35 protein-coding genes and 1 rRNA gene are annotated in these 46,066 nt (G+C 74.1%); 14 read left to right on the top strand and 22 right to left on the bottom strand.

Features of this window, described 5'->3' with window-relative positions; all coding sequences use genetic code 11:
- The first annotated feature begins 174 nt into the window (after positions 1-174).
- The 4 genes from rrf (at position 175) to ACIP82_RS03190 (ending at position 4,003) form a co-directional block, all read left to right on the top strand.
- Positions 175-291 (top strand): 5S ribosomal RNA (rrf, locus tag ACIP82_RS03205).
- 119 nt (positions 292-410) lie between these two features.
- Positions 411-830: a helix-turn-helix transcriptional regulator gene (locus ACIP82_RS03200; protein ID WP_363604207.1), complete on the top strand. Its 420-nt coding sequence runs from the start codon at positions 411-413 to the stop codon at positions 828-830.
- Positions 831-840: 10 nt separating this feature from the next.
- Positions 841-1,257, top strand: coding sequence for a VOC family protein (locus tag ACIP82_RS03195; RefSeq protein ID WP_363604209.1), 417 nt, complete (start codon positions 841-843; stop codon positions 1,255-1,257).
- A 325-nt stretch (positions 1,258-1,582) separates the two neighbouring features.
- On the top strand, positions 1,583-4,003 hold the full coding sequence (locus ACIP82_RS03190; protein ID WP_400650266.1) for an ATP-binding cassette domain-containing protein: 2,421 nt from the start codon (positions 1,583-1,585) through the stop codon (positions 4,001-4,003).
- A 328-nt stretch (positions 4,004-4,331) separates the two neighbouring features.
- Here ACIP82_RS03190 and ACIP82_RS03185 read toward each other — a convergent pair whose 3' ends face one another.
- Genes ACIP82_RS03185 through ACIP82_RS03175 form a run of 3 tightly spaced genes read right to left on the bottom strand, consistent with a single transcriptional unit; the run spans position 4,332 to position 7,302 of the window.
- Complete coding sequence (locus tag ACIP82_RS03185; RefSeq protein ID WP_400650264.1) at positions 4,332-5,222, bottom strand: ABC transporter ATP-binding protein; 891 nt, start codon at positions 5,220-5,222, stop codon at positions 4,332-4,334.
- Positions 5,219-6,307 (bottom strand): iron ABC transporter permease, encoded by a 1,089-nt coding sequence (locus tag ACIP82_RS03180; RefSeq protein WP_363604214.1) that lies wholly within the window; start codon positions 6,305-6,307, stop codon positions 5,219-5,221. Before ACIP82_RS03180 ends, ACIP82_RS03185 begins: the two co-directional genes overlap by 4 nt.
- Positions 6,304-7,302: an iron ABC transporter permease gene (locus tag ACIP82_RS03175; protein WP_363604216.1), complete on the bottom strand. Its 999-nt coding sequence runs from the start codon at positions 7,300-7,302 to the stop codon at positions 6,304-6,306. Before ACIP82_RS03175 ends, ACIP82_RS03180 begins: the two co-directional genes overlap by 4 nt.
- Positions 7,303-7,390: 88 nt before the next feature.
- Here ACIP82_RS03175 and ACIP82_RS03170 point away from each other — a divergent pair, with 88 nt between their 5' ends.
- The 3 genes from ACIP82_RS03170 to ACIP82_RS03160 all read left to right on the top strand — a co-directional run bounded on the left by ACIP82_RS03170 (position 7,391) and on the right by ACIP82_RS03160 (position 13,817).
- Complete coding sequence (locus ACIP82_RS03170; RefSeq protein ID WP_363604217.1) at positions 7,391-8,341, top strand: ABC transporter substrate-binding protein; 951 nt, start codon at positions 7,391-7,393, stop codon at positions 8,339-8,341.
- Positions 8,342-9,074: 733 nt separating this feature from the next.
- Positions 9,075-10,763 (top strand): glycosyltransferase family 2 protein, encoded by a 1,689-nt coding sequence (locus tag ACIP82_RS03165; protein WP_400650259.1) that lies wholly within the window; start codon positions 9,075-9,077, stop codon positions 10,761-10,763.
- A gap of 15 nt (positions 10,764-10,778) precedes the next feature.
- Positions 10,779-13,817, top strand: a complete 3,039-nt coding sequence (locus ACIP82_RS03160; protein WP_400650257.1) for an acyltransferase family protein — start codon at positions 10,779-10,781, stop codon at positions 13,815-13,817.
- Between the two features lie 94 nt (positions 13,818-13,911).
- Here ACIP82_RS03160 and ACIP82_RS03155 read toward each other — a convergent pair whose 3' ends face one another.
- Positions 13,912-14,139 carry a hypothetical protein gene (locus tag ACIP82_RS03155; protein WP_363604221.1) on the bottom strand — a complete coding sequence of 76 codons (228 nt, stop codon included), beginning with the start codon at positions 14,137-14,139 and terminating at the stop codon, positions 13,912-13,914.
- Positions 14,140-14,554: 415 nt separating this feature from the next.
- Here ACIP82_RS03155 and ACIP82_RS03150 point away from each other — a divergent pair, with 415 nt between their 5' ends.
- Positions 14,555-14,758 (top strand): cold-shock protein, encoded by a 204-nt coding sequence (locus ACIP82_RS03150; RefSeq protein ID WP_363604223.1) that lies wholly within the window; start codon positions 14,555-14,557, stop codon positions 14,756-14,758.
- A 62-nt stretch (positions 14,759-14,820) separates the two neighbouring features.
- Here ACIP82_RS03150 and ACIP82_RS03145 read toward each other — a convergent pair whose 3' ends face one another.
- The 13 genes from ACIP82_RS03145 to ACIP82_RS03085 form a co-directional block, all read right to left on the bottom strand.
- Positions 14,821-16,740, bottom strand: coding sequence for an APC family permease (locus ACIP82_RS03145; RefSeq protein WP_400650345.1), 1,920 nt, complete (start codon positions 16,738-16,740; stop codon positions 14,821-14,823).
- Between the two features lie 1,014 nt (positions 16,741-17,754).
- Positions 17,755-19,323, bottom strand: coding sequence for a S8 family peptidase (locus tag ACIP82_RS03140; RefSeq protein ID WP_400650252.1), 1,569 nt, complete (start codon positions 19,321-19,323; stop codon positions 17,755-17,757).
- Positions 19,324-19,487: 164 nt separating this feature from the next.
- On the bottom strand, positions 19,488-20,147 hold the full coding sequence (locus ACIP82_RS03135) for a DUF5825 family protein (protein WP_400650249.1): 660 nt from the start codon (positions 20,145-20,147) through the stop codon (positions 19,488-19,490).
- On the bottom strand, positions 20,128-22,098 hold the full coding sequence (locus ACIP82_RS03130) for a RiPP maturation radical SAM C-methyltransferase (RefSeq protein ID WP_400650247.1): 1,971 nt from the start codon (positions 22,096-22,098) through the stop codon (positions 20,128-20,130). Before ACIP82_RS03130 ends, ACIP82_RS03135 begins: the two co-directional genes overlap by 20 nt.
- Before the next feature lie 500 nt (positions 22,099-22,598).
- Positions 22,599-23,990, bottom strand: coding sequence for a DHA2 family efflux MFS transporter permease subunit (locus ACIP82_RS03125; protein ID WP_363604228.1), 1,392 nt, complete (start codon positions 23,988-23,990; stop codon positions 22,599-22,601).
- Positions 23,987-25,144 carry an AMP-binding protein gene (locus ACIP82_RS03120; RefSeq protein WP_400650243.1) on the bottom strand — a complete coding sequence of 386 codons (1,158 nt, stop codon included), beginning with the start codon at positions 25,142-25,144 and terminating at the stop codon, positions 23,987-23,989. The genes ACIP82_RS03125 and ACIP82_RS03120 overlap by 4 nt, the downstream gene beginning before the upstream one ends.
- Entirely contained in the window at positions 25,141-26,127 is a 987-nt protein-coding gene (locus ACIP82_RS03115) for a RimK family alpha-L-glutamate ligase (protein WP_400650240.1), read from the bottom strand. Before ACIP82_RS03115 ends, ACIP82_RS03120 begins: the two co-directional genes overlap by 4 nt.
- Entirely contained in the window at positions 26,120-26,899 is a 780-nt protein-coding gene (locus ACIP82_RS03110) for an alpha/beta hydrolase (protein ID WP_363604231.1), read from the bottom strand. The genes ACIP82_RS03115 and ACIP82_RS03110 overlap by 8 nt, the downstream gene beginning before the upstream one ends.
- Positions 26,896-28,377 (bottom strand): class I adenylate-forming enzyme family protein, encoded by a 1,482-nt coding sequence (locus ACIP82_RS03105; protein ID WP_400650238.1) that lies wholly within the window; start codon positions 28,375-28,377, stop codon positions 26,896-26,898. The genes ACIP82_RS03110 and ACIP82_RS03105 overlap by 4 nt, the downstream gene beginning before the upstream one ends.
- The gene (locus ACIP82_RS03100) at positions 28,374-29,054 is read right to left on the bottom strand and encodes a class I SAM-dependent methyltransferase (RefSeq protein WP_400650236.1); all 681 of its coding nucleotides are present in this window, start codon (positions 29,052-29,054) and stop codon (positions 28,374-28,376) included. Before ACIP82_RS03100 ends, ACIP82_RS03105 begins: the two co-directional genes overlap by 4 nt.
- A gap of 270 nt (positions 29,055-29,324) precedes the next feature.
- Positions 29,325-30,182 carry a dimethylargininase gene (gene ddaH, locus ACIP82_RS03095; protein ID WP_400650234.1) on the bottom strand — a complete coding sequence of 286 codons (858 nt, stop codon included), beginning with the start codon at positions 30,180-30,182 and terminating at the stop codon, positions 29,325-29,327.
- A gap of 40 nt (positions 30,183-30,222) precedes the next feature.
- Positions 30,223-30,846 (bottom strand): response regulator transcription factor, encoded by a 624-nt coding sequence (locus tag ACIP82_RS03090; protein WP_400650231.1) that lies wholly within the window; start codon positions 30,844-30,846, stop codon positions 30,223-30,225.
- Positions 30,843-31,481, bottom strand: coding sequence for a LuxR C-terminal-related transcriptional regulator (locus ACIP82_RS03085; protein WP_400650229.1), 639 nt, complete (start codon positions 31,479-31,481; stop codon positions 30,843-30,845). Before ACIP82_RS03085 ends, ACIP82_RS03090 begins: the two co-directional genes overlap by 4 nt.
- A 456-nt stretch (positions 31,482-31,937) precedes the next feature.
- Here ACIP82_RS03085 and ACIP82_RS03080 point away from each other — a divergent pair, with 456 nt between their 5' ends.
- The 3 genes from ACIP82_RS03080 to ACIP82_RS03070 all read left to right on the top strand — a co-directional run bounded on the left by ACIP82_RS03080 (position 31,938) and on the right by ACIP82_RS03070 (position 38,577).
- A complete protein-coding gene (locus ACIP82_RS03080; protein WP_400650226.1) occupies positions 31,938-35,222 on the top strand; it encodes a type 2 lanthipeptide synthetase LanM family protein in 3,285 nt (1,094 codons plus the stop codon).
- A 77-nt stretch (positions 35,223-35,299) separates the two neighbouring features.
- Positions 35,300-35,518, top strand: a complete 219-nt coding sequence (locus ACIP82_RS03075) for a hypothetical protein (RefSeq protein ID WP_363604242.1) — start codon at positions 35,300-35,302, stop codon at positions 35,516-35,518.
- Positions 35,519-35,664: 146 nt separating this feature from the next.
- Positions 35,665-38,577: an AAA family ATPase gene (locus ACIP82_RS03070; RefSeq protein WP_400650223.1), complete on the top strand. Its 2,913-nt coding sequence runs from the start codon at positions 35,665-35,667 to the stop codon at positions 38,575-38,577.
- Positions 38,578-38,675: 98 nt separating this feature from the next.
- Here the strand turns inward: ACIP82_RS03070 and ACIP82_RS03065 are convergent, their stop codons facing one another.
- Positions 38,676-38,987 (bottom strand): hypothetical protein, encoded by a 312-nt coding sequence (locus ACIP82_RS03065; protein ID WP_400650220.1) that lies wholly within the window; start codon positions 38,985-38,987, stop codon positions 38,676-38,678.
- Positions 38,988-39,603: 616 nt separating this feature from the next.
- Between ACIP82_RS03065 and ACIP82_RS03060 the strand changes: the two genes are divergently transcribed.
- The 3 genes from ACIP82_RS03060 to ACIP82_RS03050 all read left to right on the top strand — a co-directional run bounded on the left by ACIP82_RS03060 (position 39,604) and on the right by ACIP82_RS03050 (position 41,355).
- On the top strand, positions 39,604-40,143 hold the full coding sequence (locus ACIP82_RS03060; RefSeq protein WP_363604249.1) for a hypothetical protein: 540 nt from the start codon (positions 39,604-39,606) through the stop codon (positions 40,141-40,143).
- Positions 40,144-40,145: 2 nt separating this feature from the next.
- The gene (locus ACIP82_RS03055; RefSeq protein ID WP_363604251.1) at positions 40,146-40,526 is read left to right on the top strand and encodes a tail fiber domain-containing protein; all 381 of its coding nucleotides are present in this window, start codon (positions 40,146-40,148) and stop codon (positions 40,524-40,526) included.
- Positions 40,527-40,692: 166 nt separating this feature from the next.
- Positions 40,693-41,355 (top strand): 2OG-Fe(II) oxygenase, encoded by a 663-nt coding sequence (locus ACIP82_RS03050; protein ID WP_363604252.1) that lies wholly within the window; start codon positions 40,693-40,695, stop codon positions 41,353-41,355.
- 163 nt (positions 41,356-41,518) lie between these two features.
- Here ACIP82_RS03050 and ACIP82_RS03045 read toward each other — a convergent pair whose 3' ends face one another.
- The 4 genes from ACIP82_RS03045 to ACIP82_RS03030 form a co-directional block, all read right to left on the bottom strand.
- A complete protein-coding gene (locus ACIP82_RS03045; protein ID WP_400650216.1) occupies positions 41,519-42,703 on the bottom strand; it encodes a cytochrome P450 in 1,185 nt (394 codons plus the stop codon).
- A gap of 31 nt (positions 42,704-42,734) precedes the next feature.
- Entirely contained in the window at positions 42,735-44,108 is a 1,374-nt protein-coding gene (locus ACIP82_RS03040) for an NAD(P)/FAD-dependent oxidoreductase (protein ID WP_400650213.1), read from the bottom strand.
- Positions 44,098-44,307, bottom strand: coding sequence for a ferredoxin (locus ACIP82_RS03035; RefSeq protein WP_363604257.1), 210 nt, complete (start codon positions 44,305-44,307; stop codon positions 44,098-44,100). Before ACIP82_RS03035 ends, ACIP82_RS03040 begins: the two co-directional genes overlap by 11 nt.
- Positions 44,308-44,577: 270 nt before the next feature.
- Positions 44,578-45,858, bottom strand: coding sequence for an MFS transporter (locus tag ACIP82_RS03030; protein ID WP_363604259.1), 1,281 nt, complete (start codon positions 45,856-45,858; stop codon positions 44,578-44,580).
- Positions 45,859-46,066 lie beyond the last annotated feature (208 nt).

The raw sequence follows: 46,066 nt of genomic DNA, 5'->3' as shown, positions 1-46,066 counted from the left end.
GGCTCCCAGTAGACGACTGGGTTGATAGGCCGGATATGGAAGCCCTGTGAGGGGTGGAGTTGACCGGTACTAATAGGCCGAGGGCTTGTCCTCAGTTGCTCGCGTCCACTGTGTTGTTCTGAAACAACGACCCCATGCCTGTTCCGGTGTGGTCGGTTGACAGTTTCATAGTGTTTCGGTGGTCATAGCGTGAGGGAAACGCCCGGTTACATTCCGAACCCGGAAGCTAAGCCTCACAGCGCCGATGGTACTGCAGGGGGGACCCTGTGGGAGAGTAGGACGCCGCCGAACAATTATTCCAGAGAACCCCCACCCGATTCCGGGTGGGGGTTCTCTGCGTTTACGGCCGTGTATTGCTGTGTATTTACGGCATCACGCGCAGGGCACGGCCGCTGTGGGATGGTGGGTGTGTGACGTTGGAGGACCTTGTCCGGTTGCGCCGGGCCCGTGACCTGATCGACCGTGACTACGCGGAGCCGCTCGACGTTCCGGCGCTGGCGCGTACCGCCCTCATGTCGCCGGGCCATTTCTCCCGCAGCTTCCGCGCCGCCTTCGGGGAGACGCCGTACAGCTACCTGATGACGCGCCGGATCGAGCGGGCCAAGGCGCTGCTGCGGCGCGGCGACCTGTCGGTGACGGAGGTCTGCTTCGCGGTCGGCTGTACATCGCTGGGGTCGTTCAGCTCGCGGTTCACCGAGTTGGTCGGCGAGAGCCCGAGCTCGTACCGGGCCCGCAGCCATGACGAGGGCGCCGCCATCCCGGCCTGCATCGCCAAGATCCACACACGACCGGTCAGGAATGGAGAAGCGAAACGCGTGCCCCGCCCGTAGCGTGAAGCGCATGAACATCAGACTTTCACAGTGCTTCATCGCCGTTGACGACCACGACCGGGCGCTCGCCTTCTACCGGGACGTTCTCGGCCTGGAGGTGCGCAACGACGTCAAGTTCGAGGGGATGCGCTGGGTGACCGTCGGCGCACCGTCGCAGCCCGATGTGGACATCGTCCTCGAACCGCCCCTCGCGAACCCGAACGCCTCGTCCGCCGACAAGGCCGTCATGGCGGAGCTGCTGGCGAAGGGCCTGCTGCGCGGCGTCATCTTCAGCACCGACGACTGCGACGCCACCTTCGAGCGCATCAGCGCCGCGGGCGGCGAGGTGCTGCAGGAGCCGATCGACCAGCCGTACGGCGTCCGCGACTGCGCCTTCCGCGACCCCTCCGGTAACATGCTTCGCTTCAGCCAGCCGCGCAAGCAGTAGGCTCCGGCCCCGGGAACCGGGCGTTACCCTTGCGGCGGACCCCGCGCCGCGTGGTCGGCGCCGGAGGGGCCACGGACCGAAGGCGTGGATGCCCTGGTTCTTGTGCTGGGAGCGACCCCGGCCGGCGTCAGCCGACCGGGGTCGCGCCACCCCTGGCCGACCCCGCCGGCCGCCACCGCCGATCGGACAGCCGGCGGACCGCCGCCGCGACCGCGCCGCCGGGGGAGAAGAACGTACTGCGCGAAGCCGGCCGGATCGAGCCGGGCGACGCCGACGGAGCCGCGAAGGCGGCCTCGCGCAAGAGAGCGTAAGAGAGGGAGAGACGATGAGCAGGGCCACGAGGACGGACCCGCAGTCGCCTGTGCTGCACGGTGCCGACAGCCACGATCTGATCCGCGTGCACGGTGCGCGCGAGAACAACCTCAAGGACCTCAGCGTCGAGCTCCCGAAGCGCCGGCTGACGGTGTTCACCGGCGTCTCCGGCTCGGGCAAGAGCTCCCTGGTGTTCGACACGATCGCCGCGGAGTCGCAGCGGCTGATCAACGAGACCTACAGCACCTTCGTGCAGGGCTTCATGCCGACGCTGGCGCGGCCCGAGGTCGACGTGCTCGAAGGGCTGACCACCGCGATCATCGTCGACCAGCAGCGGATGGGCGCCGACCCCCGCTCCACGGTCGGCACCGCCACCGATGCCAACGCGATGCTGCGTATCCTCTTCAGCCGGCTCGGGCAGCCGCACATCGGCTCGCCCGGCGCGTTCGCCTTCAACGTCCCCTCGGTCCGGGCGAGCGGTGCGATCACGGTCGAACGCGGGGCCGCCAAGACCGTGAAGCAGACCTTCACCCGCACCGGCGGCATGTGTCCGCGCTGCGAAGGCCGGGGCACCGTCTCCGACATCGACCTCACCCAGCTCTTCGACGACTCCAAGTCGCTCGCCGAGGGCGCGATCACCGTCCCCGGCTACACCACGGACGGCCACTGGACCGTGCGGATCTTCACCGAGTCGGGCTTCTTCGACCCGAAGAAGCCGATCCGCGACTACACCGAGACCGAGCTGCGGGACTTCCTCCACCGCGAGCCGACCAAGGTGAAGGTCAACGGCATCAACCTCACCTACGAGGGGCTGATACCCAAGATCCAGAAGTCATTCCTCGCCAAGGACCGGGAGGCGATGCAGCCGCACATCCGGGCGTTCGTGGACCGGGCGGTCACCTTCACGGCCTGCCCCGAGTGCGGCGGCACCCGGCTCAGCGAGGCGGCCCGGTCGTCGCTGATCGGCGGGGTCGGCATCGCCGACGCGTGCGCGATGCAGATCAGCGACCTCGCCACCTGGGTCTGCGGCCTCGACGAGCCGTCGGTGGCGCCGCTGCTCGCCACCTTGCAGCAGACCCTCGACTCGTTCGTGGAGATCGGGCTGGGTTACCTCTCGCTGGACCGGCCGTCGGGCACGCTGTCGGGCGGCGAGGCGCAGCGCGTCAAGATGATCCGCCACCTCGGCTCCTCGCTGACCGATGTGACCTACGTCTTCGACGAGCCCACCACGGGCCTGCACCCCCATGACATCCAGCGGATGAACGCCCTGCTGCTGCGGCTGCGGGACAAGGGCAACACGGTGCTCGTCGTGGAGCACAAGCCGGAGACGATCGCGATCGCCGACCATGTCGTCGACCTCGGTCCCGGCGCCGGTGCGGCGGGCGGCTCCGTCTGCTTCGAGGGCACCGTGGAGGGGCTGCGGGCCAGCGGCACCCTCACCGGCCGCCATCTCGACGACCGGGCCGTCTTCAAGGAGACGGTGCGCAAGCCCACCGGCACGCTGGAGATCCGCGGCGCGACGACGCACAACCTGCGCGACGTCGACATCGACATACCGCTCGGGGTGCTTGTCGTGGTGACCGGTGTCGCCGGCTCCGGCAAGAGCTCGCTCGTGCACGGGTCGCTGGCCAATGGGTCGCCGGCCAGCGGTTCGGGGCCGGCCGGCGCGGGTGTGGTGTCGGTCGACCAGGGCGCGATCCGCGGCTCGCGGCGGAGCAACCCGGCGACGTACACCGGGCTGCTCGACCCGATCCGCAAGGCGTTCGCGAAGGCCAACGGTGTGAAGCCGGCCCTGTTCAGCGCCAACTCCGCCGGTGCCTGCCCCAGTTGCAACGGCGCCGGTGTCATCTACACCGACCTGGCCATGATGGCCGGCGTCGCCACCGTCTGCGAGGAGTGCGAGGGGAAGCGGTTCCAGGCGTCGGTGCTGGACCACCACCTCGGGGGCCGCGACATCAGCGAGGTGCTCGCGATGTCGGTGACCGAGGCCGAGGAGTTCTTCGGCGCCGGCGAGGCGCGCACGCCGGCCGCGCACACCATCCTCGGCCGGCTCGCCGACGTCGGGCTCGGCTACCTCAGCCTCGGCCAGCCGCTCACCACGCTGTCCGGCGGCGAGCGGCAGCGGCTCAAGCTGGCCACCCACATGACCGAGAAGGGCGGCGTCTACGTCCTCGACGAGCCGACCACCGGCCTCCACCTGGCCGACGTCGAGCAACTGCTCGGTCTGCTCGACCGGCTCGTCGACTCCGGCAAGTCGGTCATCGTCATCGAGCACCACCAGGCGGTCATGGCGCACGCCGACTGGATCGTCGACCTCGGCCCCGGCGCCGGTCACGACGGCGGCCGGATCGTCTTCGAGGGCACACCCGCCGACCTCGTCGCCGCCCGTTCCACCCTCACCGGCGAGCACCTCGCGGCCTACGTCGGCGCCTGACCGGGGCCCGCACCGCGAGTGCGCGTCGCCCCGCTCCGCAGGGCCCGGGCGCGCCGGACACGGGCAAGAGGGCGGGAGCCGGCAAGAGGAGGGAGAGGGGCCCGGTGGGGGACGGGCGCCTCTCCCTCCTCGCCCGAGGGGCCTGCCCACCGCTCCGGGCACGCCGGCTCAGCCACGGCCTGCGGGCGGGGCGGCCTTGCGATGCACGCACCCCAACGCCGCACGCTGATCCGCCGAGAATTGCCAGACACGCCCTGGTGCCCCCGCACAGCCCGGGCAAGATCGCCAGGGCTGTGCGGGGAGCGGGACGGCGCCGCCGGACGGGCCCTCAGCCGGTCGGGGCGGTGGGGCGGGAGGCCAGGCCGACGGGGCAGACGACGGGTGTGCCGTGGACCGGGTCGGTGAGGATCGCGCTCTCCACCCCGTACAGCTCGCGCACCAGGTCGGGGGTGACGATGTCGCGGGGCGCGCCCTGGGCCGCGACCCGGCCGTCGCGCATGGCGACCATGTGGTCGGCGTAGCGGCAGGCGGTGGTGAGGTCGTGCAGGACGAGGATGACGGTGCGGCCGCGGTCGGCCAGACCGCGCACCATCTCCAGCACCTCCAGGGCGTGGCCCATGTCCAGGGCCGAGGTGGGTTCGTCCAGCATCAGGATGTCGGTGTCCTGGGCGACGGCCATGGCGATCCAGGCGCGCTGCCGCTGCCCGCCGGAGAGGGTGTCCAGCGGGCGGTCGGCCAGGTCGTGCAGGTCGGCGGCGGTCAGGGCGCGCTCCACCGCCTCGGCGTCGCCGGCGGACCACTGCCGCAGCAGCCCCTGGTGCGGCTGGCGGCCGTAGCGGACCAGGTCCCGGACGGTCAGCCCGTCCGGGGCGGTGGCGGACTGCGGCAGCAGGCCGATGATGCGGGCGATCGCGCGGGTGGACAGCGAGGGCAGGGGCTTGCCGTCCAGCAGGACGGCGCCGGAGCGGGGGGCGAGGGTGCGGGCCAGGCCACTGAGCAGGGTGGACTTGCCGCAGCCGTTGGGGCCGACGATGACGGTCACCTGCCGGGACGGCAGCCGGAGGTCGAGTTCGTGCACCACGGTGGTGCGGTCGTGGCCCAGGGTGAGCGCGCTGGCCTCCAGCCGGGGGGCGGTGCCGCTGTCGGTGCTGCCCGGAGCACCCGGAGCACCCGGAGCACCCGGAGCGGCAGCGGCGTCGGTGGCGGTGGGGGCGGTCATGCGGTCCTCCGGGTACGGGTGGTGAGCAGCAGCCACAGCAGGTAGGGGCCGCCCACGACGGCGGTGACCAGGCCGACCGGCACCTCCAGCGGCGCCAGGGCGGTGCGGCCGATCAGGTCGGCGAGCAGCACGAGGACGGCGCCCGCGGCGGCCGAGGTGAGGACCGGGACCGCGCAGCGCGGTCCGGCGATCCGGCGGGCGGCCTCGGGGGCGGCCAGGGCGATCATGCCGAGCGGTCCGGCGACGGCCACGGCCAGCCCCGCGCAGACCACGGCGGTGAGCAGGACGGCGATCCGCAGGCCGCGGACCCGGACGCCCAGCCCGGTGGCGACGGCCTCGGAGAACCGGAGCAGGGCCAGCCGGCGGCCGAGCAGCACGGCCACCGGCAGGCAGACCAGCAGGCCGATGCCCAGGTAGCCGACGGCGTCGGCGTCGCGGCTGTTGAGGGTGCCCACCGTCCAGGCGAAGGCGGCGTTGGCGGAGTCGATCGCGGCCCGGGAGAGCATCAGGTCGGTGACGGCGCCGAAGACCGCGCCGATCCCGAGACCGACCACCAGGAAGCGGTAGCCGTTGCGGCCCGCGCCGCCGCCGAGCGCGAGGGCGAGCACCGCGGCGGTGGTGGCGCCGGTGAGGGCGGCGGCGGAGGGCAGCAGCTGGGTGGCGGTGCCGGTGACCGAGGCGACGGCGAAGGCGGTGGCGCCGTCGTTGAGGCCGATGGTGTCCGGGGTGGCCAGCCGGTTCTGGGCGAGGCTCTGCAGCAGACAGCCCGCGGCGCCGAGGGCGGCGCCGACGGCCAGTCCGGCCTCGGCGCGGGGCAGCCGCAGCTTCTCCACCACCAGCACGTCGCGGGGGGAGCCGTTGCCGAAGGCCGCGCGCAGGGCGTCCAGCGGGTTGAGGACGGTCTCACCGACCGCCAGATAGACGGCGGTGACGGCGACGGCGACGGCCAGCAGCGCGGTGCAGCCGAGCAGCGCGCGGACGGGGACGAGGACCGAGTGGCCGCGCACCCCGATCAGCCGGGTGCCGGGGGGTGGCGCGGACACGGCGGCCGGCCGGGGGGCGGCCGGGGCGGGGAGCGTCTTCACAGCGAGGGCAATCTGTGCGAGCGGACGACGGCGACCAGGACGGGTGCGCCGAACAGGGCGGTCATCACGCCGAGGGGCATCTCGTAGGGGCGGGCGACCAGCCGGGAGGCGACGTCGGCGGCCAGCACCACGGCCGGTCCCAGCAGGACGGACACCGCGAGCAGGCGGCGCAGGTCGGGGCCGACCAGGGCGCGGGCGGCGAAGGGCACGACCAGACCGACGAAGGAGACCGGGCCGGCCACCGCGGTGGCGGCGCCGACCAGCAGGGCGACGGCGGTCATCGCGAGGGCGCGGGCCCGCCGGGGCCGGTGGCCCAGGCCGGTGGCGACGTCGTCCCCGAGGCTGAGGGCGGTCAGGGACGGGCTGACGGCCGCGGCCAGGACCAGACCGAGCAGCAGGATCGGCAGCACGGAGAGGAGTTGGTCGGTGCCGCGGCCGGCGACCGAGCCGATGGTCCAGAAGCGGATCTCGTCGGCGGCCCGCGCGTCGGCCAGCAGCAGGACGGAGGAGCCGGCGGTCAGCAGTCCGCTGAAGGCGGCGCCGGCCAGGACCAGCCGGACCGGGTCGTCGCCGGTGCCGCGCAGCCGGGCGGCGCCCAGGGCCAGCAGACAGCCGGCGGCGGCGCCGAGCACCGCGACGTACGGGCCGACGGTGGCCGCGCTGGCGCCCGACACGATGGCCACCACCACGGCGAAGGAGGCGCCGGTGCTCACCCCGAGCAGGCCCGGTTCGGCCAGCGGGTTGCGGGCGGCGGCCTGGAGGACGGCGCCCGCTACGCCGAGGGCGGCGCCGACGGCGAGGGCCACGGCGGTGCGGGGCAGTCGCAGGTCGAACACGGTGAAGCGGGAGTCCGGGTCGCCGCCGCCGAGCAGGGCGGCGGCGGCCCGGGACGGTCCGACATCGCCGGCGCCGAGCAGCAGGCTCGCCAGAACGGCGGCCAACAGTATCGCTCCGGCCGGCAGCAGACCGCGCAGCAGGATTGATCGGAATGTCACACCGGGCCTCCCCGTCAGGGCCTGATCTATGGTTAGGCTAACCTCACAAGTGATTCGTCCATAAACTATCATTGCTCGGAGATCGCTCATGCTTGGCACCCGCTTTACGAAGTCCCTCCTCGGCGCGGCCGTGATCGGCGCCCTCTCCCTGGGCCTGACCGCGTGCGGCTCCTCAGGGTCGGGGGACTCCGCGGGTGGCAGTGGCGACTCGGCCAAGGACGGCCGCCGCTCCGTCACCACCGCCTTCGGCGCGGTGGAGGTGCCCGCCGAGCCCAAGCGGGTCGTCGCCCTCGGCGACACCCCCCTGGACACCGCGCTCTCCCTGGGTGTCACCCCCGTGGGCACCAGCGCCAGTCGCGGCGGCAACACCGCGCCCGCCTACCTGGACGCCGCGAGCATCCCGCTGGTCGCCACGGTGAAGGAGCCCAACATCGAGGCCATCCTGAACACCAAGCCGGACCTGATCCTGACCGCCGCCGGGATCGAGAAGTCCCAGTACGACCAGCTCTCCGCGGTGGCGCCCACCGTCGTGCCCAAGGCCGGCGACTGGCGGGCGGTGCTCGATGTCTACGGCGAGGCGCTGGGCCACAAGGCCGACCTGGACACCAAGCTCGACGCCCTGGACAAGCGCGCCGAGAAGGCCGGCGAGGGGAAGACCGGCTCCGCCGTGGTCATGCGATGGATGCCGAACGGCCCGATCGTGATGAACTCGGCCAACATGCCGGGTGCCATGCTCAAGAAGGCCGGCGCCACCACCCTGCCGATCGCCGACGGCCTGGGCGCCCAGCCGCACTCCGACCCGCTGTCGCTGGAGAACCTGGGCAAGGCCGACGCCGACCGCATCTTCGTCGCCACCCTCAACGCCGAGGGCGAGAAGGCCCTGGAGGCCGCCCGCAAGCAGGACGCCTTCACCCGGCTGAAGGCCGTCGGGAACGGCCAGGTCGCGGGCGTGGACGGCCAGGTGTGGAGCAGCAGCTCCGGCCCGATCGCGGTCGAGAAGGTCGTCCAGGACATCGAGAAGGCCTTCGCGGCGAAGTGACCGTGTGCGGGTGCGACCGCCCGCACACGTACGGCGGCCCCGGCCCGACGGTCCCGGATTCCGGGGCCCGTCGGGCCGGGGCCGTCGGCCGTGTGGTCTCACGCGGCCCCCGTCCTCGAACGGCTCAGGCCGCTTCGAGGACGATCGACATGCAGCTGCCGTGCGTGCCGTAGCTCTCCGGGAGCACGACCTCGGGGCGGGAGGTGCCCCCCCTCGGGTCGGCAGCGTGGGGTTGCTGCCGACGGCCACCACGGAGTCCGCTCGAACCGCTGCTCCCGGGCCCGCCCGCTCGCCTCCGTCAGCGGGCCGCCCGGCCGAATTCCCCGGCGCGGGAGATCCCGGCACCCGGATCGGGGACCCGTCGGTGCGTTCTGCCGCCCGGTCGCCGCCGCCCGGCCGGTCCGTGCCGGGCATGCCGGTCCGCCACGCCGTCCTCGGCCCGCCTCCCCCCGGACGAACCCGCTTTGACGACTTGTCCGCTCATTACCGAGCGTCAGGTCCCGGCCCCGCCGCTGCGGCCCGCAGGGCGGCCCCGCAGGGAAGTTGGACGACTGTTAACCCCCGCGCGACCTGCTGATTCCCGCCGGGCACCGGTCCGGACGGTGAAATGATCACGGAGTGTGGGCGGTCGCGGTGCCGGGGACTTCCGGCCCTGGTCCATGGTCCAATGGTCTATACCAATTGCGGTACGGTGGCCCCAGGATGCTGTCAGACACGCGGCTGTGGGGGCCCCATGACTATCCATCACCTTCCTCAACCACCTTCCGACCGGGAGCTCTACTGGTATTTCGGGCCACAGCGCCGCTGGGTGCTGATCTGCACGTCGCTCGCCTTCGTGTTCACCGCGGCGACCATGCTCACCTTCTCGCTGCGGACCCCGGCCCTGTGGGCCTTTCTCGCCGTCCTCGTGCTCAACCTCGTCGCGCTCGCGCTGTCCTCGGTCAACAGCCTGCGCCAGCGCCGGCTCACCCGGCAGTCGCACGAGGTGCTGGTCAACGCCTGGGAACCGGCGGAACTGCCGACCGTCGACCTCTATCTGCCGACCTGCGGTGAGCCGCTCGACGTCCTGGAGAACGCCTACCGCGCGGTCTCGGCCGTCGACTGGCCCGGCGCGCTGACCGTCTGGGTCCTGGACGACGCCGACCGCACCGAGGTCGCCGGACTGGCGGCCGCGCACGGCTTCGAGTACGTCGTCCGCCCCGACCGCGGACACCTCAAGAAGGCCGGCAACCTCAACCACGCGCTCACCCGGAGCAAGGCCGAGTACATCGCCATCCTGGACGCCGACTTCGCGCCCCGGCCGGACTTCCTGCGCCACCTGGTGCCGTACTTCGCCGACCCCAGGATCGGCATCGTGCAGAGCCCGCAGTGCTTCGACACCGACGAGACGATGGGCTGGATCCAGCGCGCCGCCGGTTCGGCCCAGGAGTGGTTCTTCCGCTGGATCCAGCCCTCCCGGGACGCCAGCGACGCCGCCATCTGCTGCGGCAGCAACGCCGTCTACCGGCGCTCCGCGATCGACGCCGCCGGCGGCTTCGCCAAACTCGACCACAGCGAGGACCTGTTCACCGGGCTCTCCCTCTACGAGCAGGGGTTCCGCACCCTCTACGTGCCGGTCCTGGTCGCCAAGGGCACCTCGCCCGACAACCTCGCGTCCTTCGTCAACCAGCAGTACCGCTGGGCGATGGGCAACCTGCACCTGCTCGGCACGCCCGTCCTCAAGCGGATCCGCGCGCCCTGGCGGATGCGGTTCTGCTTCTACGAGGGCGTCGTCGGCTACCTGACCACCGCCGTCAACATCTTCGCGGCCCCGCTGCCGCCGCTGGTGATGATGTTCTGGTACCCGGACCAGATCCGGCCCTGGCACGTCCTCCCGCTGCTCGCCCCGCTCTGGCTCTGGCACGTCCTGCTGCCCCGGATCAGCCGGACCCGCTGGCGGGTCGAGGTGATCCGCTCCAACGTCCTCATGAGCGTGGCCGCCGGCGCCGCCTTCTGGCACACCCTGCGCGGCCGCAGCGCCGCCTGGGTGCCCACCGGCGCGGGCCGCGCCAAGCCCGGCGGCCTGGCCCGCCAGGTCGTCCTGGTCTCGCTCGGCTGGCTCTGCGTCTCCGTGGGCGCCGCCGCCGTCGGGCTCGCCCTGGCCGTCGCCCGCAACGGCTGGCTGCCCAACTGGGGCCTCGGGCTGTACCTCGCGGTGCAGTGCCAGATCAGCCTCCCGCTGATCCGCGACCTGGTCGCCGAACTGCGCCCCGCCGACCCGGCCCGGGCCGCGGCACGCGCCGACGCGCGGGCCGCCCGCCAGGCCCGTCGCGGCATGCTGCCCAGGCGCTGGCCCGAAGCGCTGGCCGCCACCGCCACTCTCGTGCTCACCGCCCTGCTCGCCTCCGGCTGGGTCAGCCCGATGCTGCCCTGGCTGGGTTGAAAGGTCGTCACACCGATGGACTCGACCGTGGCTCCGGAGATTCGTCCGGAGACCTACACCATTCCCGGCCGCCCGCCCGGCGGTTCCGGCTCCCGGGGCGCCGGCTCCCCGGGCGCCGGCTCCCCGGGCGCCGGCTCCCCGGGCCGGACGCCCCGCTCCGCGGGCTTCCGCCCCGACATCGAAGGCCTGCGCGCGGTGGCGGTGCTCGCGGTGCTCGCCTTCCACGCCTCCCTCCCCGGCCTGGCCGGCGGATTCGTCGGCGTGGACATCTTCTTCGTCATATCCGGCTACCTGATCACCGGCCTGCTGCTGCGCGAGGCGGTCACCACCGGACGGATCCGGCTGGGGGAGTTCTTCTCCCGCCGGGCCCGCCGCCTGCTGCCCTCCGCCGCCGTGGTGCTCGCCGCCGTCGCACTGGCCGGCGCCTGGCTCACCGTCCCGCTGCGCCGCACCGACCTGGAGTACGACGTCCTCGCGGCGGCGCTGTCCGCCGCCAACTGGCGCTTCGTCGCCCAGCAGACCGACTACCTGGCGGCCGGGCGGGACCCGAGCCCGCTGCTGCACTTCTGGTCGCTGGCCGTGGAGGAGCAGTTCTACCTCTTCTGGGGCCCGCTGCTGGCCCTGGTCGTGTTCCTCGCGGTCCGGGCGGTCCGCCGCGAGCGGGCCGTCCGGCTCGCGCTGACCGCCGTCGCCGTGCTGCTGACCGTCGGCTCCTTCGCCCTGTCGCTGCACTGGACGCACGGCTCCGTCTCGCTGGCGTACCTCGGCACGCCGTCCCGGGGCTGGCAGTTCGGGGTGGGGGCGCTGCTCGCGCTGCTGCCCTGGCACCGGCTGCGCGGACCGCGCCCGCTGCGCCTGCTCTGCGGCTGGGCCGGAGCGCTGGCGATCGTCTGGTGCGTCGTCCGGTACGACGCCACCACCCCCTACCCGGGGTACGCGGCGCTGGTCCCGACCTTCGCCACCGCCCTGGTCGTCCTGGCGGGCACGCCCGACCGCGACGGCGCCCCCGCCGCGAACGGCGGCGGCTTCGGGGTGGCCCGGCTGCTCGGCACCCGGGCCCCGCGCGCCGTCGGCCGCCTCTCCTACAACCTCTACCTGTGGCACTGGCCGGTGCTCGTGCTCGCCGAGGCCCGGCTCGGGACGCTCGGCTGGCCGGCCAGGACCGCGCTGACCGTGGCGGCCGCGCTGCCCGCGATGGCGGCGCTGCGCTGGATCGAGCAGCCGCTGCGCCGTAACCGCACCGTCTCCGAACTCCCCAGGCGGGGCCTCTCGCTGGGCCTCGCGGCGGTCGTCATCCCGGTGGTGCTGGCGCTGGTCGTCGGCACCGGGACGCTCCGGCTGCTCGGGCCGGCCGCCCCGGTCGACCTGCAGGGCCTGCCGCCCGGCTCGCCCGACGGCACCTCCCTGCTGGCCAGGACCGCAGGGCCGCTCAAGGGCGGTCCGGTCGTCCCGGACGCCGTCCAGGCCCGCAAGGACTTCCCGCCGGACGGCGAGTGCGAGGTCGCCCCGGAGAGCACCACCAGCCCGGCCTGCCTGTTCGGCGTGACCAGCAGCCCGGACCGGATCGTCCTGCTCGGCGACTCGCACGCCGGCCAGTGGTTCTCCCCGATGCTGGCCATCGCGGCAGAACGCCACTGGGCGCTGGAGGAGTTGGTCAAGCAGGGCTGCCCGCTGCCGGAACTGACCGTGGTCAACCCGCAGTTGGGTCGGACGTACCGGGAGTGCGACACCTGGCGGGCGAACAGCCTGGCCCGGCTGCAGAACGGCCCCAAGCCCAAGCTGATCGCGGTGGCCTCGCTCAACCGCTACACCGACGACCAGCAACTGCTGCTGGAGGCCTGGGAGAAGACGCTGACGCCGCTGCGCGCGCTCGGCGTGCCGATCGTCTACCTCCAGGACACCCCGATCCCCGGAACGGACATCCCGGCCTGCGTCTCCGGACACACCGACCACCCGGCCGCCTGCGAGTTCGACCGCGGCCGAGCCCAGTGGCCGGACCCGCTCGCCGGGGCGATCGCGGCCGGCCGGCTGCCCGGCGTGCGGACGGTCGAGGTGAACTCGGTCATCTGCCCCGGCTCGGGCCGCAGCTGCCCGGCCGTCCTGGAGCGCATCCTGCTGTACCGCGACGACGCGCACCTGACCAACGTCGCGGCCGTCGTCCTCACCCCCCGGCTGGAGCGGCTGCTCACCGAGGCCGGGGCGGTGCCCGCGCGCACCGCCCCGGGCGCCGACGGCTGGACCACGGTCCTGCGGGACGACTTCGACGGCCCGGCGGGCAGCCGCCCCTCGGCCGAGAACTGGCAGTACGACCTGGGCACCTGCTACCCGGGCTGCCCGGCGGCCCAGTGGGGCACCGGCGAGATCGAGACGATGACGGACTCGACCGCCAATGTCCGTCTCGACGGCAAGGGCGTTCTGGAGATCGTCCCCACCCTGGAGAACGGTCAGTGGAGCTCCGGCCGGATCGAGTCCCGCCGGGCCGACCTCAAGCCGCCGCCCGGAGGGGTGATGCGGGTCGAGGCCTCGATCGCCCTGCCCGACGTCACCGGGCCCGCGGCGGCGGGCTACTGGCCGGCCTTCTGGACCCTCGGCGGCGCGCTGCGCGACGGCTACACCGGCTGGCCGGCGATCGGCGAGCTGGACATCATGGAGGCCGTCAACGGCCGTGACTCCGTCTTCGGGACGATGCACTGCGGCACGCTCGACGGCGGGCCCTGCAAGGAGCCGCAGGGGCTCGGTTCAGGGGACCAGCCGTGCCCCGACTGCCGGACGGGATTCCACTCGTACGCGGTGGAGGTCGACTTGACGGCCGGCGCGGAACAGGTGCGCTGGTACCTCGACGGGCGCGAGTTCCACCGGGTGACGGCCACCCAGATGGACGCGGCCACCTGGGACCGCGCGGTGAACCACGGCCTGTTCCTGATCCTGAACGTGGCGATCGGCGGCCACCTGCCCGCCGCGCTCGGCGGGACCGCAGGACGGGCCACGGAGCCCGGTCACCCGATGCGGGTGCAGTACGTCGCCGTCTCGACCCGGGGAGGAGCCCACTCCTGAGACCCGGTCGGGCCGGGGCCCCGGAAGCGCCGTGTGCGCTCCCGGGGTCCCGGCCGTTCACGACGACCTCGGCACCCCTGCCGTAGCAGGCGCCTTAGAGCTTGAAGAGCTTGGAGTAGGGCTGGGTGATGCGCTGCTGGTGCGAGCCGAAGTCGACGAGGACGGCGGTCTGGCCGTCGCCCTCGACGGCGATGGTCCGGCCCAGGCCGAACTGGTCATGGGAGACCCGGTCTCCGACGGCGAACTCTTTGAGTGGCTCCGGAGGGGTTGGGCGGAAGGGACTGGTGGGTAGGGGGCGCCGGGGTGAGGTTGATTTCGTCATCCTGGCCAGTATGCGCCCAACTTCGGGGTTCTGGACCGTGTCTGGGCATCGATTTTCGGCGGCTCGGCGTGTCTTCGGCACCCGGTGGGGGCGGTCGTGGCCCGCACCGGCACCGGCGGCGGGCCCCGCGGAGGTCCGCCGGCAGCCCGGTGGCGGTCCGGCGGAGGTCCGTGACGGTCCGTGGCGGTCGAACCCGCGTCCTACCCGGCCGGCGCACGAAAAACGCCGTTCGGGCCCGAACCCTGCTACAGTCGTGGTAGTTGCAGTTTTGGTTCCCATGAACTCTGTGTGCGCCTGCTGATGCCTCGCAGGCGCATTTTTGTTTCCCGGTCGTTTCCCGGGACGGGTCCTCATCGCGGCGACTCGATATCCGCACAGTGCGGATTTCGAACAGTCCTTTGAAGGAGAAATTATTATGGCTACTGGCACCGTGAAGTGGTTCAACGCGGAAAAGGGCTTCGGCTTCATCGAGCAGGACGGCGGCGGCGCCGACGTCTTCGCCCACTACTCGAACATCGCTGCGAGCGGTTTCCGCGAGCTGCTTGAGGGCCAGAAGGTCGAGTTCGACCTCACCCAGGGCCAGAAGGGCCCGCAGGCCGAGAACATCCGCCCGCTGTAGTCCTTTCGGCAGCGAGCTTTCCACCGGGCCACCCGCCCGGCGGCGAGGGGCCCGTACCGCGTTCACGCGCGGTGCGGGCCCCTCGGCATGTGCGGCCCCGGCCGGACAGACCGGGGCCGCACATGGAAGGGGACGGTGGTGACCACGACCTTCGGGAGATTCCGCAGCGCCCGGCGCAGCCGCCCGGCGAGCTGGTTGTGCAGGACGCGGTGCCACCAGTGCCGGACGACGAGCTCCGGGAGGATGACGGTCAGGGTGACGTCGGGGCGCTGGCGGTGCAGGGCCTCCAGGTAGTTGACGAGCGGTGCGACGATCGCGCGGTACGGGGAGAGCATGACCTCCAGCGGCAGGTGGTCGCCCCACAGCCGCCAGTACCCGCGGAAGCGCTCGGCCTCCTCCTCGGTGGGACTGACGTGGACGGCCAGGACGGGCTGCTGGAGGGAGGCGGCGTAGGCCAGGGCGCGCATGCCGGGGAGGTCCAGGGCGGCGACCGGCACGACGGCCAGGTGGCGGATCTCCTCGGGAGCCTCCTCGTCCTCCGCCGCCCTGTTCTCCTCCTCGCCCTCCGCCGCCGGGCCGGCTCCGCGCGGCGGGCCCGGTTCGGCCGGCTGCCCGCCGGCCTGCGGGGCGAGGGTCCGCCCGGGCACCTCTACGGCGTGCGGATGCAGCGCGACGGCCTCGGCGACCTGCTCGTAGTGGTGCCGGATGCGCAGGGCGACGAACAGGAAGAGCCCGACGGCGAGCACGGCGACCCAGGCGCCCTCGGTGAACTTGGTGACCCCTGCGGTGATGAAGACGACCGCCGACAGCAGACAGCCGGTGGCGTTGAAGAACAGGCTCTTGCGCCAGTGCCGGTCGCGCAGGCGCCACCAGTGCACCACCATGCCGGCCTGCGACAGCGTGAAGGCGAGGAAGACCCCGACGGCGAACAGCGGGATCAGCGGTGCCGTCCGGCCGCCGAACGCGACGAAGATCAGCGTCGCCGCGGCCGAGAGCAGAAGGATCCCGTTGCTGAAGGCGAGGCGGTCGCCGAGCCGGAGGAAGAGCCGCGGCGCGTGGTGGTCGCGGGCCAGCAGGAACAGCACCCGGGGGAAGTCGTTGTAGGCGGTGTTCGCCGCGAGCAGCAGGATCGCCGCGGTCGCCGCCTGCGTGAGCACGTACAGGACCCCGTTCCCGAAGCTGCGGTGGGCGAGTTGGGAGAGGACCGTCTCGGTGCCGCTGGGCACGATGCCGTCGAGCCGGATCAGCGCGATGATGCCCGCGAACATGGCGATCAGCAGGCCGACCATCCAGGTCAGCGTGGTCCGGGCGTTGCGCCAGGTGACGGGGGTGAAGGCCGGGACGGCGTTGGAGATCGCCTCGATGCCGGTCATCGCGGTGGAGCCGGAGGCGAACGACCGGAGCACCAGCAGCACGCCGAGGCCCTCGGTCGCCGTCAGCGCGGGCGTCGGCGTCGGGTGGAAGCCACGCCCGCCGGCGTCGTAGAGGCCGACGCAGACCAGGGCGAGGACGGCGGCGATGAAGGCGTAGGTGGGGGCCGCGAAGAGCACGCCCGCCTGCCGGATGCCGCGCAGGTTGCCGGCGAGCAGCAGGGCGATCACCCCGACACCGATCGGGACGATGTCGGGGGTGAGGGACGGGATCGCGGAGGTGATCGCCTCGACGCCCGCGGCGATCGAGACGGCGACGGTCAGGATGTAGTCGGTCATCAGCCCGGCGGCGGCCACCAGCCCCGGCAGCCGGCCGAGGTTGTCGCCGGCGACGACGTACGAGCCGCCGCCGTGCGGATAGGCGCGGATCGTCTGACGGTACGACACTCCCACCGCCAGCATCAGGAAGGCGATGGTCGCGGCGACCGGCAGGGCGTAGCGCAGCCCGGCCGCGCCGCCGAGGACGAGGACCGCCAGCATCGCCTCCGGGCCGTAGGCGACGGAGGACAGCGCGTCGGCGGAGAGCACCGGCAGCGCCACCAGTTTGCGCATCCGCTCGTGGGCGATCGCGGTGCTCCTGAGCGGAGCCCCGAACAGCGCGCGCCGCAGCCGGGAGCCGGCCCGGCCGAGCGGCGAGAACGGGACGGCATCGGCGTCCTCGGTCGCCTCGACGGCGGTGGCCGGCCCGCCGTCGAGCGGGGGGATCGGCACGAACCGGCCGAACCTGGCCGGCCGGACCTCGGTGGGGTAGCGGCCCAGGTCCGGGTCGACCGGCAGGGCGCGCTGCCATGCCTCGGGATCGCCCGCCACCCGGTCCCACTGCTCGCCGACCCGGCGCAGCACCCGCAACTGCTCCTCGTCCAGGGTCGGCAGCAGCGCGGACGGGCTGGGCGCGCCGCTCTCCCGCTCGCCGCCGTGAGTGTCGCCCCGCTGTGTATCCGTCACATCGCTCATTGTGATCGACGGGTCCCGTGCCGGAGGGATGGCGGGTTCGCGGGTCGTCGGTGGGCCGCCGGGGCCGGGTGCCCGTTGTCGGGCGCCTTTCCGGATCGCGCGGAGGAATTGTGGCGGGTGGGCCGTTTTCTGTGCGTTGCGCACAGCGGAGTGTGCGCGGTGGAGTTGTGCGCGGTGCCGCGCCGGAAAGGCCGACCGAATGGCGGCCGCGCGGAGTATCCTGGATTGTGCCGGGATCAATAGCCGGCAGGTCGACCGGGCGGAGGTGGATATGGGGATACTTGAAGCAGGAGACCCGATTTCGCGGCTCGCGATCGTGAAGCCCTCACCCGGCCCTCAGGGCGGGAAGGACACAGGGATCGCCCGGGCGGGGAGCGGTGGGGGTGCGGGGTCGCCGTCTCGACCGGTGTTCGCACGGGTCTGAGGTCGTTTCCGCCGAGAGCGGTGGAAGCGGCCTTTCTGCGTTTTTTGGCGACTTTTCGCCGCCGCCCGTCTTCGGCGCGGCGGTTTTGGCATTCGGTCGGAGTGTCGCGAGGGCGGAGTGTCGCGAGGGCGGAGTGTCGCGAGGGCGCGGTCCCGCCCGGCCCCGGGTGTCGGGGCCGGGCGGGACCGTCAGAACCGCAGGGACCAGCTGTCGATGAAGCCGGGGAAGTAGCCGTAGCGGTCGGTCGCCCGCAGCTTCCACACCCCGTTGGCCGTCCGGGCGGAGGCGTCCATGCCGTAGAGGGCGGTGAGGTCCGGGCGGCCGTCCGCGATGTCCTCGTCCCGCAGCCGGTACGCCGTGCCGTCCGGGGCGATCAGGTCGATCGTGAGGTCCCCGCGCCAGCCGTGCTTGATGGCGAGGCGGACGTCCAGGTCGGCGGGCGCGTGCCCGGGCACTCCGGTGACGGTGATCGCGGACTCGACGGTGCCGTCGATGGCGACGTCGGTGCCGTTGGTGAAGAGCGGCCCGGGCGCCCGCACCGGCGCGGTGCCGGTGTAGAGCAGCCGGTCGGGCGAGCCGGGGCCCGCGTCCTGGACCGAGCCGGTGGTCGCCGCGGCGGTGAGCGCCGCCGCCACCTGGGCCGGGGTGGCGGCCGGGTGGGCGGCGAGGTGGAGTGCGGCCGCGGCGGTCACATGCGGGGTGGCCATCGAGGTGCCCGACATGGTGGTGCCGATCCCGCCGACGTCGACCCAGCTCAGGGCCGAGACGATGTCCACGCCGGGTGCGAAGAGGTCCACCAGCGGGCCGTAGTTGGAGAAGGACGCGCGGACGTCGTCCTGGTCGGTGGCCCCGACCGTCAGGGCGGTGGGCACCCGGGCGGGGGAGTGCTGGGAGGCGTCCGTGCCGTCGTTCCCGGCGGCCACGGCGTAGGTGAGGCCCGAGGCGATCGAGTTGCGTACCGCCGCGTCCAGGACTTCGTCCGGCTCGCCGCCCAGGCTCAGGTTGACCACCGCCGGCTTGACGGCGTGCCCGGTCACCCAGTCGATCCCGGCGACGACCTGCTCGGTGGTGCCGTATCCGCTGTCGTCGAGGACCCGGACGGCGACGATGGACGCGGCCTTCGCGGCCCCGAAGGTGCTGCCCGCCACCGTTCCGGCCACATGGGTGCCGTGGCCGTGCTCGTCCTGCGCCACGTTGTCCCCGTCGATGGCGTCGAAGCCGTTGGAGGCCCGGCCCTCGAACTCCTCCTGGGTGACCCGGACGCCGGTGTCGACGATGTACGCGGTCACGCCCCGGCCCGCCGTGGCCGGGTAGTCGTACCGCCGGTCGAGCGGGAGCCGCCGGTGGTCGATCCGGTCCAGCCCCCAGGACTCCGGATCGGGCTGGGTGTCGTCGGCCCGCACCCGGCGGTTCTGCGAGACCAGGGCGACCGACGGGTCCGCCGCCAGCCGGCGGGCCTGCCGCGCGGAGAGGTCGGCGGCGAACCCGTGCAGCGCCGCGTCGTACGTCCGCCGGACCGTTCCGCCGTACGAGCGGGCGAGCGCCTGGGCCGCGCTCCGGAGCGAACCGCCCGCTCCGGCCTGCTCCTTGAGGACGACCAGGTAGCTGCCCGGGACGGCGTTCGGCGACCCGGCGCCCCGGACGACACCCTCCGGGCCGGCGGCCGAGGCGGGAAACACCCCACCGGCGCCGATCGACAGGGCGGTGGCCAGGCCGAGAACGGCGCAGGCGTGGCGAAGACGACGGCCTGGACTCATCTGTTCGGTTCCCCCTCCGGTGGTGCCCCCTTCCCCTGAGCCTGATGCATCGTCAAGTCAAGTGCAAGCAAAAGGAGTTGAGGATCTTCGCGGGGCGGGGTGTCCGGGTCGGGTGGCGAAGCCTGGACTGACGGCGCAGGGCCGGGCGGGCCTGCGCGCCGGGGTCAGAGGCCGAGCGAGCCGAGGGGCCAGCGGTAGGGGCGGGTCGGCAGCCACCAGAGCCGGCCGACGTGTTCGGCGATCAGCCGGGCGTCGGCGAGCTCCGCGCGGACGTCGTCGGGCACGGTGCCGGTGGGTGATCCCTCCAGCAACCCGGCCACGGCGGTGAGGAAGTGGGGCTCGTCGATGGTGAACAGGTCGAGCGGGCCGAAGCGGCGGTCCCTGACCTCGATGAAGCCAGGCCCGTGCCGGTAGACGCACCTGGCCGGGAAGTACCCGGCGCGCCAGGCCCCGGCGGCCTGCGGCGGCGCGCCCTCGATCCGGCTCGGCGGGTAGAGGTGGCCGAGGGCGCCGTCCGCCGCGCAGCCGTCGGCGCAGCGGGCGACCCAGTCCACCGCGAGGCCGCGGCCGGTCAGTTCGCGCAGCAGCAGGAGGGCCCGCGCGGACTCCGGGCCCGCCGTCGCGGCGCACAGGTCGACGGGGTGCGGGAGGCGGACGTGCCGCGCACCCGCGCGGTACAGGCGTTCGGCGTCCGGCCGGGCGGCGTCGGCCAGCTCCAGCCGGCCCAGCGCCATGCCGGGCAGGGCCCGGGCGGCCGGGTCGTGGTCGCGCCAGGCCTCGACGGTGATGGCCGGGCTCGGCGGTTCAGCCAACTGCGACGGCATGGCGTGCCTCCTGCTGCTCGTTCTGCTCTGCGGACTTCTCCTCGCCGGGCCGGGCGTCGTCCAGCCGGAACAGCACCTGGCTGCCGGCCTCGACGGCCACCTGGATGAAGGTGTCGTTCTCCTGGAAGACCAGGCCCCGCCGGATCCAGTCGTCCAGCACCGCCCGTACGGTGGGCTCGTCGGTGCCCGCCCTGGCCGTCAGCGTCGCGAGGCCGCGGGGCTGGTCGAGCAGGCGGAACAGGGCGAGCCGCTCGGGCGAGGACAGTTCGAGGACCGTCCAGTCGTAGGCCTGCCGGCGGCTGAGCAGCACGATCCGGGTGCCCAGGTCCTGGTAGGTGAGGCGGCTCGCCGGGTACCGCTGGTGCCAGGTGTCGATCGCCGCCGACAGCTCGGCGGCCAGCGGCTCGTCGATGCCCTGCGGCGCGGCGGAGAACAGATAGGCCAGGTCGGTGAGTTCGTTCTCCGGCAGCCGGTAGATCTCGGCGTACTGCTGGGCCGGTCGCAGGTCGGGGAAGCCGAGTTCGGGCTTGTCGAAGTACGGGCTGAACCGCTCGATCGCGATCCGGGACGCCCCGGCCGGCGGTTCGAGGTGGTGCAGCAGCGGGATCTGGCGGATGACCGCCCGGTAGTCCTGGTCCGCCTCGCCGGGGAAGCCGTACAGGTAGTTCCAGCAGGAGCTGACCCCGGCGCTCTGCGCGTCGCGCAGCGCGCGGACGTTCTGGCAGCCGGTCACGCCCTTGTCCATCAGCCGCAGCACCGGGGTGCTGAGGCTCTCGATCCCCGGCTGCACCATCACCGCGCCCGCCTCGCCGAGCAGCTGGAACTGGTGGCGGCGCAGGTTGGACTTCACCTCGAAGTGCAGCCGGATGTCGTGGTCCGACTCGGCCAGCCGGCGCAGCACGGTGTCGAAGTAGCCCATGTCCAGGATGTTGTCGACCACCACGAAGTCCAGCACCTGGTGGCGCTCGGCCAGCCCGGTCACCTCGTCGTAGAAGCGGTCGGGGCTCTTGCTGCGGAACTCCATGAACGAGCCGTTGAGCCCGCAGAAGGTGCAGTGGTGCTTCTCGCCCCACCAGCAGCCGCGGGAGCCCTCGACGAGCAGCTTCGGCTGCACCCAGCGCGCCGCCGGGGAGGCGTCCAGCCGTTCGAAGAAGCCGTCGTAGGCGGGGGCCAGGATCTGGCCGGGCGCCAGCGGGCGGCGGGACATCGGGTTCGCCCGGGAGGTGCCGGAGCCGTCCCGCCAGCAGAGTCCGGGGATGCCCGCGAGCGTGTCGTCCCCGGAAGCCGCGGAAGCCGCGGAAGTCCTGGAAGTCCTGGAAGCCCCGGCGGTCCCCGGGTCGTCCTCGGCGAGGGCGGCCAGCAGGGCCGGGAACGCCGTCTCCCCCTCGCCCCGGACGACGTGGTCGACGAACGGGAAGCTCCGGTGCAGCGCCGCGCCCATCTCGCCGTCGCAGTTGGCGCCGCCGAACACGATGCGGGTGCCCGGCGACAGCCGCTTGAGCAGCCGGGCGGCGGCCAGGCTCGCGGTGTTCTGCTGGAAGGTGGTGGTGAAGCCGACCACGTCCGGCCGTTCCCCGGCCAGGTCGGTGGCGAGCCGGGCCGTGAACTCCGGCGCGAGCCCGTGCAGGGCGGTGGTCATGGCGATCTCCGCCGCCCCGGCGCCGTTGGCGGCGAGGAAGGCCGAGAAGGCGTCGACGTCGCCGGGCCGGTCGTACAGGGCGCTGGAGAAGACCCAGTCGCCGGCGCCCTGGAAGTACGAGGAGGTCGAGTAGTAGGTGTAGTCGCCGAGGCCGAACGCCGTCCGCCCGACGACCCAGTCGACGAAGTCCAGGTTCGCGTGCCGGACCTGGACCTCGTGGCCACCGGACTCGGCGGCCGTGCGCAGGATCCCCAGCGCGAGGGAGGGGACCTCGATCGACCCCCACGGCATGTTCACGAGCAGGATCTTCATCGCCTGTTCCTCCAGGTCGAGTCGGCGCCGCTCCCGGGGCCCGGCACGGCTCCGGGCCCCGGGAAGCGACATCCGGTTCGTTCGTGTCATCGCTGGGCGGCCGGGGCCGCGTGGATCATCCAGCGGCCGCTCTCGGCGGTGCTGTCGTTCTGGACGGTGCGCTTCTTCATGGTGTTCACCTCCTTTCCGGGGATCCGCCGCGGACCGGGGCCGGCGGCGTGGTGCGGGTGGCCGGGCCTTGCCGGTGTCACCGCTGGGCGGCCGGGGCGGCCATGATCATCCAGCGGCCGCTCTCGGCGGTGCTGTCGTCGCTCTGGACGGTGCGCTTCTTCATCGGATTCACCCCCTCTCCGGGGATCCGTCGTGGACCGGGACCCGCGGCGTGGTGCGGGTGGCCGGGCCTTGCCGGTCTCACCGCTGGGCGGCCGGGGCCGCGTGGATCATCCAGCGGCCGCTCTCGGCGGTGCTGTCGTTCTGGACGGTGCGCTTCTTCATGGTGTTCACCCCCTCTCCGGGGATCCGCTGCCGACGAGGACCCGCGGCGTCGTCCGGGCGGCCAGGAAGGCCAGCCCGCCGACGGACGCCGCGGAGGCGAGGAGGACCAGCGCGAGCCGTACCGAACCGGCGGACGGCGTGGTCCGGACGAGCGGTCCGACGACGGCGGCGCCGGCCATCGAACCGACCTGCATGGCCGTGCCGAGCACCCCGGAGGCGGCTCCGCTCAGCCGGGCGGGCACGTCGTGCAGTGCGGCGGTCACCAGCGGCGTGAGCAGGAAGGCGTTGCCGGCCCCGATCACGCACATCGGTGCCACGAACTCCGGCCACCGCGCGCCGGTGCGCATCGCGGCGGCGGCCCACAGCATGCCCGCCACGGTCGCGCCGAGCCCGCCGAGCACCAGCAGCCTGCCCTCGACCCTGCCCGAGAGCCGGCCGGCCACCGGATTGAGGAGCATCGAACAGGCCGAGGCCGGCACCAGGACCAGCCCGGCCAGCAGCGCGCCGTAGCCCGCCACCGACTGGAAGTAGATCGACAGCAGCACCACCAGCCCGGTCACCGTGGTGGCGACGACCGCCCCGCAGGCGGTCATCCGGGTGAAGGCCCGGTCGGCGAAGAGCGCGAACGGCACCAGGGGCGCGTGCTCCTGCCGTCGCCGCTGCTGCGCCACGAAGCCGGCCGACAGCGCGGCCCCGGCCGCGAACAGCGCCCAGATCCAGCCGCTCCACCGGTACTGCGCGCCCTGGGTGACCGCGAAGCTCAGGCAGAGCAGCGCGGACGCCGCGAGCGCCGCCCCCGGCAGGTCCGGCCGCTGCCCGCCGGTCGGCCGGGCGTCCGGGATCGCCAGCCGCCCCAGCACCATCGCGGCCACCCCGACCGGGACGTTCACCAGGAAGACCCACCGCCAGTCGAGCGCGCCGACCAGCACGCCGCCCACCACCGGTGCCGCCACCGCGGCGACGCCGCCGACCGCGCCCCGGACCCCGAAGGCCGTACCGCGGCGCTCGGCCGGGAAGTGCCGCACCAGCATCGCCATGGTCTGCGGGGAGAACAGGGCCGCGCCGACGCCCTGGAGCACCCGGGCCGCGATCAGCTGGCCCGGCGACCGGGCCGCCCCGCAGGCCAGGCTGGCGACGGTGAAGACCGCCAGCCCGGTCAGGAAGACCCGGCGGTGCCCGAACTGGTCGCCCAGCCGCCCGCCGGTGATCAGCCCGGCGGCCAGCGCGAGGAGGTAGCCGCTGAGCGCCCAGACCGCCTCGCCGAGCGAGGCGCCGAGCTGCTCGCGGATCCGCGGGATCGCGACGGTGACCACCAGCGCGTCCAGCTGCGCCAGGAAGAAGGCCACCGAGACCACGGTCAGGACGGCCCAGGGCCGGCCCCGGACGGCGGTCGTCACGGCTGCCGCCAGATCATCGGCGGCACCTTGCCGGTGCGCTCGACCCGGGTCAGCCGGTCGACGCGGGCGACCGCCAGCGCCTCCGGGTGGTGCAGGGCGATGCCGAACAGCCGGGCGGACCCGTCCAGCAGGTGCTGCCGCAGCGCGGCCGGCTCGGCGGTGCCGGTGAAGTGCACCGCCAGCCGGCGCACCCCGTGCCAGGACTCCTCCTCGCGGACCAGTTCGAGCTGGGCCTGCGCCACCCCGGGCAGCGCCGTGGCCAGTTCGATCAGGTCGCCGATGGCCAGCAGGCTGCCGTGCAGCTTGAACGTGTCGTCGGCGCGGCCGAGCACCCGCAGGCCGTCGGGCCGCCCGCACCGGCAGTGTGCCGGGGCCAGCCGGTCGCCCAGCCGGTAGCGGGTCACCGGGACCGTCCAGCCCTCGCCGGCCCGGCTCAACAGGGCTCCCTCGTCGTCGGGTTCGATGATCTGATCCGGCATCAGATGGAGCGTCCGCAGGTCGCAGGCCGGTGTGTTGGTGGCGATCACATAGGTCTCCACCGCGCCGTAGTTGCCCCAGAACCCGGCCTCGGGGAAGGCGGCGCGCACCGTCTTCTCCGCGGCCTCCGTCCACGGCTCCGCCATCCAGATCACGGTGCGCAGCGGCAGGCTCCGGCCCGCGTCGAGCACGGCCTGCGCCAGGTCGGTCAGCGCGCTCGGCGTGGCCGCCACCGCGTCCACCCCGAGGCTCTCGAACGCGTCGAGCCAGTAGGCGAGTTCACCCGCCTCCAGCGGTCCGCTGGGCACCACCCGGCAGCCACTGCGCTCGGCGAGGGCCTGCATGTAGTAGTGCGAGGCCCACATCCGGCCCGGGGTGAACAGGTTCAGCAGGACGCTCTCGGGCCGCAGCGGACGCCACTCGCGGAGCAGCCGGCCGACCGCCTGGCCGTACGACACATAGGTGATCTTGGGCGGGCCGGTGGTGCCGCCGCTGGACAGGACGATCGATCCGGTGGGCGCGGTCAGCCGGCGGGAGACCTCGAAGATCTCGGCCGGGCCGGTCACCGCGAGGTCCGCCAGGCTCCCGGCGGTCGCCGGCACCGGCGCCCCGCCGTGCTGCTCCAGCTCGCGGGCCTGGTCCAGCACCCGCTCCCAGGGCAGCTCGCCGATGGTCACGACGCCGCCGCCGTCCTGGCCGCGTGGCCCGCGAGGTAGGCCCGGAACCGGTCCTCGACCATCTCGGCGGCGACCCGGTCCGACTCCTCGTCCAGGCCGAACGCGGCCCCGCCGTCGAACTCGACCTCGGAGAGCCACTCCCGCTCGCCGTCGGAGATGAAGTCCACCGTGAAGTACGGGGTCGGCAGCCGCTCGGCGACATACGCGATGGTGCTCAGCATCCGCTCCGGCAGCTCCGCGTAGGCCCACTGGCGCTTGGCGCCGATGGTCCGGTTGACCATCCCGCAGTAGCCCTCCTTCCACCCGCTCAGGACGGCGCGGACCTGCCCCTCGACCACGTAGACCCTGGTCTCGCGCGGGTTCGCGATGTACGGCTGGGCGACCAGCGCGGTCTCCGAGCCGCCGGCCAGGCCGATCACCCCGCGCAGGTCGTGCACGTTGTGCACGACGGAGACGCCCAGCCCCATCGCCCAGTTCGCCGGTTTGACGAGCACCGGGAAGTCCAGCGCGTCCAGCGCGGGGTCGTAGTGGCCGGTCATCGCGTCCCGGCCGGTGCCGATCTTCACGGTGGGCATCGGCGGGATCGGGCTGCCGGCCAGGTGCAGCACGGTGGCCATCTTGTCCGCGACGATGTAGCTCAGCCGTGGCGGCATCGGCAGGTAGAAGCCGAGCCGCTCCAGGACGGTGTAGAGGAAGAGCTGGTTGGCCACGTCCTGGGTCTGGTGCGGCAGCGACCACAGCATGGTGACGAAGACCGTGTCCTCGGGCGTGACCCGCTCGCCCTTCAGGTAGACCTTCGGCCGGGCCGGGTCGGTGGCGTCCACCGAGACGTCCTCGGGCTTGTGCAGGCTCAGCTCCAGTGACAGGTTCTTGGCCAGCGACCGCAGGGTGTCCCAGACCGCGCGGTCCTCGTAGGCGCGCTGGTGGGCGCTGGCGCGTTCGGGGTAGATCCAGCAGACGCGGCGCACGGTGCTCTCAGGCATGGCTGACACTCCTCGCGATGAAGTCGGTGACCGTGCGGACGAAGTCGTCCGGCTGCTCGACGAAGGGCAGGTGGCCGCTGTCGGCGAAGACCCGCAGCTCGGCCCCGGGGACGGTGCCGGCCAGCCACCGGCCGACGTCCGTGGGGTAGACCCGGCTCCGCGCGCCGTGGACCAGCAGGGTCGGGACGGTGACGGCGGCGAGCCCGGCCCGGAAGTCCAGCCCGGCCGCGTCGGCGAACAGGGTGGCGCAGGCCTCCGGGGTCCAGCGCAGCGCCTCGGCGGTCAGCTCGGCGACCAGCGCCTCGTCCGGTTCGGTGCCGGCCGCGAACGAGCCCCGGACCAGGCTGTCGGCGAAGGCGGCCGGGTCGGTCAGGGCGGTCGTCCGCAGCCGCTCGACACCGGCCGGGTCCAGCCCGCCGAAGGCCGCGTGCGGCCAGCCGGGCCCGACCGTCAGCCGGGGCGACTGCTCGACCGAGACCAGCGCGGAGATCCGCCCGGCGCCGAAGCGGTCCAGGTACTCGTAGGCGACGGTGGCGCCGAGCGACCAGCCGAGCAGCACCGCCCCGCGCAGGTCGAGCCGGTCGACCACGTCGGCCAGCTCCTGGGCCGCCCGCCGGACGGTGGCCGGCCCGTGCCGGGGCAGCTCGACCGTCACCACCCGGTGCCCGGCGGCCAGTTCCCCGGCGACCGGGGCGAAGAACCGCCCGGTGGCGGCCAGTCCGGGGACGAGGACCAGCGGGGTCCCCGTGCCGTGCGGCTCGTACCCGGTCATGTCAGCCCCAGCCGCGCGCGCAGGGACGGCTTGTCGACCTTGCCGACCTCGGTCCGCGGCACCGCGTCGACCGGCTCGACGCGGCCGTGCAGACCGTGCCGGCGCAGCACCGCGCGGGCGGCGGTGGAGGCCTCGGCCACGCTGCCGCGCGGCCGGACCGCGACCAGTACCTCGTTCCGGTAGGCGCCGGGGTGCAGCGGCAGGCTCACCGCCTCGGCGACGGCCCCGGTGGCCTCGATCTCCTCGTCCAGCACCGGCGCGAGCACCGGGCCGGCCGAGGTGGCCAGGGCGTCGGTCAGCCGGCCGAGGATCCGGTAGCGGCCGTCGGCGGTGCGGTGCGCCATGTCGCCGGTCCAGAACTCGGGGGCGCGGAACGTCCGGGCGTTGGCCGCGTCCTGCTCCAGATAGCCCTCGCTGGTGCAGTCCGAGCGGAGCACCAGCTCGCCGGTGTCGGGGGCACCGCCGGTGCCGGGCAGCGGGGCGATCCGGACGCCGACCCCGGCCACCGGGGCGAGACCGTCGCCCGGCGGGCCGTCCGCCATGTCGCCCAGCGCGAGGCCGAACTCGGTGGAGCCGTAGATCTCGCGGATCCTCAGCCCCAGGGTCTCCCTGGCCCGTCGGGTCACGGCCGGGCTCAGATACGCCCCGCCGCAGAGCGCCCGCCGGATCCCGGCCAGGTCCGTGCCGGGGGCGGCGGCGTCCGCCAGCTCCTCGTAGTGCCGGGGGAGCGCGCTCATCACGGTGGCCCGGTACCGCACGAGCTGGTGCAGCAGCACCCTGGGCGGGGCGTCCGGGTCGGCGAGCACCAGCCGGGCGCCGGAGAGCAGCGCGGCGAAGACATGCAGGTCGGTGGCGTGGGCGACGTCCAGGGTGTGTCGGCAGAAGACCACGTCGGTGTCCCGGATCGCGGTGTCGGCGATCCAGCGCCGCCGCTCCCGGACGAACGTGTCCTGGCGCCAGGCGATCCCCTTGGGGAAGCCGGTGGAGCCGGAGGACCAGAGCACCCGGAAGACTCCGGTGTGGGCGGGGGTGTCGTCCGCGAGCGGCTCGGCGGACGCCAGCCGGTCGAGCGGGACGGCGGCCGGGGCGTCCGCCGGAACGGCGCGGCGGGCGGGGGCGGTGGTGTCGGCAGGGGTGGCGGGGTCGGTGACCAGGAGGACCGGCCGGGTGAGCCGCAGTGCCTCCTTGGCCTCCGGCTCGGAGAAGCCGGTCAGCAGCGGGACGTAGTGGGCGCCCAGCCGGGCGGTGGCCAGGATCAGCGCCACGTAGCCGATGCCGCCGCGCAGCGCGTAGGCCACGCAGTCGCCGGCCCGGACGCCGCGCTCGGCCAGCCCGCCGGCGATCCGGTCGGCCAGGCCGAGGAGTTCGGCGTAGCCGGCCGTACCGCCGTCGGTCCGCTGGATCGCGCACGCGTCGGGACGGCGGTCCGCGACGGCGCGCACGGCCTGGTAGAGGCCCTCGGGCCCGGCGGCGGTCACAGTGCCCGCCAGCCCGCGTAGGTGGCGAACCGCCAGTCCTTGGCCAGGCAGTCGACCTGCTGGAACCCGGCCTCCCGCAGCCACGTCAGCTGCGAGTCCAGATCGGCGCAGATGTCGTACGCCATCCGCCGGCGCCCCGCGGCCCACTCCTCCGCCGGGGTGCCCGACGCGTGCACATGGGCCTCGTGCCGGTGGTCGTACATCGGCTCCAGGCGCGGACTCGGCGCGAGCAGCTGCTCCACGTTGACGAACACCCCGCCGGGCGCCAGCACCCGGTGGATCCGGGCGAAGAGGTCCCGTTTCTCCTCGTGCGGGAGGTGGTGGATCGCCAGGCCCGAGACGACGGCGTCGAACGGCCCGTCCGGCAGCGCGTCGGTCAACTCACCGACCAGGGTGGCGATCCGCGGGTTGCCGCGGAACCGGTCGACCGCCTGGCCGAGCATCCCGGCCGAGTGGTCCACCAGCAGCAGCTCGGCACCGGGGATCCGGTCGAGCACGGCCGCGCTGAGCAGTCCGGTGCCCGCGCCGAGGTCCAGGATCCGGGGCCGTTCGGCGACGGTCAGCGCGACCGCGCCGGCCGCGCTGCCGTACAGCAGGTCGAAGGACGGGATCAGCCGGCGGCGCAGCGCGTCGAACGTCGTCGGGTCCCAGAGCTCGGGAAGAGTGGTGGTCCGCATGGTCGTTTCCTCCCGGGGTCAGACGTGCGCGGTGGACCGGCGGAGACCGAGCGGGCGCCGCCGCGGCCGCGCGTGCCGCGCGTCGCCGGGCCCCTGCCGGGTCGAGTGCCTCGGCTCGCCGCCGCGCACCGCGCGGTGACCTCTCTCGTCGGTCATCTCCGGTCCTCCGTACGCTTGTTGGCGTTCTGTTCGAGTACCTCGATGGTGCCCGCCGGGGCCGCCGCCGGGCAGAGAAGGAAGCGCAGCGACACCGGCAGTGCGCGGCACCCGTCAGGGGCGCAGCTCCAAGGTGCAGCACTTGATGCTGCCGCCGCCCTTGAGGAGTTCGGAGAGGTCGACCGGGCGGGGGCGGAAGCCGCGGGCGCGCAGCCGGGCGGCGAGGTGGTGGGCGGGTTCGGGGAGGTAGACGTCGCGGCCGTCGCTGAAGGCGTTGAGGCCGAAGACGGCGGCGTCCTCGGGGGTGGCGAGGAGGGCGTCGGGGAAGGTGCGGTCCAGCAGGGCCCGGGCGGCGGGGGAGAAGGCGGCCGGGTTGTACATGATCTCGTCGCCGTCGAGGACGGCGAGGGCGGTGTCGAGATGGTAGTAGCGGGGGTCGGTGAGCTCCAGGCCGAGGACCGGGCGGCCGAAGAACTCCTGGGCCTCGCGGTGGGATTCGGGGGAGCTGCGGAAGCCGTGGCCGGCCAGGATCCAGCTGTCGGTGGCGAGGAAGTCGCCCGCGCCCTCGTTGACGTGTCTCGGGTCGCGGGTCTCGGTGAAGCCGCGGTCGCGGAACCAGTCGAGGTAGGCGGGGCCCTCGGCGGCGCGTTCGGGGTTGCGGAACCGGGCACCGAGGACCTTGCCGTCGATGACGGTGGCGCCGTTCGCCGCGTAGACCATGTCGGGCAGGCCGGGGACCGGGTCGATCAGCTCCACGGTGTGGCCGGCCTCGGTGTAGAGGGCGCGCAGGCGCTCCCACTGGGCCGTCGCGAGGTCGGTGTCGACCGGCCGGTCGGGGTTCATCCAGGGGTTGATCGCATAGCTCACCTCGAAGAACTCGGGGCGGCACATCAGGATGCGGCGCGGGCGCGAGGTCCGCGGGCGGGTGGGAGCGGCGGTGGGGGAGCTGAGGGCGAGGGCGGGGGCGGTCATGGGGGGCTCCGGGGAGAGGATCGGGATCGGCTGGATCGGGTCAGATCAGGCCGAGGCGGACGGCGTGGGCGACCGCGTGGGCGCGGTTGCGGGCCTGGAGCCGGGCCATCAGTTCGTAGATGACGTTCTTGACGGTGTGTTCGGAGCAGTGGAGCGTCCGGGCGATCACCGCGTTGCCGTGGCCCTCGGCCATCAGGTCGAGCACCGCGGTCTGGCGCGCGGTGAGCGGGGCCGGCGCGGCCGGCGGGGCCGCGGGCCGGACGGCGGGGGAGACGGCGTCGGTGAGCAGCTGGGCGAGGGCCGCGTACGGCATCCGGCCGTCGCCGTGGTGGGCGCCGTGCACGGCGGCGGCGAGGTGGGGCGGGGTGAGGCCGGCCGAGCGCAGGACGGCGGCGACGCCGACGTGCAGGGCCAGCCGCAGGCCGGCGGGCGTCACCGTGTCGCAGACCAGCAGCTGCGGGCGGTCGGTGGCCGCGCCGGTCCGGACGGCCTCCTCGACGCTGGGCGCGGCGGCCAGCGTGACGGTGCCGCTGCCCGGGTGCGGGGAGGTGGCGATCCCGGCGTGGCCGAGCATCGAGGTGAGCCGGGGCGCGGCCGGGCCGGCGAGCACATGGGCGCGCGGGGCCGGGGCCTGCGGGGCGCGTTCGGCGAGGAGGGCGCTCACAGCAGGCCCGCCCGCAGCGCGTAGGCGACCGCGTGGGCACGGTTGCGCAGCCGGAACCGCTGGGTGATGTCGTGCACGACGGTGGTCACGGTTCTCTGGGAGTAGGCGAGTCGCTGGGCGATCTCGCTGGTCTCGTGGCCGTCGGCGACCATGCTCAGCACGGAGCGCTCGCGCTCGGACAGGCCCGCCGCCGCCCACCCGGGGGCGTCACCGGCGGCGCCGGAGCGGTTGAGCAGCTGGTCGAGCAGGTCCGGGGGGAGGGTGCAGTCGCCGCGGGCGGCGGCCAGCACCGCGCGGGACAGCCGGGGCGCGTCGGCCTCCCGGCGGCGCAGCAGGGCGCGGGCCCCGGCGGCCAGCGCGTGCAGGGCGTCACCGGGCGTCAGATCGCTGGCCACCAGGACGACGGCGGGCCGGCCGGCGGTGTCGCGGGTGGCGCGCAGCATGTCCAGCTCGGCCCGGGCGAACCGGTCCACGATCATGACCACCACCTGCGGCTCCGCGGCCGGGCCGCCGGGGGCGCCCGGGGTGTCCGGTTCCGTCACGGTCACGTCCGGGCAGGCGTACAGGGTGCTCTTGGTGCCGGCTTCCAGCACCGGGTCGAGGGCGACGACGCTGACAGGTACGGGTTCTCCCACCGGGTCCTCCGAAGGTCATCCGCCCGGTCGGGGCGGTGCGCGGGACAGGTACGGGCTGAGCGGGGCAGGGGTGCTGCGCAACAGCTGGTGGTACTGGACAGAGACTGCGGGCCGGCGGGTGGGGGTGGCATCGGGAGCGGCCCCCCAGCTTTGCCCGCGGCCGGGGCGCGGGGTGCGGACCGTACGGCGGCGGACCCCGGCGACCGGGTGTTCCGGGCCTGGTGACGGCGGGTCGGCCCCGGTGACGGCGGGCCGGGCCGGGCGGGGGCGGGCGGCGCCGCCCGGCCGCGCCGCCCGGTGGCCCCCGGTGGCCCGGCGCTCCCGCCCTGGTGGGGGCGGTCCCCGGGAGGCCGGTGCCCCGGGTGGGCGAAACCTGGGGGCTCCTGGGTAGTGGCGGGAGAATATGGGGAACCGGCCCCCATGTGGGGGGGTGGGGGGCTCTGGGACGTTGGTCCTGTGACTGACACCGCCACTCCCCCCGACACCCGGACCCCGACCCTGCCGCGCTGGTGGTGGGCCCGCGGGCTGACCCTGCGCGAGCGGCTCGCCACGCCGGGCCTCCCGGTGGCCGGGCCGGCCGCGGCCCCGGGCCGCGGCCCCGGGCCGTGGTCCGCCGGGGACCGCGCGGGGTTCGCCGCCCGGCTGGCGAGCCTGGGCCTCGGCGACGGGCAGGCCTTCGCGCTCGGGGACGAACTGCCCGACCGCCTGGCCGCCCGGTCGGCCAAGCCGCGGTGGGCGCGGTACGTGGAGCGGACGGTGGCCGGTGCCCCGGTGACCGCGGGGGCGCCCGAACAGGCGCACGGCGAGGGCGTCGAGGTCTTCCTGCCGGTGCTGCGCCCGCTGATCACCCAGGCCTGGGCCGGGGTGGCCGCGCGGCTGCCCCTGCCCGAGGGCGAACACGCCGCCGTCCGGGCCGCGTTCGAGCAGCGGCTCGGCCACCAGCTGGTCCGGCGGGCGGCCCGGACGCTGGTCCGCGAGCTGAGCGAGGCCCGCGCCGAGGGCCGGCTCACCGGGGCCACCGGGCCGGAGCGGTTCGCCGCGTTCACCGCCGAACTCGGCACCGGGCCGGGGCTGTCCCGGCTCTTCACCCGCTACCCGGTGCTGGCCCGGATCCTCGGCGGGACGGCCGCCGACGCGGCCGAGGCCGTGCTGGAACTGGCGGAGCGCCTCCACACCGACCGCGCCGCGCTGGTCGCCGGACTCTTCCGGGGCGAGGACCCGGGCGCGCTGGTCCGGCTGGAGCTCGGCCGCGGCGACGCCCACCAGGGCAACCGCTCCGTCGCGCTGCTGCACTTCGCGGACGGCGGCGCCGTCGTCTACAAGCCGCGGCCGCTGGGGCAGCATGCGCTGCTGGACGAGGCGGTCGGCTGGCTCAACGGCAAGGTGGCCGGGCTGGGCCTGCGCACCCCCCGGTCGGTGCGCGGCGCCGGGTACGGCTGGCTGGAGTTCGTCGAGCACCACTGGTGCGGCTCGGTCACCGCGGCGGACCGCTTCTACCGGCGCCAGGGCGCGCTGCTCGCCCTGCTGTACGCGGTGGACGGCGCCGACATGCACTACGAGAACGTCATCGCCTCCGGCGACCAGCCGGTGCTGGTGGACGCCGAGACCCTGTTCCACACCGGCCTGCCGGCCGCCACCACCGCGGGCGCCGACCCGGCGGCCGGGGCACTGGAGGCCTCGGTGCACCGGACCTGCCTGCTGCCGAACCTGCTGATCGGCGAGAACGGCGCGCTGGACATCTCCGCCCTCGGCCGCGCCGACAGCGGCGCGTACCCGAGCGACGGGCTGCGCTGGGAGGACGCCGGGACGGACACCATGCGGGCCGTCCGCGGACCGGTGGAGAGCCCGGCCGGGCAGAACCAACCGCTGCCGCAGGGCCGGACGGCCGGGCACGCCGACCACCGCGCCGCGCTGCTGGAGGGGTTCCGGGCCGGCTACGACGCGATCACCGCGCACCGCGCCGAACTCCTCGGCACGGACGGCCTGCTCTGCACGGACGGGCTGCCGGGCGCGGCCGGCGCGCTGGGCACGGACGGGCTGCTGGGCCGCTGGGCGCACACGCCCGCCCGGCTGCTCGTCCGCTCGACCCGGCTCTACACGACCCTGCTGGACGAGTCCACCCACCCCGACCTGCTGCACGACGCGCTGGCCCGGGACTCGGTGTTCGCCGTGCTCTGGACGGAGTCCGCCGACGACCCGGCCCGGCAGCGGCTGATCGAGCACGAGATCGCCGAACTCTGGCGCGGGGACGTGCCGCTGTTCTTCCACCGCCCGGGGCGCACGGCGGTCTGGACCGGCCGTGACGTCCGGGTGGACGGGATCCTGCCCGTGCCCAGCCTGGTCGCCGTCCAGGGGAAGATCGCCGCGATGGACGAGGTGGACCGCCACGACCAGGAGTGGGTCATCTCCGCGACCCTCGCCGTCTCCAGCGCCAACTCGCCCGACGCCGGGCCCCGTTCGGAGCTGGCCCCGGTCCGGGTACCGGCCGTCGTGCCCGAGTCGCCCCGGCTGCTCGCCGCCGCCTGCGGGATCGCCGACGAGATCACCGCCCGGGCCGTGCACGGCGACGGCCGGGCCAACTGGCTGGGCCTGGAACGGGTGGCCGGGGCGCACTGGGCGGTGCTGCCGATGGGCGGCGGACTCGCCCAGGGCTACTGCGGGGTGGCGCTCTTCCTGGCCCAGACCGGCGCGCTCGCCGGGGCCCCGCGCTACACCGCGCTGGCCCGGGAGGCGGTCCGGCCGCTGCCGGCGCTGCTCTCCGCGCTGGTCACGGACCCGGAGCTGAGCGCCGCCGTCGGGCCCGGCGCCCTGAACGGGCTGGGTGGCATCGTCCACACACTGCTGCGGCTCACCGAACTGCTGGGCGGCGAAGGCGACCGCGACGGCGTCCGGGCCGAGCTCGACGGCTGCCTCTCCGACGCGCTGACCGCCCTCGCCCACGCCGCCGACGCCCTGCCCGACGGGCCCGGTGCCACCGGACCCGTCACCGGTCTGGCCGACGGCCTCGCCGGCGCGCTCGCCGCCGTGCTGCCCCTCTGCAGGGCGACCGGCGACCGGCGGGTGGCCGAGCGGGCGGCCGAGCAGGCCCGGCGCCTCGCCGACCGGCTGCTCGCCCTCACCGGGGCGGGCTCCGGGGCGACCGGCCTCGCCCACGGCGACGCGGGCACCGGCTGGGCGCTGCTGAGGTACGCCGCCGTCCGGGGTGAGGCGGGCGCGGACGGGCGGCCGTACGCCACCGCCGGGGCCGCGCTGCTGCGCCCCGCGCTGGACGCCGCGGTGCGGGCCGGGGCGGGCGGCGACCTCTCCTGGTACTCCGGCCTCGCCGGCGTCGCGCTCGCCGCGGCGGACACCCTGACCGACGCCGCGGTGGCCGACGACGCCCTGGCCGACGGGTTCGACCACTGCGTCCGCCTGCTCTCCGCCCCCGGCGGGAGCGACGACCTGAGCCTCGGCCACGGCACCCTCGGCGCGCTGGAGGCGCTGACCGTCCTCGCGGAGCGCGGCCACCCCGGCGCCCGGGACGCGCTTACCCACCGCACCGGCGAGGTGCTCGGCCTGATCGAGCAGCAGGGCCACCGCTGCGCGACCCCCGACCACGTGCCGTCCCCCGGGCTGCTCACCGGCCTCTCCGGCATCGGCTACGCCCTGCTCCGGCTGGGCTTCCCCGGGACCGTGCCCTCCGTCCTGCTGCTCGACCACGCCCCCCGGGCGACGAGCGGCCCGCACCGCACCACCCGCTGAACCTTCCGCCGCACCGCCGCACCTCCCCCGATCCGCTCCCCGTACCCGCGCAAGGCCACCAGAAGGGATCCACCCTCATGAACAAGCCGACCGCCACCGCCGCCACCGCTGCCACCACCGCTGCCGCCGCCGAGCAGGTCCAGGGCCAGGAGCAGGACCCGGCCGGCGGGATCCGCCTCTCGGGCCGCAACCGCGCCTGCGCCCGCGCCCGCGTCCTCGCCGGCATGGTGCTGACCAGCGGCATCGTGATCACCCTCAGCAGCCTGGACACCACGGTCTCCGCGCCGCACATCTGAGCACCCCGACGGATCGTCACGACGGATCGTCACGACGGCGGTGCGGGTCCGCGCAGGCAGCGGGCCCGCACCGCCGCGTCCGCGTCCCTGCCGGGGCGGCACGCGGTCTGACGTTGAGCGGCCCGCATCAACTATGCTCACCGGTCATGCGTTCCCATGCGCCGTATGTCGTCGGACGTGACTCACAGTTGCGTTCCCTCCAGCAGGCGCTGTCCGACGCGCGGCAGGGGCGCGGCGGCGTCGTCTTCCTGGTCGGGGAGGCGGGTATCGGCAAGTCCCGCCTCGCGGCCGAGGCCGTGGGCACCGCCTTCGACTCCGGCATGCGCGTCCTGCGCGGCCGCAGCAGCACCACCGGGCCCACCGTGCCGTTCCGGCCGCTCACCGAGGCCCTGATGTCGCTGTTCCGCAGCGGGGAACCGGTGGACGACCTGGCCCTCGGCCCCTACCGGCCGGTGCTCGGCCGGCTCATACCCGACTGGAACACCGGCGACCACGAGAACAGCTCGATGGTCATCCTCGGCGAGGCCGTCCTGCGGCTGCTCATCGGCGCCGCCAAGGGCCGCGGCCAACTGCTGCTGCTGGAGGACCTGCACGACGCCGACCCCGAGACGCTCGCCGTGGTCGAGTACCTGGTGGACAACCTGGAGTACACGCCCGTGCTGCTCCTGGCCACCATCCGCACCGAGTTCTGCGACGCCCTCGACCTGGCCGGCTCGGCCCGCCGACGCGGCGTCGGCACCCTCATCGAACTCCCCCCGCTCACCCGCCCGCAGGTCCGCGACATGATCGCCGCCCAGCTGGGCACCGAGCCGGACGGCGTCCCGGAGACGGTGCTGGACCGGCTCTGCGACGACAGCACCGGCAGCCCGTTCCTGATCGAGGAACTGCTCCAGTCGATGATCAGCGGCGGCGCGCTGGTCCAGGGCACCGACGGCTGGCGGGTCGTCGGCGACCTGCGCAGCGACGTCTCCACCGCCCTCGCCCGCGGCATCCTGCGGCGGATCGACCGGCTCGGCCCGCAGGGCCAGACCCTGCTCTCCGCCGCCGCCGTGCTCGGCCGGCGCTTCCCGCTGACCGTGCTCCAGCGGATGACCGGCATCGACGACCGCAGCCTGCTCAGCCATCTGCACGCCGGGGTCGCCGCCCAGCTGGTCGTCCCCGACGAACCCGCCCCGGACTGGTACGCCTTCCGCCACCCGCTCACCGTGGAGGCGCTGTTCACCCAGCTCACCCCCGGCACCCGGGCCGAACTGGCCGGCCGGGCCGCCGACGCCGTCCAGGCCCTGCACCCCGAACTCACCGGCGAATGGTGCCCGCTGGTCGCCGGGCTGCGCGCCGAGGCCGGCGAACGCGCCGAGGCGGGCCGGCTGTTCGCGGAGGCCGGCCGACGGGCCCTGGCGGACGGCGCGATCGGCTCCGCCATCACCCTGCTGGACCGCGCCGAACGGCTGCTGGCCGGCAGCGCCGACCCCGCCCGCCGGGCCGAGGTCCTGGAGTCGCTGCTGCCCGCGCTCGCCGAGGCCGGGGACTTCACCCGCGCCTTCGACCTCGCCGAACACCTGCACGCGCTCGGCGGCGCCGGCCTGAGCGCCCCCCGGCTCGCCGCGCTGCACACCCGGCTCGCCAAGGTCGCCCACACCGCGGGCCGTTGGGCCGACGGCAACCGGCAGATCGCCCGGGCCCGGGCCGTCCTCGGCCCGTCCCCCGACGAGGCCGCCTCGGCGCCGGTCGACGTCGCCGCCGCCTACCTCGCGCTGGACACCCCGGGCCCCGACCGCACCCAGCAGGCCGAGAAGCTGGCCCGTTCGGCCGTCGAGGCGGCCCAGCGGCACGACCTGCCCACCGTCGTCTGCCAGGCCTGGGAACTGCTCGCCTCGGTCGCCCGCGAACGCGACCCCGCCGAGGCCCACGCCATGCTGGAACGGGCCCTGACCACCGCCGAACGCCACCGGCTGCCGCTCCAGCGGATGTACGCGCTCACCCGGATCGGCGGCAACGGCTGGCTCGCCGACGGCGACGCCACCGGACTGGCCACGGCCCGCGACGAGGCCCTGCGGCTCGGCTCGGCCACCATCGTCTACACCATCGACGGCATCCTGATCCTCGACTCCGTCCTGCGCGGCGAGTTCGCCGCCGCCCGGGCCGCCGCCGAGGAGTGCCTGACCGTCGTCCGGCGCCTGCGGCTCGCCCCCGCCGTCCGCTACGTCCTGATGGCGCGGGCGACCCTCGCCGCCCACCTCGGCGACCGGGCGGGGATGGACGAGGCGCTCGCCGCGTTCGCCGCCTGGGACGGTGCCGGCTCCCAGGAGGAACCGCTGACCCTCGGCCTCGCCCGGACGTTCTGCGCGCTCATGGAGGAGGACCGCGAGACCGCCCGGCGCGAACTGCACGCCGTCGGCGAACTCGAACGGGACAACCCCTCCACCTACTACCTCAGCGGCCGGCACGGGATCGGCCTGCTGCTCGACGTCCTGGACGGCCGGGCCGGCCGCGCCCGGCACGACGAGGCCGCCGCCACCGCGCCCGGCCGGATGCGCTGGAACCGCCAGTTCGTGCTGTTCGCCGACGCCGTCCTGCTCGGCCGCGAGGGCCGCCCCCAGGAGGCGGCGGCCGCCGTCGCCGAGGCCCTGCGCGCCGCCGAGCCCTACCCCACCACCCTCCACCTCGGCCTGCGGCTGGTCGCCGACGCCGCCCACGCCGACGGCTGGGGCGAGCCGGTGGCCTGGCTGCGCCGGGCCGAGCACCATTTCCACCAGCACGACGTCGCCGCCGTCGCCAACGCCTGCCGCGCCGCCCTGCGCCGCCTCGGCGCACCCGTCTACCAGCACCGCACCGGCACCAGCCGCATCCCCGAGGACCTGCGCGCCCTCGGCGTCACCGTCCGCGAGTACGAGGTCTTCGTCCTGCTCGCCGAGCGCCTGAGCAACAAGGACATCGCCGACCGCCTCTACATCTCCCCGCGCACCGTGGAGAAGCACATCGCCAGCCTGATCACCAAGACCGACGAGCCCAACCGCACCGCCCTCTGCGCCCGTTCGGCCGCCGCCGGGCCGGGATAGGGCCGGGCCCGGCGGCGGCCGAACGCCGGAGGTGGCGGCTGGTCAGCGGTTGTCACCCAGTTCCTGATGCATCTGGGGCTGGTCGTCCTCGTCGTGGGTCAGGGCGTGGCGCTCGACTTCGGAACACTGCGCTTGAGCCCGGCCATGTCGGGGTACTTGTCGGTGAATGCGGTGCGGACCATCGAGATGTACGCGTCGTGGACGCCGGGGGGCAGGAACTTCTTGTAGAAGTCGACGGCCTGCGTGGTCATGAAGACGCCGTCGTCGGTCTTCTCCCACTCCTTGTCACGTTCCTGGTTCCACAGCGCCTCGGTCTCGTCGGCGTTCTTCGGCAGCAGCCATTTCTCGGGGGTGCCGAGGTAATGGCTGACGTAGTGCCAGGCGGCACACGAAACCGTGGGCGTCGTCACGGGAAACGTCGAGGCCGAGGTTCCTCATGGCCTGGAGGATCTGGGTGCTGAAGACGCAGGCGGCGCCGACGGTGTACTTCCGGGAAACCGGCTCGCCCCACTTCGCGTAGTCCCACTGGCCGCTCCGCGCTCGCGGCCTTCAGCTCCGCCGCGACCGTTGCCGTCGCCAATGCCACAGGAACACTCTTCTCTTCGTGGTCAGGATTGAACGGAGCCGCCGGGCCGGACCGCAGGACCGACGGCAGACACGCGTCGCCCGAGGCCGCTCCGACACAGCAGCGGAGAAGACCCCGGGCACCCCGAGTTTCCGGCAGCAGTCAGCCCGACTCCTGAAAACCTGTTGCGTTCACTCCTGCGAGTGAACGAGGCAGGCAGGACACGCCGGCGCGGTCACGGTGCACCGACGATCGCTCATTGGTTTGTGCTCGTCGATCGCGTTCGTCACCGTTCTGGTGGCGGTTCATCAGATCGCGCGAACTCGTGGTTGTTCGCCGGTTGGGCCAGGTGGGCGTGGATACGCTCGGTCGCGTCGTCCGAATGGGGGCGGCAGCCCGTCGTCCCGGCCGTCGTGCGTTGGTGCGGAGTTCACGCCCGGGCAGTTCCCGTGGGAGTGGACATGAGTTCTGCAGGTCGTAAGACCATCGCGGTGATGGCCGCGGCTCTGGCGTCGCTGGGCGCGGGGAGCGGTGTCACCGCGTCCGCGGCCACCCCGGCGGCCGCGCCGTGCAGCGGGGAGGAGTGCCCCAGCCTGAAGCCGACCAGGCTGACGGCCAGTCAGGCGAGCCTGAACATCACCCAGATGCAGCTGGAGAACATCTACGCGATGGCCAGCGACGCGGTGACCGGGCAGCCCATCCGCGGTGCGCGGATCGTGTTCGCCACCGTCGGCGGCCGGACGCTGGGCGCGGCCTACACCGACTACGACGGCGTGGCCGCGATCACCGCCCCGGAGAACCTGGGCCCCGGAACGCTCCAGGAGCTGCTGGGCGGTTACGAAGCCGCGATGGTCGGCGACGGCGTCCACGCCCCGGCCGGGGCCCACGGAGCCATCACCATCGGTACCGACCAGGGCCCCGGTGTCCCGGGCTCCCCGTGCGCCGTCTGCAGTGACCGCGGGCTCAAGCAGGACGTGGTCCCGGTCGACTGGAGCCGGTAGGGATGCGGCTCTTCCGCCGGCCGTCCCGGGCGGCCGACCACACCGTCCCGGCCCGTCGTCCGGCCGGGGCACAGGAGAACGGCGGGGTGGCCCCGGTCGGTGCGGTCAACGGCCACGCCGTCCTGGAGACCGTGGCCGCGCTGCCCGTCAGCACCTGGCGCTACCTCTGGGAGCCCGAAGACGTGCGCCACCTCGGGCCGATGGCCCAGGACTGGCACGCCGCCTTCGGCTTCAACCGGGACGACACCACCATCCCCGTCGTCGACGGCCTCGGCGTCGCCCTGGTGTGCGTCCAGGCACTGCACCGCCGCGTGGAAGAACTCACGGCCGAAGTGGACCGGCTGCGAGCAGCCGCGGGCGTGCACACGCCCGGGGCCGCGTGACGGCGGCGCCCAATCCCTGGGCGACTCGGGGGAGTCGGCCCCCGCGGAACCCTCGTCGCGATCCGGAAGGCAGGAAACCTTGGCACCACACGACACCGTGACGGGACCGTCCGAGGCGGTGGATCAGCGGTCGCCGGTGTGTACGGACGCGATCTGGCGGCTTCCGGTGACGGTCTGTCGCATCACCCAGTTCCTGGGCGAGCGGACGGCCGGCGCCCTCCTGGAGCGCGCCATCGCCTCCGCCGGCGACACGTTGAAGCCCTCCATGATCCGGGACCGGGAGGTGGTCCCCGACTTTCGCCGCTCCCGGTCGTGCCAGGACTTCGCCGCGCCCGAGTTGATGGCGGCCATCGACGAGGTCCTGGAGGCGGTCGAGCACACGCTGGGAGTCTCCTGCCGGAACACCGAACCCAGCTACAGCCTCAACGTGCACAACGACGGCGACTTCTACCGGCCGCACCAGGACACCAGCGCCGAGTTCTCCCCCCGGCGTCTGCTCACGTTCGTGTATTACCTGCATCGCACGCCCCGGCCTTTCGACGGGGGCGAGCTGCGGGTGTTCGACGCCGCCCTGCCGCTGTACACCGGGACGACCGGAAAGTGGGAGGAGCGCACCTGGCGGGACTGGGAGCCCGAGCACGACAGCATCGTGTTCTTCCGCCCCACCGCCTGGCACGAGGTCCGGCCGGTCGGCTGCCCGAGCAGGCAGCACGCGGACAGCCGCTTCGCCGTCAACGGCTGGCTGTGCAGCCCCGACCCCGCACGCGCGGAACGACGGCCGCAGCCACCGCGGCCACGGCCGGCAGGAGGTGGTGGGCCGGCCAGGTGAGCACGACGGACACCACGCCGGGATCGAAGTCGTCGTCCCGCTCGAAGTCCGGTCCAGCCTTGATGCCGTTGCCTGGCTCTCCGGGTTCCGCTGGAAGGTCGGCGCACCTGGCGGCGCACCCGCGGAACAGAGCCCGATCGCCGGCACGCCCCGCCAGGCGGCCTCAGAGTTGGACGGGCAGGTGGCGGGGGCCGCGGAGCATGGCGTTCTGCCGGTAGGGGGGCGGGTCCTGGACCAGGCGTGCTGTGCCGAGGCGGGAGATCAGCGCACCGAGCGCGGCCTCGGCTTCGATGCGGGCGAGTGGTGCGCCGTAGCACAGGTGAATACCGCTGCCGAAGCCGAGGTGCTGGTTGTCCGGGCGGGCGGGGTCGAACCGGTCGGGCTCGTGGAACCGCTTGGGGTCGCGGTTGCCCGAGGCCAGCGCGAGCACGACGGAGGTGCCTTCGGGGATGGTGGTGCCGGCGACGTCGATGTCGGCGAGGGGGACGCGTTCGCGCATGTGGACCGGGGGTTCGTAGCGCAGCAGTTCCTCCACCGCTCGCGGCAGCAGGTCCGGTTCGCGACGCAGCTGATCCAGATGTTCGGGCCGGCGCAGCAGGGTGAGCACCCCGTTGGTGATCAGGTTCACCGTGGTCTCGTGTCCCGCGATGAGCAGCAGCACGGCGGTTTCCGCGAGTTCTTCCCGGCTGAGCCGCAGGGCCGGGTCCGGCTCGTTGACGAAGGCGGAGAGCATGTCGTCGCCTGGACTGCCACGGCGCTTCTCGGCGAGGTCCACCAGGTACCGGCCCATCTCGCCCCGCGCCTGGTCGCCCTCCTTGTCCCGCCCGGTGGAGTCCTCTTCGGGCCTGACGTCGGCGGACGCGACGATCGCGTCGGACCACGCCCGGAAGAGCGGCTCGTCCTCACGTGGCACGCCGAGCAGGCGGCAGATCACCGTGACGGGCAGTGGGTAGGCGAAGTCGTCGACGATGTCGATCCGGTGGCCCGCCTGGAAGGGCTCCAGCAGTTCCTCGGTGAGCCGGGCGATCTCGTCGCGCATGGTATCGACCCGGTGCGGGCTGTGCGGGGGGCCGAACGGCCGCATGGCCAGGGTGCGCAGTCTGTGATGCTCCGGGTCGTCGAGCCGCAGGAACGGCGGCTTGTGCGTCGTCTCGCCACGGGTGCGGGGATCGACACTCATCCGTGGATCGTGGAGCAGGGCGGCGATCTCGTGGTAGGTGCCGATCAGGTAGCTGCCGTCCGCCTGCCGTACAACGGGACCGGCCTCGCGGAGTTCCGCGTACAGCGGGTAGGGGTTGGGGCGGTTCGCGTAGTCGGTGATCCGGGCCAGCAAGGTGTCGGAGTCCATGGTGGCTCCTCGTCGTTGGGCGGGACGTGGGTCAGCCGTTGGGCCGCACCACGGTCAGTCGGCGGTCGGGCAGATATCCGGTGAGCGCCACGGTGGGGCCGTGGGACAGCCTCTTCGGATCCGGCACGTCGGACGGGACCGGGATGTCCGCCGCGAGCGCGCGGTCCGCCGCGCCGGGCGGGGGCGGGAACGGAGCAGCCGTCTCGATCAGGTGCCGGTAGTAGTCGAGCGACTTGGCCATGTCGACGGTGACCGCCGCGGTGACCCGCCCCTGGTAGCCGTAGACCATCGCCAGACGGCGCGCCTCCAAAGAACCCTGGGCGATGACCACGTGGTCGGAGAAGGTGGGCACGCCCACCGACTTGATGTTGAGCCCGAACTGGGTCGACCAGAACGTCGGGAGGGCAAGGTGCGGGCGCCGCAGGGGCCCTGGGCTGACCATGTTGTGGGCCGCCACCCCGGCCTGCTCGACCGCGTTTCCCCAGTGTTCGAGGGAGAGCATCTGGTAACCGAACAGCGGGTGGGGGAAGCGGGAGACGTCGCCGGCGACGAAGAGGTCGTCAGTGACGATTCCGTACATGTTGAAGGCGCGGCACCCGGCGTCGCAGGCGATTCCGCGCGGGCCCGCCGCCAGTCCGGAGTCCGCCAGCCACTCGACGTTGCGGACCGCCCCCAACGCCACGACGCACACGTCCGCCTCGACGCGGCTGCCGTCGGACAGCTCCGCGCCGGTGAAGCGGCCGCTGTCGTCCCCGCGCAGGGCGGTGACCGTCACTCCGGTGCGCAGGTCCACACCGTGGTTGCGCTGCATGGCGGCCGCGAGTTTCGACAGGGTGCCGCCGAGCGCGCCCACCAGAGGTGCGGGACCGCGTTCGGCGACGGTGACGTCCAGTCCGCGTTCCCGGCAGGCCGAGGCGATCTCCGAGCCGGTGAAGCCGCCGCCGATCACCAGCACCCGCCGTGGCCCTGCGGCCAACCGCTCGGCCAAGCCGCCGGCGTCCTCGCGGGTACGCAGGGTGAACACCCCGTCCAGAGCGGCCTCCTGCGGGTTGGGCCAGGGCCGCGCCCTGGTCCCGGTGGCGATCAACAACCGGTCGTACGGCAGCGACTCGCCGTCGGCCAGCATCACCCGCTTCCCAAGGGGGTCCAGGCCGGTGGCGCGTACGCCCAGCCGCCACTCGGCGTCCGGATCCCGGCGCATCGGCAGCCCCGTGGTGTCCGCCGCCGCCAGGCCGAGCAGCACCTGCTTGGACAGCGGCGGCCGGTCGTAGGGCGGATGGGGCTCGTCGCCGACCACAGTCAGTGAGCCGGTGAAGCCCTCCTCCCGCAAGGCCTCCGCGGCCCGCAACCCGGCCAGCGACGCGCCGACGACGACGATCCGGCCCTCTTTCAGGTCACCGGTCATCGGCGCTCACCTCCTCACCGAGGAGGATGGCCTGGACCGGGCACGCCGCCGCGGCCTGGCGCACGCGCCCGACCTGGTCGTCGGGGACGGCCGGGGCGTACAGCAGTCCCTCCTCACCGTGCAGCTGGTACACCCCCGGCGCGAGGAAAACGCACTGTGCGTAGCCCTGGCAACGCGTGAGGTCCACAACGGTTCGCATCCCCATCCCCACCACTCCCTCTGCCGCCGCACCCCCCTCTCTCCCAGCATGGGACGAGAACCGGACGCTCGCACGGCGGCTGCCCGGGGACGCCGCCGCCGCCGCGGCGGCCGCCGAGCCGACCGCCCCGCCCACCAGTGCAGCGGTGGCCCGGCCCGCCGCGGTGCAGGCCGCCGCTCCCCGTGACGAGTGTGTGGAGCTCCTTCCCCGCCCGGGGCTTCCGGAGGGGAAGGCCGGCACCGACCCGGCGAACCTGTGCGGTCGGAGCAGCTAGCGCATCTCGCGGACGCGGCGGGAGGCGAGGACGGCGAGGCCGGTGAGGGTCAGGACGAGGGCGACGCCGGTGAACATCGCGCCGGTGCCGATCTGGGCCAGGGCGCCGCAGACGATCAGGGAGAGCGGCGCGGCCGCGTAGCCGAGGACCATGTCCACCGAGATCACCCGGCTGAGCACCTCCTGGGGGATGGTGCGCTGGATCCAGCTCAGGCCGAAGACGCCCTGGAAGCCGATGCCGAAGCCCATCGCCAGCACCGTGGCGACCGCGGCGGGCAGGCTGTCGAGCGCGCCGAGCAGGCCCATGCCGACGGCCAGCCAGCCGACCAGGGCGGCGATCAGCAGGCCCACCCGGGGGCGGCCGCCGACCGTGCCGCCGACCAGGGTGCCGAGCATCGCGCCGCCGGCCAGGGCGCCGTTGAGCAGGCCGAGGGTGGTCGAGCCGCCGTGCAGGGCCTCCTTGGCGAGGGTGGCGAAACCGACCGTGAACGGCCCGGCGTAGCAGAAGTTGACGGCGGTGTCGACGGCCAGCACGGTGCGCAGCCGCGGGTCCTCCCAGGTGTAGCGCAGGCCGACCCGGATCCGGGACCGGAGCGAGTCCTCGGCGGCCGGGGCGGCGGGCGCTTCGGGTACGTCGGCAGGGTCGCCAGGGTCGGCGGCCGGGCGGCGCGGGAGGGTGCGGACGCGGGAGACGCAGAGGCCGCAGAGGGCGAAGCAGACGCCGTCCACGACGAAGGCGACCGGCGCGTCCGAGACGGCGACCACCAGGCCGCCGACGGCCGGGCCGAGCACGGCGGAGACCCGGGTGCCCACGCCGAGCAGCGCGTTGGCCGGGGTGATCAGCTCCTTCTCCACCACCGACGGCAGGATGGAGACCCGGGCGGGCTGGAAGAAGGCGTCGACCACGCCGAAGGCGGCGGCCGCGGCGCAGAGCATCCAGACCGTCAGGGTGCCGCTCAGCCCGGCCAGTCCGACCGCCGCCATCAGGGCGGCGCGGGCCCAGCTGGAGGACATCATCAGGGTGCGGGTGGACCACTTGTCGCTGAGCGAGCCGCCGACCAGGGTGAGCAGTGCCCGGGGGACGGCCTGGAAGGTGAGCACATAGCCGAGGGCGAGGGTCGAGTGGGTGAGGCTCAGGGTGATCCAGGAGAACGCGATGTAGCTGAAGCCGTCGCCGAGCAGGGAGAGGGACTGGCCCAGCCAGAGCAGCCGGAAGGAGGGCAGCCGGGCGGGTGCCCAGAGCCGTGGGCCGGCGCCTGCCAGCGTGGTCGTCGCCATGGTCGGACCTTTCGTCGGGCGCGTGGAGGGCGGGAGGAGGAGTGGGAGAAGGAGCGGGAGGGAGGAAGGTGCGGCAGCGCCGGGGGGGGGGGGGGGGGGCCCCCCCCCCCGGGGGGGGGGGCGCGGGGGGGCCGGGGGGGCGGGGGGCCCGGCCGGGCCGGGGGGGCGGCGGCCGGGGGGCAGGGGCCCCGGGCCCGTGGGCCGCGGG

The organism is Kitasatospora sp. NPDC088548, from assembly GCF_044753005.1.
In the GTDB taxonomy this organism is placed as follows: domain Bacteria; phylum Actinomycetota; class Actinomycetes; order Streptomycetales; family Streptomycetaceae; genus Kitasatospora.
Note: the sequence above shows the minus strand (reverse complement) of the source record. Positions and strands in the feature narration are given on the sequence as shown.

Bases quoted from the DNA above. Each gene is read 5' to 3' on its own strand.
- ACIP82_RS03195 (WP_363604209.1), top strand. From the start codon at position 841: ATGAACATCAGACTTTCACAGTGCTTCATCGCCGTTGACGACCACGAC.
- ACIP82_RS03190 (WP_400650266.1), top strand. From the start codon at position 1,583: ATGAGCAGGGCCACGAGGACGGACCCGCAGTCGCCTGTGCTGCACGGT.
- ACIP82_RS03185 (WP_400650264.1), bottom strand. From the start codon at position 5,222: ATGACCGCCCCCACCGCCACCGACGCCGCTGCCGCTCCGGGTGCTCCG.
- ACIP82_RS03170 (WP_363604217.1), top strand. From the start codon at position 7,391: ATGCTTGGCACCCGCTTTACGAAGTCCCTCCTCGGCGCGGCCGTGATC.
- ACIP82_RS03165 (WP_400650259.1), top strand. From the start codon at position 9,075: ATGACTATCCATCACCTTCCTCAACCACCTTCCGACCGGGAGCTCTAC.
- ACIP82_RS03160 (WP_400650257.1), top strand. From the start codon at position 10,779: ATGGACTCGACCGTGGCTCCGGAGATTCGTCCGGAGACCTACACCATT.
- ACIP82_RS03155 (WP_363604221.1), bottom strand. From the start codon at position 14,139: ATGACGAAATCAACCTCACCCCGGCGCCCCCTACCCACCAGTCCCTTC.
- ACIP82_RS03150 (WP_363604223.1), top strand. From the start codon at position 14,555: ATGGCTACTGGCACCGTGAAGTGGTTCAACGCGGAAAAGGGCTTCGGC.
- ACIP82_RS03145 (WP_400650345.1), bottom strand. From the start codon at position 16,740: ATGCGCAAACTGGTGGCGCTGCCGGTGCTCTCCGCCGACGCGCTGTCC.
- ACIP82_RS03140 (WP_400650252.1), bottom strand. From the start codon at position 19,323: ATGAGTCCAGGCCGTCGTCTTCGCCACGCCTGCGCCGTTCTCGGCCTG.
- ACIP82_RS03135 (WP_400650249.1), bottom strand. From the start codon at position 20,147: ATGCCGTCGCAGTTGGCTGAACCGCCGAGCCCGGCCATCACCGTCGAG.
- ACIP82_RS03130 (WP_400650247.1), bottom strand. From the start codon at position 22,098: ATGAAGATCCTGCTCGTGAACATGCCGTGGGGGTCGATCGAGGTCCCC.
- ACIP82_RS03115 (WP_400650240.1), bottom strand. From the start codon at position 26,127: ATGCCTGAGAGCACCGTGCGCCGCGTCTGCTGGATCTACCCCGAACGC.
- ACIP82_RS03110 (WP_363604231.1), bottom strand. From the start codon at position 26,899: ATGACCGGGTACGAGCCGCACGGCACGGGGACCCCGCTGGTCCTCGTC.
- ACIP82_RS03100 (WP_400650236.1), bottom strand. From the start codon at position 29,054: ATGCGGACCACCACTCTTCCCGAGCTCTGGGACCCGACGACGTTCGAC.
- ddaH (WP_400650234.1), bottom strand. From the start codon at position 30,182: ATGACCGCCCCCGCCCTCGCCCTCAGCTCCCCCACCGCCGCTCCCACC.
- ACIP82_RS03075 (WP_363604242.1), top strand. From the start codon at position 35,300: ATGAACAAGCCGACCGCCACCGCCGCCACCGCTGCCACCACCGCTGCC.
- ACIP82_RS03070 (WP_400650223.1), top strand. From the start codon at position 35,665: ATGCGTTCCCATGCGCCGTATGTCGTCGGACGTGACTCACAGTTGCGT.
- ACIP82_RS03060 (WP_363604249.1), top strand. From the start codon at position 39,604: ATGAGTTCTGCAGGTCGTAAGACCATCGCGGTGATGGCCGCGGCTCTG.
- ACIP82_RS03055 (WP_363604251.1), top strand. From the start codon at position 40,146: ATGCGGCTCTTCCGCCGGCCGTCCCGGGCGGCCGACCACACCGTCCCG.
- ACIP82_RS03045 (WP_400650216.1), bottom strand. From the start codon at position 42,703: ATGGACTCCGACACCTTGCTGGCCCGGATCACCGACTACGCGAACCGC.
- ACIP82_RS03040 (WP_400650213.1), bottom strand. From the start codon at position 44,108: ATGACCGGTGACCTGAAAGAGGGCCGGATCGTCGTCGTCGGCGCGTCG.
- ACIP82_RS03035 (WP_363604257.1), bottom strand. From the start codon at position 44,307: ATGCGAACCGTTGTGGACCTCACGCGTTGCCAGGGCTACGCACAGTGC.
- ACIP82_RS03030 (WP_363604259.1), bottom strand. From the start codon at position 45,858: ATGGCGACGACCACGCTGGCAGGCGCCGGCCCACGGCTCTGGGCACCC.